The organism is Megasphaera sp. An286, from assembly GCF_002163455.1.
Classification (GTDB): Bacteria; Bacillota; Negativicutes; order Veillonellales; family Megasphaeraceae; genus Megasphaera; species Megasphaera stantonii.
On the sequence record NZ_NFIY01000015.1, the window covers coordinates 1 to 57671 of the forward strand.

General features: G+C 50.4%; 53 protein-coding genes and 1 other annotated feature (1 of these 54 running past the window's edge). Of the genes, 46 read left to right on the top strand and 7 right to left on the bottom strand.

What is annotated here, in order from left to right; translation table 11 throughout:
- Positions 1 to 126: 126 nt before the first annotated feature.
- The 3 genes from B5F80_RS07745 (at position 127) to B5F80_RS07755 (ending at position 2321) form a co-directional block, all read left to right on the top strand.
- The gene (locus tag B5F80_RS07745) at positions 127 to 594 is read left to right on the top strand and encodes a hypothetical protein (RefSeq protein ID WP_087478253.1); all 468 of its coding nucleotides are present in this window, start codon (positions 127 to 129) and stop codon (positions 592 to 594) included.
- A 236-nt stretch (positions 595 to 830) separates the two neighbouring features.
- Positions 831 to 1028: a cold shock domain-containing protein gene (locus tag B5F80_RS07750; protein WP_087478254.1), complete on the top strand. Its 198-nt coding sequence runs from the start codon at positions 831 to 833 to the stop codon at positions 1026 to 1028.
- Between the two features lie 351 nt (positions 1029 to 1379).
- On the top strand, positions 1380 to 2321 hold the full coding sequence (locus B5F80_RS07755; RefSeq protein ID WP_087478255.1) for a hypothetical protein: 942 nt from the start codon (positions 1380 to 1382) through the stop codon (positions 2319 to 2321).
- Between the two features lie 90 nt (positions 2322 to 2411).
- On the opposite strand, the gene fosX is transcribed toward B5F80_RS07755, so the two are convergent.
- Positions 2412 to 2843, bottom strand: a complete 432-nt coding sequence (gene fosX / locus B5F80_RS07760; RefSeq protein ID WP_087478256.1) for a FosX/FosE/FosI family fosfomycin resistance hydrolase — start codon at positions 2841 to 2843, stop codon at positions 2412 to 2414.
- Positions 2844 to 3015: 172 nt separating this feature from the next.
- Here fosX and B5F80_RS07765 point away from each other — a divergent pair, with 172 nt between their 5' ends.
- On the top strand, positions 3016 to 3984 hold the full coding sequence (locus tag B5F80_RS07765) for a D-2-hydroxyacid dehydrogenase (RefSeq protein ID WP_087478257.1): 969 nt from the start codon (positions 3016 to 3018) through the stop codon (positions 3982 to 3984).
- Positions 3985 to 4032: 48 nt separating this feature from the next.
- On the opposite strand, the gene B5F80_RS07770 is transcribed toward B5F80_RS07765, so the two are convergent.
- From B5F80_RS07770 to B5F80_RS07780, 3 genes are all read right to left on the bottom strand, one after another.
- Positions 4033 to 4683, bottom strand: a complete 651-nt coding sequence (locus B5F80_RS07770; protein ID WP_087478258.1) for a YigZ family protein — start codon at positions 4681 to 4683, stop codon at positions 4033 to 4035.
- A gap of 73 nt (positions 4684 to 4756) precedes the next feature.
- Positions 4757 to 5119 (bottom strand): helix-turn-helix transcriptional regulator, encoded by a 363-nt coding sequence (locus tag B5F80_RS07775; RefSeq protein ID WP_087478259.1) that lies wholly within the window; start codon positions 5117 to 5119, stop codon positions 4757 to 4759.
- A gap of 269 nt (positions 5120 to 5388) precedes the next feature.
- On the bottom strand, positions 5389 to 6681 hold the full coding sequence (locus tag B5F80_RS07780; RefSeq protein ID WP_087478260.1) for a M18 family aminopeptidase: 1293 nt from the start codon (positions 6679 to 6681) through the stop codon (positions 5389 to 5391).
- Between the two features lie 408 nt (positions 6682 to 7089).
- Here B5F80_RS07780 and B5F80_RS07785 point away from each other — a divergent pair, with 408 nt between their 5' ends.
- The 17 genes from B5F80_RS07785 to B5F80_RS07870 all read left to right on the top strand — a co-directional run bounded on the left by B5F80_RS07785 (position 7090) and on the right by B5F80_RS07870 (position 31206).
- Positions 7090 to 8517, top strand: a complete 1428-nt coding sequence (locus B5F80_RS07785; protein WP_087478261.1) for an amino acid permease — start codon at positions 7090 to 7092, stop codon at positions 8515 to 8517.
- Between the two features lie 133 nt (positions 8518 to 8650).
- Entirely contained in the window at positions 8651 to 9850 is a 1200-nt protein-coding gene (gene alr / locus B5F80_RS07790) for an alanine racemase (protein WP_087478262.1), read from the top strand.
- Between the two features lie 277 nt (positions 9851 to 10127).
- Positions 10128 to 11405: a tRNA (N6-isopentenyl adenosine(37)-C2)-methylthiotransferase MiaB gene (gene miaB / locus B5F80_RS07795; RefSeq protein WP_239386330.1), complete on the top strand. Its 1278-nt coding sequence runs from the start codon at positions 10128 to 10130 to the stop codon at positions 11403 to 11405.
- A 39-nt stretch (positions 11406 to 11444) separates the two neighbouring features.
- On the top strand, positions 11445 to 14009 hold the full coding sequence (gene mutS / locus B5F80_RS07800; RefSeq protein ID WP_087478264.1) for a DNA mismatch repair protein MutS: 2565 nt from the start codon (positions 11445 to 11447) through the stop codon (positions 14007 to 14009).
- Positions 14006 to 15961, top strand: a complete 1956-nt coding sequence (gene mutL / locus B5F80_RS07805; protein WP_087478265.1) for a DNA mismatch repair endonuclease MutL — start codon at positions 14006 to 14008, stop codon at positions 15959 to 15961. Before mutS ends, mutL begins: the two co-directional genes overlap by 4 nt.
- Before the next feature lie 2 nt (positions 15962 to 15963).
- Positions 15964 to 16749: a class I SAM-dependent methyltransferase gene (locus tag B5F80_RS07810; RefSeq protein WP_087478266.1), complete on the top strand. Its 786-nt coding sequence runs from the start codon at positions 15964 to 15966 to the stop codon at positions 16747 to 16749.
- A complete protein-coding gene (gene miaA, locus B5F80_RS07815) occupies positions 16750 to 17679 on the top strand; it encodes a tRNA (adenosine(37)-N6)-dimethylallyltransferase MiaA (protein ID WP_087478267.1) in 930 nt (309 codons plus the stop codon). It abuts the gene before it with no gap.
- Positions 17680 to 17776: 97 nt separating this feature from the next.
- On the top strand, positions 17777 to 19027 hold the full coding sequence (locus B5F80_RS07820) for a methionine gamma-lyase family protein (RefSeq protein ID WP_204246370.1): 1251 nt from the start codon (positions 17777 to 17779) through the stop codon (positions 19025 to 19027).
- Positions 19020 to 19580 (top strand): ribonuclease M5, encoded by a 561-nt coding sequence (gene rnmV, locus B5F80_RS07825; RefSeq protein WP_087478269.1) that lies wholly within the window; start codon positions 19020 to 19022, stop codon positions 19578 to 19580. Before B5F80_RS07820 ends, rnmV begins: the two co-directional genes overlap by 8 nt.
- Positions 19567 to 20433 (top strand): 16S rRNA (adenine(1518)-N(6)/adenine(1519)-N(6))-dimethyltransferase RsmA, encoded by an 867-nt coding sequence (gene rsmA / locus B5F80_RS07830; RefSeq protein ID WP_087478270.1) that lies wholly within the window; start codon positions 19567 to 19569, stop codon positions 20431 to 20433. The genes rnmV and rsmA overlap by 14 nt, the downstream gene beginning before the upstream one ends.
- Before the next feature lie 25 nt (positions 20434 to 20458).
- Positions 20459 to 20980 carry a gamma carbonic anhydrase family protein gene (locus tag B5F80_RS07835; protein WP_087478271.1) on the top strand — a complete coding sequence of 174 codons (522 nt, stop codon included), beginning with the start codon at positions 20459 to 20461 and terminating at the stop codon, positions 20978 to 20980.
- 3 nt (positions 20981 to 20983) lie between these two features.
- Positions 20984 to 22075, top strand: coding sequence for an iron-containing alcohol dehydrogenase family protein (locus B5F80_RS07840; protein ID WP_087478272.1), 1092 nt, complete (start codon positions 20984 to 20986; stop codon positions 22073 to 22075).
- Positions 22076 to 22227: 152 nt separating this feature from the next.
- Positions 22228 to 24651, top strand: a complete 2424-nt coding sequence (locus tag B5F80_RS07845) for a DUF3656 domain-containing protein (RefSeq protein ID WP_087478273.1) — start codon at positions 22228 to 22230, stop codon at positions 24649 to 24651.
- Between the two features lie 20 nt (positions 24652 to 24671).
- Positions 24672 to 27035, top strand: coding sequence for an endonuclease MutS2 (locus B5F80_RS07850; RefSeq protein WP_087478274.1), 2364 nt, complete (start codon positions 24672 to 24674; stop codon positions 27033 to 27035).
- Between the two features lie 24 nt (positions 27036 to 27059).
- Positions 27060 to 27335, top strand: a complete 276-nt coding sequence (locus B5F80_RS07855) for a metal-sensing transcriptional repressor (RefSeq protein ID WP_087478275.1) — start codon at positions 27060 to 27062, stop codon at positions 27333 to 27335.
- A gap of 195 nt (positions 27336 to 27530) precedes the next feature.
- Positions 27531 to 27775: a binding site (T-box leader), on the top strand.
- 68 nt (positions 27776 to 27843) lie between these two features.
- Positions 27844 to 29178, top strand: a complete 1335-nt coding sequence (locus B5F80_RS07865) for an MFS transporter (protein WP_087478277.1) — start codon at positions 27844 to 27846, stop codon at positions 29176 to 29178.
- A gap of 153 nt (positions 29179 to 29331) precedes the next feature.
- On the top strand, positions 29332 to 31206 hold the full coding sequence (locus B5F80_RS07870) for a cation-translocating P-type ATPase (RefSeq protein WP_087478278.1): 1875 nt from the start codon (positions 29332 to 29334) through the stop codon (positions 31204 to 31206).
- Positions 31207 to 31269: 63 nt separating this feature from the next.
- Here B5F80_RS07870 and B5F80_RS07875 read toward each other — a convergent pair whose 3' ends face one another.
- Both B5F80_RS07875 and B5F80_RS07880 read right to left on the bottom strand, forming a co-directional pair.
- Positions 31270 to 31992, bottom strand: a complete 723-nt coding sequence (locus B5F80_RS07875; protein WP_087478279.1) for an NAD-dependent protein deacylase — start codon at positions 31990 to 31992, stop codon at positions 31270 to 31272.
- 15 nt (positions 31993 to 32007) lie between these two features.
- Positions 32008 to 32508, bottom strand: coding sequence for an HD domain-containing protein (locus B5F80_RS07880; protein WP_087478280.1), 501 nt, complete (start codon positions 32506 to 32508; stop codon positions 32008 to 32010).
- Positions 32509 to 32866: 358 nt separating this feature from the next.
- Between B5F80_RS07880 and B5F80_RS07885 the strand changes: the two genes are divergently transcribed.
- The 14 genes from B5F80_RS07885 to B5F80_RS07950 all read left to right on the top strand — a co-directional run bounded on the left by B5F80_RS07885 (position 32867) and on the right by B5F80_RS07950 (position 45345).
- Complete coding sequence (locus B5F80_RS07885) at positions 32867 to 34267, top strand: alanine/glycine:cation symporter family protein (RefSeq protein ID WP_087478281.1); 1401 nt, start codon at positions 32867 to 32869, stop codon at positions 34265 to 34267.
- Positions 34268 to 34529: 262 nt separating this feature from the next.
- Complete coding sequence (gene thiW / locus B5F80_RS07890; protein WP_087478282.1) at positions 34530 to 35066, top strand: energy coupling factor transporter S component ThiW; 537 nt, start codon at positions 34530 to 34532, stop codon at positions 35064 to 35066.
- The gene (gene thiM / locus B5F80_RS07895; protein WP_087478283.1) at positions 35044 to 35886 is read left to right on the top strand and encodes a hydroxyethylthiazole kinase; all 843 of its coding nucleotides are present in this window, start codon (positions 35044 to 35046) and stop codon (positions 35884 to 35886) included. The genes thiW and thiM overlap by 23 nt, the downstream gene beginning before the upstream one ends.
- 127 nt (positions 35887 to 36013) lie before the next feature.
- Entirely contained in the window at positions 36014 to 38065 is a 2052-nt protein-coding gene (locus tag B5F80_RS07900; protein WP_087478284.1) for a molybdopterin-dependent oxidoreductase, read from the top strand.
- 69 nt (positions 38066 to 38134) lie between these two features.
- Positions 38135 to 38464: a YlxM family DNA-binding protein gene (gene ylxM / locus B5F80_RS07905; RefSeq protein WP_087478285.1), complete on the top strand. Its 330-nt coding sequence runs from the start codon at positions 38135 to 38137 to the stop codon at positions 38462 to 38464.
- A 12-nt stretch (positions 38465 to 38476) separates the two neighbouring features.
- On the top strand, positions 38477 to 39829 hold the full coding sequence (gene ffh / locus B5F80_RS07910; RefSeq protein ID WP_087478286.1) for a signal recognition particle protein: 1353 nt from the start codon (positions 38477 to 38479) through the stop codon (positions 39827 to 39829).
- A gap of 46 nt (positions 39830 to 39875) precedes the next feature.
- Positions 39876 to 40145, top strand: a complete 270-nt coding sequence (rpsP, locus tag B5F80_RS07915; RefSeq protein WP_087478287.1) for a 30S ribosomal protein S16 — start codon at positions 39876 to 39878, stop codon at positions 40143 to 40145.
- Positions 40146 to 40160: 15 nt separating this feature from the next.
- Positions 40161 to 40388 carry a KH domain-containing protein gene (locus B5F80_RS07920; protein WP_087478288.1) on the top strand — a complete coding sequence of 76 codons (228 nt, stop codon included), beginning with the start codon at positions 40161 to 40163 and terminating at the stop codon, positions 40386 to 40388.
- 8 nt (positions 40389 to 40396) lie between these two features.
- A complete protein-coding gene (locus B5F80_RS07925) occupies positions 40397 to 40804 on the top strand; it encodes a YlqD family protein (RefSeq protein ID WP_087478289.1) in 408 nt (135 codons plus the stop codon).
- A gap of 6 nt (positions 40805 to 40810) precedes the next feature.
- Entirely contained in the window at positions 40811 to 41314 is a 504-nt protein-coding gene (gene rimM, locus B5F80_RS07930) for a ribosome maturation factor RimM (RefSeq protein WP_087478290.1), read from the top strand.
- Positions 41311 to 42045 (top strand): tRNA (guanosine(37)-N1)-methyltransferase TrmD, encoded by a 735-nt coding sequence (trmD, locus tag B5F80_RS07935; protein ID WP_087478291.1) that lies wholly within the window; start codon positions 41311 to 41313, stop codon positions 42043 to 42045. The genes rimM and trmD overlap by 4 nt, the downstream gene beginning before the upstream one ends.
- The gene (locus tag B5F80_RS07940; RefSeq protein WP_087478292.1) at positions 42045 to 42617 is read left to right on the top strand and encodes an RNA methyltransferase; all 573 of its coding nucleotides are present in this window, start codon (positions 42045 to 42047) and stop codon (positions 42615 to 42617) included. Before trmD ends, B5F80_RS07940 begins: the two co-directional genes overlap by 1 nt.
- A 15-nt stretch (positions 42618 to 42632) precedes the next feature.
- A complete protein-coding gene (locus B5F80_RS07945) occupies positions 42633 to 43367 on the top strand; it encodes a YebC/PmpR family DNA-binding transcriptional regulator (RefSeq protein WP_087478293.1) in 735 nt (244 codons plus the stop codon).
- Between the two features lie 313 nt (positions 43368 to 43680).
- Positions 43681 to 45345 carry an AAA family ATPase gene (locus B5F80_RS07950; protein WP_087478294.1) on the top strand — a complete coding sequence of 555 codons (1665 nt, stop codon included), beginning with the start codon at positions 43681 to 43683 and terminating at the stop codon, positions 45343 to 45345.
- A 76-nt stretch (positions 45346 to 45421) separates the two neighbouring features.
- Here the strand turns inward: B5F80_RS07950 and B5F80_RS07955 are convergent, their stop codons facing one another.
- On the bottom strand, positions 45422 to 46507 hold the full coding sequence (locus B5F80_RS07955) for an acyltransferase family protein (protein ID WP_158099966.1): 1086 nt from the start codon (positions 46505 to 46507) through the stop codon (positions 45422 to 45424).
- Between the two features lie 233 nt (positions 46508 to 46740).
- Between B5F80_RS07955 and wbaP the strand changes: the two genes are divergently transcribed.
- From wbaP to B5F80_RS08005, 11 genes are all read left to right on the top strand, one after another.
- Positions 46741 to 48171, top strand: coding sequence for an undecaprenyl-phosphate galactose phosphotransferase WbaP (gene wbaP, locus B5F80_RS07960; RefSeq protein WP_087478296.1), 1431 nt, complete (start codon positions 46741 to 46743; stop codon positions 48169 to 48171).
- A gap of 27 nt (positions 48172 to 48198) precedes the next feature.
- On the top strand, positions 48199 to 49323 hold the full coding sequence (locus B5F80_RS07965; RefSeq protein WP_087478297.1) for a glycosyltransferase family 1 protein: 1125 nt from the start codon (positions 48199 to 48201) through the stop codon (positions 49321 to 49323).
- Positions 49313 to 49468: a glycosyltransferase family 9 protein gene (locus B5F80_RS11200; RefSeq protein ID WP_143747169.1), complete on the top strand. Its 156-nt coding sequence runs from the start codon at positions 49313 to 49315 to the stop codon at positions 49466 to 49468. Before B5F80_RS07965 ends, B5F80_RS11200 begins: the two co-directional genes overlap by 11 nt.
- 76 nt (positions 49469 to 49544) lie before the next feature.
- Entirely contained in the window at positions 49545 to 50270 is a 726-nt protein-coding gene (locus B5F80_RS07970; RefSeq protein ID WP_204246368.1) for a CDP-alcohol phosphatidyltransferase family protein, read from the top strand.
- A 19-nt stretch (positions 50271 to 50289) separates the two neighbouring features.
- A complete protein-coding gene (locus tag B5F80_RS07975) occupies positions 50290 to 51012 on the top strand; it encodes an IspD/TarI family cytidylyltransferase (RefSeq protein WP_087478298.1) in 723 nt (240 codons plus the stop codon).
- Positions 51000 to 52073: an NAD-dependent epimerase/dehydratase family protein gene (locus tag B5F80_RS07980; RefSeq protein WP_204246369.1), complete on the top strand. Its 1074-nt coding sequence runs from the start codon at positions 51000 to 51002 to the stop codon at positions 52071 to 52073. The genes B5F80_RS07975 and B5F80_RS07980 overlap by 13 nt, the downstream gene beginning before the upstream one ends.
- A gap of 20 nt (positions 52074 to 52093) precedes the next feature.
- A complete protein-coding gene (locus B5F80_RS07985; RefSeq protein WP_087478299.1) occupies positions 52094 to 53056 on the top strand; it encodes a glycosyltransferase family 2 protein in 963 nt (320 codons plus the stop codon).
- Positions 53057 to 53314: 258 nt separating this feature from the next.
- Complete coding sequence (locus B5F80_RS07990) at positions 53315 to 55282, top strand: HAD-IA family hydrolase (RefSeq protein WP_087478300.1); 1968 nt, start codon at positions 53315 to 53317, stop codon at positions 55280 to 55282.
- Between the two features lie 17 nt (positions 55283 to 55299).
- A complete protein-coding gene (locus B5F80_RS07995) occupies positions 55300 to 56145 on the top strand; it encodes a glycosyltransferase (protein WP_087478301.1) in 846 nt (281 codons plus the stop codon).
- A 91-nt stretch (positions 56146 to 56236) separates the two neighbouring features.
- Positions 56237 to 57595 carry an O-antigen polymerase gene (locus B5F80_RS08000; protein ID WP_087478302.1) on the top strand — a complete coding sequence of 453 codons (1359 nt, stop codon included), beginning with the start codon at positions 56237 to 56239 and terminating at the stop codon, positions 57593 to 57595.
- Positions 57592 to 57671, top strand: the 5' end (the start) of a protein-coding gene (locus B5F80_RS08005) for a hypothetical protein (protein WP_087478303.1). 580 nt of this gene lie beyond the right edge of the window; only the first 80 of its 660 coding nucleotides appear in the window; its start codon is at positions 57592 to 57594; its stop codon lies beyond the right edge, outside the window. The genes B5F80_RS08000 and B5F80_RS08005 overlap by 4 nt, the downstream gene beginning before the upstream one ends.

The window sequence follows — 57671 nt, forward strand, 5'->3', positions numbered from 1 at the left end:
TGATTGCTCCTTTGTTGATGATTTCTCGCAAAACCATTTTAACATGAAGCTTCACTATGGATTTTTGTTTTTTTGATTACCTGTTCAAATTCATTTTACAATTAACCCTTATTTGGCGATATGTGTTTGGCGGCCTATTTTTTCCGCAAGACGGCGGGAATGGGCGGAAAATCTATTCACCGGCTGTGGCTGGCGGCAGCCGGATATTTTTTACTGCTTCTGGGGCGGGAGCTCAGCTGGGGACGAGTCTTTTTCCCGACGGGAATGGACAGCCACGGCCCAACCTTTGTGTCCATGAATTCGATTCCCGGCCATGAAATGATACACGCCGCTATCGGCGTATACACGGCCGTCGTATTTTGCTCTCTCGTCGCTTGTATGCCTTGGAAGAAAATTCTTCATGATATTCCCTTTCCCACCTTTTTATTCTGCGTCTTGGCGGCAGCGGCCATGCTGGCGTCATGCGGCGATAAGGGCTTGCTGTTTCATTCGTATATGGACGCCAACGTGGAAGAATTATCTGAATTATTGGTATACCTCATCCATGGGTATTTTGCCTGGTATTATTACGAATGGTTCCGGCGCCTGACGTAACAATAGCATATGCGGCTATACGAAATATTGCATGCTGCTTGCCCTGCGAGGCAGCATTTTGCCGTGCGGCGGCGGACTGTGATATCCCCTATGCAGGGGAGGGATGCATTATAGGTTACGCCGTAAATATATGGCATAATACAGCCATAAATTTGGTTGACATTGCTTATCGGTTATGTTACACTAACACAAGAGCTAGAAGCTAGCTGGAATTGTTTTTTTAGGAGGATTTCGTTATGCACGGAAAAGTAAAATGGTTTAGCGCAGAAAAAGGTTATGGCTTTATTGAAAGAGAAGATGGCGGCGATGTATTCGTACATTTCTCGGCTATCCAGGAAGAAGGCTTCAAATCCTTGACGGAAGGTCAGGAAGTTGACTTCGAAATCGTTGATGGCGCTCGTGGACCTCAGGCTGCTAACGTAGTTAAAGCGTAATAGCGTTCACAAAACCAAGTTCATAAATCGACCTTTTAACCGGTGACCCTGTTGTTGCCGGTTTTTTATATGCCCGTCGAAAGATAGGTTTTTCTAGGTCAAGAGGCGGCAAGCTGCACTGGCGGCATAAGGAAAAGAGAAAACGATTTGTATCCTGTGCCGGTAAAAAATATACTGCAACTATTTATATGCGTATGGAATAATCGGCGTAATTATGCGGATTTATAGCTGTATGTCAGTTGATACATGCATTAATTTGTATAAAATGTGCATAAAAACTTGAAAAGTTATACTGTCTGTGCTATGATATGCACAGACAGTATTGTTTTTCAAGTTTGGAGGATGCATAGAATGAAACACGCAAATAGTTTTGCTGAGTATACGGCAGATGAAATCAAAGGAATCTTATTGTTAGCCGAAAAAATCAAACAGAATCAGAAAGCTTATTCCCATATTCTGGAAGGCAAGAAATTATACACCTTGTTTGAAAAAACATCGAATCGGACCTACCTGTCCTTTGCTATCGGCATGGAAGAATTAGGCGGCCGTCATTACAATCAGAAATGGGCGGACAGCAATTTCACCATCGGCGATTTGGGCAGTGAGGTAAAATATGTCTGCCGCAACGTCGACTGCATCATGGGCCGGTTTAAGAAAGCCGAAACGACGCATGGCTTTATGAAGAACGCCACCGTTCCGGTCATCAACGGTTGCGACAATACGTTCCATCCGACGCAGGCCCTGGCCGATATGCTGACCCTGTATGAAAAGACGGGCCGCTTTGACGTGAAGGTACTGTACATCGGCGCGAAAAACAATACGTACAATTCCCTGAGCGAAATCGTCGCCAAGCTGGGCGGCACGATGTACGGTTTGACGCCGTTCAGCCAGGTCATGGCCGTAGGCGACGAATTTTACGACGAATTGAAGCAGACGGGCCATTATATCGAAGTGCCGACGGATATTTCCCAGGCCGACTTGAAAAAAATCGTCGCCGACGTAGACTGCGTATATACCGATACATGGGTAGATATGGAATTTTTCACCAATCCCGAATATAAGGAAAAGAAAGAATCCATCATCAACATGATGATGCCGTACCAGATCAACGCGGACCTGCTCGAAGGGACGGATACGATGGTATTCCACGATATGCCGATTCACCCGGGCTTTGAAATTTCCCAGGACGTCATGGAGGCCCATATGGAAACGATTCTCGACGAAGCGGAAAATCGCCGCCATGCCGAAAAAGGGCTGCTCGTGTACTTGATTACAGGTACCTTAGACTGGTAAGATCCTTCTCGTATTAGCCATATATGCAACACACCCTATACAGCGCGTTTCAGGCAAAATCGCGCCGTACAGGGTGTGTTTTCATTTGATCTATTCGCTCTGTTTTCCTTCTTCCTGAAGGTGGCGGCTGTAGGCTGCCAGACGCTCTTCCAGCGTGCCCGTATGAAGCTCGAACAGGTGGTTGTCGTAGTCGTAAAAATAAAGGGAACGGCCCTCGCCGGGGATGCGGCTCCGCGCCTCCCGCATGGGAACGCCGGCCTTCGTCAGCCGCTCTTTATAGGCCTCAAACTCGCCGTCGCTGATTTGGAAGGCAATGTGGTTGTACGTTTGTTCCGGCAGGGACGGCCCTTCCATGATGACGAGCCATAAGGAGCCGACGAGGAAAAATCGTTCCCGCGACAGGGAAAAGGTACGGCTGCCGCTGTCGTAGACGATGCGGGCGGAAAAGATGGTCTGAAAAAATTCTGTCGCTTTGTCCAGATTCTGAACGATAAATGTCATGTGGCTGACGCCGGAAATCATAGGCGATCCCTCCTGTGTGAGTTTGTTTTACTATACTATACCATGACCGATGAAGGCGCACAAGGCCTCAGGGAAGAAAGGCGTTCCAGCTTCGGAAAGGGCCTCGACAAGACGGAGAGTTTTTGATAGTGTATATATGAATCTTTTAATAGGATATAGAGGGGGATAGTGCATGAGAATTTTAGTGGCAATGGAAGTCCATGAAGAACATGTGCGTTGGATTGAAGAGGCCGCGCAGGGCCATGAGGTCGTGTATTGCCCCGTCAAGGGGCTGGTCAGCGCCAGCGTATCAGAAGAAGAATTAGCCAAGGCCGACGTTATCATCGGCAACGTTGTGCCTGCCCAGCTGCGCCATGCCCGCAGGCTGCGCTGGCTTCAGCTCAGCAGCGCCGGCGCCGACGCATACTGCAAGGACGGCGTCATGCCGGCCGGAGCGGCCCTTACGAATGCGACAGGCGCTTTCGGCCTGGCCATAGCGGAGCATATGACGGCCCTGGTTTTTGCCATGATGAAAAAGCTGTACCGATACTACGACAATCAGAAAAACGCCGACTGGCATGACGAAGGCCAGGTAGAGTCGGTATACGGAAAAACGGTCCTGGTCATTGGATTCGGCGATTTGGGCCGCCAGTTCGGCAAGCGCATGAAGGCCATGGGTGCTCATGTCGTCGGCATGCGCCGCCGTAGTGGCGACGTGCCGACTGAAGCCGATGAAATGGGTACGATGGATAAGCTGGACGAGTATCTGGCCAAGGCGGATATTGTAGCGTCGTGCCTGCCCAACACGGCGGAAACGTATCACTTGTATACGAAGGAACGCTTCGACGCCATGAAGAAGGGCGCTTATTTTATCAACGTCGGCCGGGGCAGCAACGTCGTGCAGGACGATTTGTGCGCCGCTGTCCGCAGCGGGCACTTGGCCGGCGCTGCCGTCGACGTGACGGAGCCGGAGCCGCTGCCGGCAGACAGCCCGATGTGGCACACGCCGGGGCTTTACGTTACGCCTCACGTATCGGGCGGATACCATTTGCAGGCTACGCACGACAACATCGTCCGCATTGCCGCTGCCAACCTGCGTCATTTCCTGGCCGGCGAGGCGCTGGAAAACGTCGTCGATTTCGCCACTGGATATAAGAAATAAGGGAAAACACATGAGAAAACCCGCAGTAACGCGAGATAGTATTCGCTGTTACTGCGGGTTTTTCGGCCGAATAATGGGTATCGTCCGGCTTCCTTTATCGATAAAGTGAGCCGTTCCGTTCGTCGTGTCGATGAGGGCTGCTTTGAAAGCTTCCGTCCGTTCCTGCGGAATTTGCAGGGTAAAGGTTACGGTGTCGGAAAAGGCGCGGTCGGCGACGAGGATATCGAAGGACGGAGTCATCCGTTCCAGCGTGCTGACGAAGGAGTAGGAGACGGTAACGTCGGCAATGTCGTAGGGCTTGTAATCGGCGATATCCGCTGCCTGAAGCCCCAGGGTGACGGCGTGGCTGTAGGCCCGGATCAGGCCGCTGGCGCCGAGCTTGACGCCGCCGAAGTAGCGCGTAACGACGACGACCGTGTTGGTAACGCCGCTTTTTTTCAGCGTTTCCAGCATAGGCCGCCCGGCCGTTCCTGACGGCTCCCCGTCGTCACTCGATTTCTGCAGGGCGCCGTCGACGCCGATTTGGTAGGCGTAGCAATTATGATTGGCATCCCAATACTGCTTGCGCAGTTTTTCAATGCACGCCGCTGCTTCTGCTTCGCTGCGGACCTCTGCCAGCGTCGCGATGAAGCGGGATTTTTTTACGATGTATTCCGTTTCGGTCCGGCCGTATACGGACGTGATAAAAGAAGTAGTCATAGATGATCTGTCCTTTGCACTATACTTTTCTCTTATCATATCGCATTTGGCGGCGTTTGACAAAGGGGAAGCGCTATTTCCGCATCGACAGGTCTTCGATGTTCAGCAGCGTTTCGATGGCTTGCTGCTGCGATTGCGGCAAGGCGTGGATCGCCCGGATGATGCGGCTGTCCTTTTCGGAAATCGAAGCGCAGTACTGACAGTCCGATTCGTGTTCCTTATCATCCTGACAGAACATTCCCGGCCTGCCGACTAAGATGCAGATAGGGATTTGGAAAAAGTCGGCCATTCGCAGCAATACGGAAATGTCAGGGGAATACAAGCCCGTCTCCCATGAATACACGGCTTGCTTGGACATGCCGAACAGCGCGCCGAATTCCGTCTGCGTCAAGCCTTTTTTCTTGAGGTAATACCTGATTTCTTGTCCTAGTGTCATAATGTAATCTCCCAGTGTGAACAAATGATACGTTATAGTGTACTGCCCTTATTATAAGGTGAATAGAAATGCAAGTCAATACAAAAATTGCATATTCCTTAATCTTGTCAAAAAATATCTGAATATTTAAAAGATAAGATAAATTCTATTACTGCAACTATTTACACTTAAATCATATAATATGCATACATATGAATAAAAATTCTATAAATAAGGCGTAAACACTGGGATTGTTAATAATAAAATATTATATATGCGATAAATATAATTTATATTGAAAAGAAAGTATATACTAAATCGTGGAGGCCTTTTTGGTCGGCTGCGCCCATCAGTTCCCGGGCAGAGTGCATGGCTAAGATAGGAATGCCGACGTCCATGGTCCGGATGGGTAGATTGGCTGATAAGAGGGAACCGAGAGTCGAGCCGCCGGGCATGTCGAAGCGATTGACGAACCGCTGGCAAGGAATATGGGCCCTGCGGCATAAGGCGACGACAGCGGCCGCCGCTTCGGCGTCGCCGGCGTAGGACTGGCTGGCCGCCGTTTTGAGAGCGACACCTTGGCCGAGGCGGGGCATGTTGGTAATGTCGCACTTTTCCGGTACGTTGGGATGCATGGCGTGGGCGACGTCGAGGGACAGGATGAAGGCGTCGGACGCGTCGATGCGATACTCCCGGCGCGTATAGCCGAGGGAGGCGTAGAGTTCTTCTAACAGGGCGGGGAAGGCCTGGGACAAGGCGCCCTGTTTCGTCCGGCTGCCAACCTCTTCATTGTCGAACAGGGCGACGACGTGGAGGCCGTCGTGTCCCTTGCTTCGGACCAGACTGTCGACGCAGGCGTAGGCCGACGTCAGGTTATCCAGGCGGGGAGAGGAAATGAATTCGTTTTTCAGCCCCATCAGGCAGCCTTCTTCACACAAGTACACCGTAAGGTCGTAAGATAAGATATCCTCGGGCCGGCAATGGCATTCGGCGGCGAGAAATTGGAGAAAATAGGAGGCGTCGTCGCCTGGCCCCGTCAATGTCATGAGAGGCAGCATGTCTTTTTGAGGATTCAGGGCTACGCCGTCGTTGACATGGCTGTTCATGTGTATGGCCAGGCGGGGAATCGTCAGCAGGGGACGCCTGGCGTCGATCAGATGTACTGCCGGCTTGAAGGGATCGTCGCTGGCCACGGCTACCTTGCCGGCCAGGGACAGGGGCCTGTCGAGCCACGATTCGCGGATCATGCCGCCGTAAATTTCGACGTTGAGCTTTCCGTAGCCTTTTTGCGCCAGCGCCGCCGCCGGTTTGACGCGGAGGCAGGGAAAATCCGTATGGGCTGCGGCGATGCGCAGGTTAGCCCGCGGGTCAGGGCCAATTGTAAAGGCGATGAGGCTGGAATCGTAAAGGGAAATATAATATCCCTGACGAGGCTCCAGCTGCCAGGGCTCGTTCCAGCGCAGTTCCCGGAACCCTGCTTCCTTCAAGATGGCCGCGCTGGCTTTTACGGTGTGATAGGGCGAAGTGGCTTGGCTGATAAAATGCAGCAGGCGCTGCGAAAGATGTATGTCAGAGTATGTCATAATCGTACCGTCCTTTTCTGGAAAACTAGTATATCTTGGTATTTATTATAGCATATCTGGGAAATATGCGTTTAGAAAGGACATTTGCACGAATAAGCATGACGAATAGGGGAGGAAGCAGAAGGTTTCAGGAATTGCATGCTTTTTACTGTCTTTAATGAAATCATGCATTGAGTTTAAATAAATAAATTTGATAAAAGAAATTTCTTTAAAAATATCAAACAACAAGCAGATAAACATTGACATAAGTAAAGTGAGAAGTTTATAATAAGTATTGTAATTTGATGTATGCGAAAAAGGTATACTGAGCGGAACGCATGCGATGGTTAATGGCGGTGTATTTTCCTGACGAACAGCCGTTTCAGGGCATATGCCGCCGAAAATTTATGATGACAGAGGTGACGTAGTATGAGTGAACAAAATGCGAAAGTCGTTCGTGAAGATTTGAACCGCGGCCTGCAGGAAAGGCACATCCAGCTGATTTCCTTTGGCGGGGCCATCGGCGTCGGCTTGTTCTTAGGGTCGGCGTCGGCTATTGAAAAGGCCGGTCCGGCTGTCGTCGTAGCTTACATTATCTGCGGCCTGGCTATTTTCTTCGTCATGCGGGCTATGGGCGAAGTCGTTGTCGAATATCCCGTATCGGGCTCCTTCAGCGCCCATGCCTATCAATTCTTGAATCCCTTGGCCGGATATATTTCCGGATGGAATTACTGGTATTTCTGGATTGTTACCTGCATGGCTGAGATTACGGCCGTCGGCGTGTACATGCATTTCTGGTATCCCGACTTGCCCCAGTGGATATCCTGCCTGGCTGCGCTGGCTATCATGACCTGTGCCAATTTGATTTCCGTCAAGGCTTACGGGGAATTTGAATTCTGGTTCGCCCTTATCAAGATTATTACCATCATCTTCCTTATCATTACGGGCGGCGCCATGATTTTCTTCGGCTTCGGAAATAACGGCGTGGCTGTCGGCCTCAGCAACCTGACGGCGCACGGCGGCTTCTTCCCCAACGGCTGGGAAGGCGTGTTCGGCACGCTGGTCATGATTTCCTTCGCTTACGTCGGCATCGAGGTCATCGGCGTGACGGCCGGCGAAGCCCACAATCCGGCGAAGACCCTGTCCGGAGCGATCGACAAGGTGCTGTATCGAATCCTTTTGTTCTACGTACTGGCCTTATTGGTCATCATGGCTATTTATCCTTGGAACCAGCTCGGCCATCAGGGAAGCCCCTTCGTCATGGTATTTGAAAAATTAGGCATCAGCAGCGCGGCTCATATCATCAATTTCGTCGTCATTACGGCGGCTCTGTCTTCGTGCAACTCCGGCATTTACAGTACGGGGCGCATGCTGTACAACCTGTCCCTGCAGGGGAAGGCGCCCAAGTCGCTGAGCGTCGTCAGCTCTCATAAGGTGCCGTACCGCTGCATACTCGTATCCGTATTGTTCATGCTTATCGGCGTCGCCATGAACTATTTCCTGCCGGCGCAGGTATTCGTCATCGCTACGTCTATCAGCTCCTTCGCCTGCATGATTACGTGGAGCCTCATCTTGTTCAGCCAGATGAGCTATCGCAAATCGCTGAGTCCGGAACAGCGGAAATCTATTCGCTATAAAATGCCCTTATCGCCGTATTCTAACTATTTTGCACTCCTCTTTTTCGTCGTCGTCGTCATCTCGGCGGCCTTCGACGCCACGACGCGCATCGCCATTTTTGCGACGATCGTGTGGGTAGCGGCCTTGCTGCTCGTCTATTACGGCACGGGCGTTCATAAGGCGGAAAAAATCCGTTTCGAGCATTATAAGGGAGACGCCGTGGACCCGTCCAACCGGTAGGCCCGAATCTTGAAAAAGACGATAGCGTGCAGTATAGTTATAGTAGAAATCATATAAGCAACGTAGGGAAAGCAGTTGCCGGTCAGGACGACTGGCGGCTGCTGTTCCTTTTTAGACAGGATGGTGACAACCCATGGATGTACTGGAATTAACGGAGGATTTTACGAAACGGCCTGTGTGGGCCCAAATTGATTTAGACGCGGCGGCGTATAATATGCAGCATATTCGTCAGGCCGTCGGGCCGGATACGCTGATTACGTCTGTCGTCAAGGCCAACGCCTATGGCCACGGCGCGGTAGAGCTGGCGAAGGTGTTTTTGGAAAACGGAGCGGATCGGCTGGCCGTTGCCTGCGTCAGCGAGGCCGTAGAGCTGCGGCGGGCCGGCATTACGGCGCGCATCGTCATCCTGGGCCATACGGATGGCCGCCGGGCGCGGGACGTCGTGCTGTACGGCATCGACGCCGCCGTATTTCATTATCAGGATGCAGTCCTGTTTTCCGAAGAAGCGCAGCGGCAGAATCAGACGATACATGTTCACATCGCCGCCGATACGGGTATGGGACGCATCGGCTACCGGCCCAGTGAAGAAAGCATCGCAGAAATCAAGAAGATCGCAGCCTTGCCTCATGTAGCCATTGAGGGGCTGTTTACGCATTTTGCCGTCGCCGATATGGCTGGCGACGAGTCGGTGGGCTATACGAAAAAGCAGTACGAAGCCTTTGCCTGGTTCTGCCGGCGGCTGGAGGAAGAAGGCGTTCCCGTTAACGTCCGCCATTGCTGCAACAGCGCCGGCACGGCAGTGTATCCCGATTTCCGCTGCGACATGGTGCGGCCCGGCATTATCCAGTACGGATACAATCCGTCCGACGAAGTGCCGGTCCCGTCTTTTACGCCCCGGCCGGTCATGTCCCTGCGGTGCTGCGTGACTCACATCAAGACGATTGAACCAGGCGATACGGTCAGCTATGGCCGTCACTTTACGGCAAAGCGGCCGACGGTCATTGCGACGCTGCCGCTGGGATATTCCGACGGCTATCCCCGCGTCTTGTCCAATCGGGCTGAGGTCCTCGTCCATGGACGGCGGGCACAGCAGGTCGGCAATATCTGCATGGATCAGTGCATGATCGACGTGACCGACATTCCCGGCGTTCAAATCGGCGACGAAGTCGTGTTGTTCGGACAGCAGGGCGGCGAAGCGATTCTGTTGGAAGAAATTGCCGGATTGATCGGCACGATAGATCATGAAATTCTCTGCAATATTAACCGCCGCGTCCCCCGCGTGTATATTCAAGGGGGAAAGGTCGTTAAGCGCGTAGAATATCTATTCGAATAGGCTCGGCAGCAGGCCATTGAGGATGGGCCGCTAAATACAGGTTCTCAATATAGGCGCGGCAGGACGTACGTTGCTTTGTACGGACTGCCGGGCCTATTTTTTGTTGCTTATTCTGCGGCCCCTATGGTATTATATAATGTAAACCTCAATGGGGCATCCTTGCCATAACGCAAGCCCTGATAGAGCGTCATTGCAGATATATTCGTGGAAACGGAGAGAACCTACATTGGATATTATAGAAAATAAATTCTACTTTTTGCTTACATATGGATGTCAGATGAACGAGTCCGACAGCGAGCGCTACGCCGGCCAGCTGGAATCGCTGGGGTATCGCCGGACGGAAGACATGGATATGGCCGACGTCGTCCTGCTCAACACCTGCTGCGTCCGCGAGACTGCCGAAGGAAAGATCCTGGGAAAAATCGGCGAGCTCAAGCACGTCAAGCAGCATAACCCGAACCTCATCATCGCCGTCACTGGCTGCATGGCCCAGGAATGGCAGGACCGCCTGTTTGAACGGGCGCCGCACATCGATTTGGTCATCGGCACGCATAATATACACAAGCTCATCGAGCTTATTCGGGAACGGCAGGCTAATTCAGGCCATTATTTGGAAGCCGACATGACCGTACCGGCCTTTCACGATTTGCCGACGAAGCGGTTCCAGAAATTCTTCGCCTGGGTGCCGATTATGAACGGCTGCAATAAATTCTGCACGTACTGCATCGTTCCCTACGTGCGGGGCCGCGAAGTAAGCCGGCCTATTGCCGACATCGTCAGGGAAATCGAGGAGATTGCCAAAGAAGGCTATAAGGAAATTACCCTGCTGGGGCAAAACGTCAATTCGTACGGGCTGGATTTAAAGGACGGCACCGATTTTTCGGCCCTTCTCCAGGCCGTGGACCGTATCGACGGCATCGAACGGGTGCGGTATATGACCAGCCATCCCAAGGACATGACCTTTGCCATGATCGATGCTATCGCCGACAGCAAGAAGGTCGTCAACCACATGCACCTGCCGATTCAGAGCGGTTCCGACGAGCTGCTGAAAAAAATGAACCGGGGCTATACGGTAGACCAATATATGGAACTGGTAGAATACGCCCGCAAGCGCATCCCCGACCTGGTTCTGACGACAGATATCATCGTCGGGTTCCCCGGCGAAACGGAAGAAATGTTTTGCCAGACTCTGGATCTGCTGAAACGGGTTCAGTACGACATGGCTTACACCTTCATTTATTCGCCTCGCACGGGGACGCCGGCAGCCAAGATGGATCATCAGATTCCCCAAGAGGAAAAGAGCCGCCGCCTGCAGCGCCTCATGGACGTGCAGAACGTATATAGCCTGCAGCTGAATCAGGCTATGGAACATAAGGAATACGAAGTCATCGTCGAAGGGCCGACTAAAAACGACGAAAACCACTGGTTCGGCCGGACGACGGGCAATAAGATGATTATATGGGAACACGACGGGTCCGCAGCCGTAGGCGACACCGTAAAGGTCGCCGTCGATAAGGGGCAGACCTGGGTATTGAAAGGACATTTAATTCATTAAGGAGGCAGCGCGTTGGCTGATACAGTAAAGTTGACTCCTATGCTTAAGCAGTATTTGGAGGTCAAGGCTCAATGTCCGGATAAGATATTGTTTTTCCGGCTTGGCGATTTTTATGAAATGTTTAACGACGACGCTTTGACGGCATCGCGGGAATTGGATTTGACGCTGACTGGACGGGGCGTCGGAAATAAGGAACGGGTTCCTATGTGCGGCGTGCCCTTCCACTCGGCCGACACCTACATCGAGCGGCTGGTCCACAAGGGCTACAAGGTGGCGATCTGCGAGCAGATGGAAGACCCGAAAACGGTCAAGGGCATCGTCAAGCGCAAGATCATCAAGGTCATCACGCCGGGGACAATTACCCTGGAAAATGCCGTAGCCTCGAAAAAGAACAACTATATCAGCTGCGTCTGCGCGCGCGACACGTCGATTGCCGTCGCCCTGATGGACGTGACGACGGGAGAATGCCTGTGGTCCCTATGCAACGCCGGCGCTATGGACGACGTGCTGTTTGATATTTTTTCGGTATATGAGCCGAGCGAGCTCATATACGCCCATATGGACGAATACATGGACGCCGTCCAGGCTTATCTGCGCAGCCGGCTGGCCCAGTGCGCAGTGACGCCCTTTGCCGCTGACGATGCCGCCGACTACGAAGCGGTCGCAGTCCGGTATTTTGGGGCGGAAGCGGTAGAGGAAGCGAAGGGAGCAGCGGCCTGCATCGGCATGCTCCTGACCTATGTCGGCGAAGTCATGCAGTCCGATATCGGCCATATCAATTCGCTGGAACGCATTGACAACGATCGCCGTCTGGTCATCGACGCTGCCAGCCTGCGCCATCTTGAAATTACGCAGAACGTCCGCGACGGCGGCCGCAAGGGCACGCTCCTGTCGATTTTGGACAAGACGAAGACCGCTATGGGCGGCCGGCTGCTGCGCAAGTGGCTGGAAGCGCCTCTGGTGCGCATGGCCGATATTACGATGCGGCAGGACGCCGTCGAAGAGATTCTCAGCCATGAAATCATGCGGCAGGATCTGGCCGATACGATGGACCGGATTTACGATTTCGAACGCATCCTGACCCGTATCGAAACGGGGACGGCCAGCCCGAAGGACCTGGTGGCCCTGCGGGAATCTTTAGCGGCGATACCCCAACTCCGGCATATCCTTGAGCAGGCCGGCTCGGACCTGCTCCAGCGCCTGTGCGGCCGGATCCAGACGCACGACGATATGTACGACCTGCTGTGCCGCAGCATCAAGGACGATCCGGGATTGGTTATCCGCAACGGCGGAGTCATCCGCGATGGTTATTCAGCCGAGCTCGATGAAATCCGCTCTATTGCCGCCAACAGCAAGGCCTATTTGAAGGAGCTGGAAGAGCAGGAAAAAGAAAAGACAGGCATCAAGATGAAAATAGGCTATACGAAGGTATTCGGCTATTACTTTGAAATTTCCCACGCCAATACGAAGCCTATTCCCGATTACTATGTGCGCAAGCAGACGCTGGTCAACGCCGAACGGTATATCACGCCGGCGCTGAAGGAGTTTGAAGTCAAGGTGCTGACGTCGCAGGAACGGATGCTGGAGCTGGAATACCAGCTTTTCGGCCAACTCCGCAGGGACATACAGGGCCATATCCGGGAAATGCAGCAGACGGCTCGGGCCATCGCCCGTGTCGACTGCTTGTACAGCCTGGCCTGCGCCGCCCATGACAACCACTATATACGGCCGGGCCTGAATACGAAGCAGGCCGTGCAGATCAAGGACGGCCGCCATCCGATTATCGAAAAGTTCCTGAAGGACGAGCTGTTCGTGCCGAACGACGTGACGCTGAACCACAGCAGCCATGAAATCCTGGTCATCACCGGCCCGAATATGGCTGGCAAGTCGACGTACATGCGGCAGGTTGCCGTCCTGGTACTCATGGCTCAGACCGGCTCGTTTATCCCGGCCCGCGAGGCGTCTATCTGCCCGGTAGACCGTATTTTCACCCGCATCGGCGCCAGCGATGACATCCTGAGCGGCCAGAGCACCTTCATGGTGGAAATGAAAGAGGTATCCTATATTTTAAGCCACGCGACGGAGCGCAGCCTTCTCGTCCTCGACGAAATCGGCCGGGGCACAAGTACCTTTGACGGCATGTCCATCGCCCGGGCTGTCATCGAGTATTGCCTGAAGCACATCCACGCCCTGACGCTCTTCGCCACCCATTACCACGAATTGACCGACATGGCCGACACGTCGGAAAAGATAAAGAATTACACCGTAGCCGTAAAGGAACGGGGCAAGAATATAAAATTTTTACGACGTATCATTCCCGGCGGCGCCGACCGCAGCTACGGCCTGCACGTAGCCCGGCTGGCCGGCCTTCCCGAAAGCTTGCTGAAGCGGGCCGACGTCATCCTGTCGGAGCTGGAGTCCCAGGGAGCCGTGGCGACGCCGGTGACTAAAAAAGAAAGCCGTCCGCCGGCGGACAGCCTGTTTACCGATCCCGTGCTGGAGCGGCTGTTGTCCGTTGACGTGTCGAGTATGACGCCTATTGAAGCGATTTCATTTCTCTACTCCTTGCAGAAAGAAGCTAAAGAAGGGAGCGGCATGAATTGAGTTCTATTATAAATTTGCTTGACGAGGCGACGCGCAATAAAATTGCCGCCGGCGAAGTCGTAGAGCGGCCGGCGTCGTGTGTCAAAGAATTGGTGGAAAACGCCATCGACGCCGGCGCGTCGGCTATCGAAGTGGAAATAGCCGATGGCGGCCAGTCGTATATGCGCGTTACCGACGACGGCTGCGGTATGAGCCCCGAAGACGCGCGCAAGTGCATTATCCGCCATGCGACGAGCAAGATCAGCGCCGTCGAAGATATCTTTGCCATCAGCTCGCTGGGGTTCCGCGGCGAAGCCGTACCCAGCATCGCCGCCGTATCGCATATGCAGATTACGACGCGCCGGCCCGACGACGACTTTGCTACGCATCTCCTTCTCGACGGCGGCGAAATTACCAGCGAAGACCAGATCGGCGCGCCTGTAGGCACGACGATGGAAGTGAGCGATTTATTTTACAATACGCCGGCCCGCCGCAAATTTTTGAAGAGCGAGCGAACGGAAAGCTCTAAGATCAGCGAAATGATTACTAAGCTGGCCTTATCGCATCCGTCCATTGCCTTTACCTTTACGAATAACGGCCGGACGACGCTGCATACGGGCGGAGGCGGCGAGCTGAAGGAAACGATAGCCAATATTTACGGCGCGGCGCTGGCGAAGGAAATCTTCTCCATTTCCCATGACGACGGCGACATCGCCGTCGAAGGCTACGTAGGCAAGCCGTCGGTATTAAAGAGCACGCGGGCCTGGCAAACCTGCATCGTCAATGGCCGCATCGTGCACAACCCCCTCATATTTAAGGCCGTGGAAAACGCCTATCACGCCATGTTGCCCAAATCGGGCTATCCCTTCGCCATGATTCACATTCACATGGACCCGGCGGCGGTAGACGTCAACGTCCATCCGGCCAAGACGGAAATAAAATTTGCCGACGAACAGGCCGTGTATCGGGCCGTATACCACAGTATCATTACGGCCCTGGTAGCCCAGGAAAAGCCGGAAGACATTGCGACGAACATCGATATGCCGCCGCAGCAGATACAGCGCAGGGAAGCGGAGGAAGAGGCGTTGGAGCTGAAAGAGCAGACGGCGGCTCCGCCGGCACAAGCCCAGGAACTTCCCTTTGAGGACCTTTCGCCCCTGCCGCAGCGGCGCGCCGACGCTGTACAGGAACCGAGGCGTATGCCCGTGTGGGAAACGAGAGATGTCGTGACTCCCGTATACAGCCGTCAGGACGAGACGGGCAGAACGGCTGCGCGGTCGTCGGCCAATACATATGAGCCTTCCCGGTCTTCAGCTGACGATTGGGACGCCTTTAGCCGCGAACTGGCGTCGAAGGGGCAGGCGGCGCAGGACGACGCGCCGGTCATTACCTTCGACGGCGATGAAGACGTATTTATTCCTCTGGGCGAGGTAGCCGACTGCTTCATTATCGCCAAGAAGGGCCAGGATTTGTACATCATAGACCAGCATGCAGCCCATGAACGGATACGATACGACAAATTCTGCCGGCGGGCGGAGAAAATGCCCAGCCAGCAGCTTCTGACGGCGGAATTCGTGGAAGTCGACGGCGACGACATGACCTTGCTTCTGGAACGGCCGGACGTATTCGCCGATTTGGGCTATACCTATTCCGAGGCGGGGCCGTCGACGCTGCGCGTGGAAGAGGTTCCCTGCGACTTGCCGACGAGCCAGATAGCCGATTCTCTCGAGGATATCTGCCGGGCTCTTCACGAAAACGACGCCGTAGACAAGGCGGCGCTGCGCCATCGTTCCCTGGCGTATTTATCGTGCCACGGCGCGATCAAAGCCGGCGACGCGCTGAATATCCGCCAGATGAAGCAGCTGCTGGAGGACTTGTTCCATACGGATAAGCCCTACGTGTGCCCGCACGGCCGGCCGATTATCGTGCGCTTTACGCCGGACGAGCTGGCAAAATTATTCAAACGGACGTAGCGATGGAAAGAATATATGTAACGCCTTCGCTGAAGGCGAAAGATAAGCTGACTCAAGAAGCCCGCGTCTGGGCCGATGAAATCGGCGCCGTTTTCGTGCCGCGCCGGGGCCGGACGATGGAAGAATTGCAGGCTGCGTACGGAGAAGCTGTCCTCGTGTATACGTCGCGGGGGCCGCAGCTCACGCGGGCTGAGGGCACTCACTTTTTCAGCCTGAATATGGCGGAGCTCCGCATTCAGCATATTCGAAAGGGGCAGACGGATCATCTGCTCGAAGCTATCGGTGCGGAAGGGCCGATACGGCTCCTCGACTGTACCTGCGGCTTTGGCGCCGACGCGATTACGGCGTCTTTCGCCTTGCCTGCCGGTTCCGTCGTCCATGGGCTGGAAGCTTCGCCGTTGCTGGAAGCCGTGACCGAATGGGGCTGCCGGTATTTTTGTCATGAACAGGACGATGTGACGGCGGCCTTGCGGCGCGTCCAGGTGCGGAGGGGAAATTATAAGGACTATTTGGAAGACGCGTCGGCCCCTCTGTACGACGTATTGTATTTTGACCCCATGTTCAGCCGGCCTGTGGCGTCGAGCTGCCAATTCCAGCCCGTGCGGCCTATTATGGATCACGAACCGCTGACGGTGGAATCCCTGCGGCTGGCCGTCAAAAAAGCGCGGCGGCGCGTCGTCGTCAAGGGCCGGTATTTCCGCGAGCTCGAACAGGCGTTTCCGCAGATGAAGCGGTACGGCGGCAAATACAGCCGCGTCGGCTACGCCGTCTTAGACGGGGAGGCATAAATGGAGAAAGTAATTGCAATTATTGGCCCGACGGCCGTCGGCAAGACGGCCCTGAGCTTTTCCTTGGCCGAACATTTTCATACGGAGCTCATTTCCGGCGATGCCTATCAGATTTACAAGCACATGGACATCGGCACGGCCAAGCCGACGGCCGACGAGCTGCGCCGTTATACCCATCACCTCGTCGACATCGCCGAGCCGGACCAGCCCTATTCGGCGGCCTTGTTCTGCCAGATGGCCCGGAAGGCTATTTCCGACGTAGCGGCGAAGGGAACCATCCCCATTCTCGTCGGCGGCACGGGACTGTATGTCCAGGCCTTGCTGGAAGGATACAGCTTTGACAGCTCCGGCGCCGACGAGGCGCTGCGGCAGAAGGCCAGAGAGCGCATCGCCGCATTGCCGGAAGTCGAGCTGAAAGCCTATATTGCGGAGCAGACAGCGTGGCAACCTGCGGACTGGCATGAGCTGCTGTCGAATACGAACCGCCTCGTGCGCCTCCTGGCGGCGATTGAAAAGGGCGAAGGCCGGCAGCTCGTGCGGGCCGGAAAGGCGGAGGGCCTCGTGTACGACGCCTTCGTCGTCGGCTTGTCCCTGCCGCGAAGCGAATTGTACGAGCGCATTGAACGGCGCGTCGATTTGATGCTGGAAGCGGGTTGGCCCGAAGAGGTCAAAGGGCTGCTGGACGCCGGCGTGTCGTCGCAGTGCCAAGCCATGAAGGCCATCGGTTACGAAGAACTGGCATTGTACGCCCAAGGAAAGATGACGCTGGCAGATGCAGCGGAGCGCATTAAGATACGGACGCGGCGCTTTGCCAAGCGGCAGATGACCTGGTATCGCCGTATGCCCTATATACGCTGGTTTGAAAAAGAACGGTACCCTTCGGAAGAGGCGCTGGCTGACGACGTCATCGCCTGGATTGAAGGCAGATAATATATACATATTGTGAGAACAAATTAGAATCGTTCCTGCAAAGAGCAACGACAGGATGCAGGAAACGCAGCAGGAGAAAGGATCTGAGTTTTTGTCTATCGATTTGGAACATATCAGAAAGCAGGCTATGGCGGCCTGCGCCGCTCAGTTTGAACGGATTGACGCGATTTGCCTGCATAATACCCAGAAGGTACTGCAGGCGTATAGAGAATGCCAGATTTCGTCCTATCAGTTTGCCGGTACGTCCGGATACGGATACAGCGACATGGGACGGGAAAAGCTGGACGAAGTATTCGCTCACGTATTTAAGGCGGAAAAAGCCCTCGTACGGCCCCATTTCGTATCGGGGACGCACGCCCTGGCTACGGTGCTGTGCGCTCTCCTGCAGCACGGCGATACGATGATATCCCTCATCGGCGCGCCGTACGACACGATGCAGAGCGTTATCGGCTATGCCCACGAAACGCCGCATTCCCTGAAGGAAAAGGGCGTCATATATGATGAAGTGCCTTTGAAGGACAACGCCTATGATTTGGAAGGCATCCGGGAAAAAGTAGGGGCGGCGCAGCCGAAGCTGGTGCTGATTCAGCGTTCCCGCGGCTACAGCACGCGGGCGTCCTTGAAGATTTCCGATATCCGCGAAATCATTCAGACTGTCAAAGCCGTAAGCCCGCAGACGATCTGCTTCGTCGACAACTGCTACGGCGAATTCGCCGCCGAAGAAGAACCGATTGAAGCCGGCGCCGATATTATCGCCGGCTCGCTCATCAAAAACCCCGGCGGCGGCATTGCGCCGACAGGCGGCTACATTGCCGGCCGGGAAGATTTGGTCTCGGCGGCGGCGGACTATTTGACGGCGCCGGGACTGGGCGACGAACTCGGCTCCTATGCGGCAGGCTACCGCTTGTTCTTCCAGGGCTTTTTCATGGCTCCTCATGTGACGGCCCAAGCCATTAAAGGAGCCGTCTTTGCGGCGGCCGTCTTCACCCAGTTGGGATTCAAGGTATCTCCGCTGCCGGAAGAAGAACGGTACGACTTGATTCAGACGATTTATCTGGAAAATGAACAGAACATGTGCCTGTTTTGCCAGGGAATTCAGTCCTTCTCGCCAGTTGACGCCCACGTCACGCCGATTCCCGACGACATGCCCGGCTATGCCGACAAGATCATCATGGCTGCCGGCGATTTCGTGCAGGGCTCGTCCATTGAATTGTCGGCCGACGGTCCCATTCGCGAGCCCTATATGATTTATCTTCAGGGCGGCATCGTCTTTGAACACAACGTATTGGCCGTCATGAGCGCTGCCAAGTATATCAGCGACCATGCCGAAGGAGAACGGAATGATTAAGGAAGTCCTCGTCGTCGAAGGCCGCTCTGACGTGGCCCGCATTCAGGCCAGCGGCATCGACGCCGACATGATTACGACCGACGGGTTTAACCTGCGCCCGGATACGATCCGGCAAATACAGTATGCCTATGAAAAGCGGGGCATCATCATCCTGACCGACCCGGACAGCGCCGGCGAGCGCATCCGCAAGTATTTGACCGAGCGCTTTCCCGACGCCAAGCACGCTTTCATTCCCCGCAAGGACGCCATTGCCAACGGCGACCTGGGCGTAGAACAGGCATCGCCCGAAGCGATTCGCCTGGCCTTGGAAAAGACGCGCTGCGCCGTGTACGAGCCGGAAGAACAGTTTACGATGGCCGATGTCGTATTGGCTGATTTGAACGGCTCTCCCGAAGCGGCGGACCGCCGGGCTGCCGTCGGGGCTATTCTGGGCATCGGCTACGGCAATGCCAAGCAATTTTTAAAGCGCCTCAATCACTACGGCGTTACCCGCGCCGAATGGGAAGAGGCCCTCGCCAAGATAGAGGAGGTAGACGACAGTGAAAGACGTTGATTTGTCCAATCCCGACGTAGTCCGCTACGTCGTCAATCGCTTCGGCCTGCGCATGAACAAGAAGCTGGGCCAGAATTTTCTCATCCGCCACGCTGTCGTCGACGATATCGCCGCGGCGGCGGAGCTTAAGCCCAGCGATCCCGTACTGGAAATCGGGCCGGGCATCGGCACCCTGACCCAGGCGCTGGCCGAAACGGGGGCGGCTGTAACCGCCGTTGAGCTGGACGACCACCTGTTGCCCGTATTGGACAAGACGCTGGAGCATTACGACAATGTCCGCGTCGTCCACGGCGATATCATGCGCATCGACATTGCCGAAACGATGAACCATAAGCCTTTTAAGGTCTGCGCTAATCTGCCCTATTACATTACGACGCCGATTATCATGAAGCTCCTCGAGCAGAAGCTTCCCATTGAAAAAATCGTCGTCATGGTGCAGAAGGAAGTGGCCGAACGGATGGTAGCCGCGCCGGGCAGCAAGATATACGGGGCCTTGTCCGTGTCGGTCCAATACTACACGGATCCCCGGATGTTATTTGAAATTTCGCCGAAATGCTTTATGCCTGCTCCGGAGGTTACGTCGGCCGTCGTATCCATGGATGTGCGGCAGACGCCGCCCGTGCAGGTGCAGGACGAAAAACGGTTTTTCCAGGTCGTCAAGACGGCATTTTCCCAGCGCCGCAAGACCTTTTCCAATACCCTTAAATCGGCGGGCTTGTCGAAAGAGCAGATTGCCGGCATATTGGAAGCCAGCCGTATAGACGGCAGCCGCCGCGGCGAAACGATGAGCTTGCAGGAATTTGCCGACGTAGCCGACGCCTGGAGCCATATGGCGGCGGATGAAGGGAAGTAATATTTCTTTGAGGAGGATTCAGACAATGCCACAGATTATTTCGTTCGGCGGACATACGCCGCAGATAGACCCGACGGCATATATTGCCGAATCGGCTGTCATTATTGGCAACGTTACGATTAAAGCCGGCGCGAATATTTGGCCCCACACCGTGATTCGCGGCGACGAAAGCCAGATTATCATCGGTGAAAACGTCAGCATTCAGGACAATTCGACGGTTCACACCTATCCGGCCCTGCCCATGATCATCGGCGACAATACCCTCGTCGGCCACAACGTCATCCTGCACGGCCATTCGATTGGCAAGGGCTGCCTGATCGGCATGGGTTCCATCCTCATGGACGCTACGGAAATCGGCGACGAATCGATCATCGGCGCTGGCACGATGATTACGAAAAAGAAGGTCATTCCGCCCCGTTCCCTCGTATACGGCACGCCGGCCAAGGTAGTCCGCGAGCTGTCTCAGGAAGAAGTCGACGGCGTACAAAGCGAGGTCAAGCTGTATGCTGATTTGGGGGCAGAATACAAGAAACTGCAGGGGGAATAAGCCATGTTTTCCTATGAAATGCCGACAAAACTATACTTTGGCAAAGGCTGCGTAGCCGAAGCCGGCGACGACGTCAAAGCCTTGGGCAGCAAGGCCCTGCTCGTTACGGGCTGCCGTTCGGCAAAGCAAAACGGCTCCCAGGCTGCCGTCGTATCCCTGCTGGAATCCTTGGGCATCAAAAGGGTCTTGTTTGACGACGTAGAAGCCAATCCGTCTGTCGAAACGGTGCGCAAGGGCGCGGCTTTGGGCCGGCAGGAGGGCGTCGATTTCGTCGTCGGCATCGGCGGAGGCTCGCCTATGGATGCGGCCAAGGTCATTGCCCTGCTGTGTACGAATGAATTGGATGACACGGCCCTGTTCAGAGGTCCGTATAAAGCGCCGTTGCCGATCGTCGCCGTGCCTACGACGTCGGGTACTGGCAGCGAAGTGACGAAGATCAGCGTGCTGACGAATCACAGCGCCGGCACGAAACAATCGGTCAAGTCGCCGCTCTTATATCCGAAGCTGGCCCTGGCCGACCCGTCTTTTACGATGGAGGTGCCGGAAGCTGTCACGATCGATACGGCTATCGACGCCTTATCCCACGCCATAGAAGGATACATGGCCAAGGCTTCGACGCCGGTCAGCGACGTGTGGGCCGAAGAAGCCATGCGGTTCCTCGGCGTTCATCTGACGAACCTGCGCGGCCACTTGCCTTACGCTGTCCGCGAAGACCTCATGTACGCCTCGACCTTGGCCGGCATCGTCATTTCTCAGGCCGGCACGACGCTGGTTCACGGCATGGGTTATCCCCTGACCTATTATAAAGGCCTGTCCCACGGCCGGGCCAACGGCCTGCTCCTGCCGCAGTACATGAAGTTCATGGAAGAATCCATGGCCGACAAGGCGGAACGGGTATGGGAAATCCTGGGATTTTCTGACGCCGAAGACTTTGGAGCCTTTATGAAAGACCTCATGCCCGACGCCGTGGAGTTAAGCGCCGAAGACGTTGCGAAATTCACGGCCATGACGATGAAGACAAATTCCGTAAAGGCTACGGCCTATGACGTGACGGCCGGCGTAGTGTCTGATATCTACCAGGCTATACGAAGATAATATATGTAACGATAGGAGAGGGTGATTGCCTGAGAGGCGGGCAATCACTCTTTTTGTGAATGTTTGCTGACAAATAACGTACAGCCTATTTACATAATCTATGATATAATAGCCTATATGTATTACTTGGATTGGCTTGTAAAGGAGGACTCATGGCAGAATTATTAGCGCCGGCAGGTTCGCTGGATCATGTGCTGTCGGCTATTGACGCCGGGGCGGACGCCGTGTATTTAGGCGGCAAGTCGTTTAACGCCCGCAAGTTTGCCCATAACCTTTCCGATGAGGAATTAGCCGAAGCCGTGCGCATTGCCCATGTGTTCGGCGTACGGATATATGTGACCGTCAACATCGTCATGGCCGATAAGGAGCTGAAGGCTCTGACGGGCTATTTGAAATATTTGGATTCTATCGGTGTAGACGGCATCATCGTGCAGGATTTGGCCGTTGCCGCCATAGCCCGCAAGGTCGTGCCCAATCTGCCCCTGCACGGCAGTACGCAGATGACCGTCGCCGATTTGGACGGCGTACGCTTTTTGGAACGACTCGGCTTTACGCAGGCCGTCCTGGCCCGGGAAGTATCCCTTGATGAAATCCGGGAAATCTGCAGTCATACGACCATGGCTATTGAAGTGTTTATTCACGGCGCATCGTGTATGTCTTACTCGGGACAATGCCTCATGAGCAGCTTTATCGGCGGCCGCAGCGGCAACCGCGGCGCCTGCGCCCAGCCGTGCCGCCTGCCGTATAGCTTGACGAAAGACGGCAGTCCCTTGCTGAAGGAGGACGCCTATATCCTGAGCTTGAAGGATTTGAACAGCCTCGAATATATCGATGCACTCATGGATGCCGGCGTTTCTTCCTTTAAAATCGAAGGCCGCATGAAAGGATTGGGCTATGTCCGTTCCGTCGTACAGGCCTACCGCCGCGTCATGGACAGCCATTGCCGCTCGGCGCAGGAGCGAAGGGACGCCATGGCCGACGCAGTGCAGCTGACAGCGGAAAGCTTTAACCGCACGTATCAGCACGATTTCCTCGCCGGGACGGTAGGCCGCCGCACCCTTACCGAGCAGGGCGGCGGCAATCAGGGCCGGCGCGTCGGTATAGCCTCGGCGTATCGGGACAATGTCGTCGACGCCGTATTGGACGAGCCCCTGGCTGCCGGCGATATGATCAAAATCGTCGCGCCTGACGGACGGGAATGCATTGATGAAGTCCGCTCTGCCGTCGGTACGTTTTCTAATAAGAAACAATTTGTCCTGGAAATGCGCCGCAGCGATTTGCTGACCGGCGCCATATACCGCTTGGCCCGCAAGGAAGACCGGCAGAGCCATGCCGAAGGGCTGCAGCGGCGCATCGCCTTGTACTGCCACGTCGATGCAGACGGCGAAGGGCGGCTGCGGCTGACAGGCTGGGATGAAGCAGGTCATGCGGCGGACGTCATATCGGACTATGTCGTGCAGAAGGCTAAGAAACGTCCAGCCACGGCTGAATGGGTGAAGAGTCAGCTCGATCGCCTCGGCGATACGCCTTTTATGCTGGCCGACGCTACGATTTGGGATGAATCGTATATGATTCCGGCCAGCGTGCTCAACGAGCTGCGCCGCCAATGCGCCGATAAGCTGACCGAAGATATTCTGGCGGAGTACGTCCGCCCGTCGGCCGGGACGCCGTCTGCCGACTGCTTTGTCCAAGCCTCAGGCAATGGGCAGCCCATACCCTTATCCATAGCCGTCCGCTGCGATTCCATAGACGCCGTCCAGGCTGCCGCAGACAGCGGCGCCGACCGGGTGATTTTCGGCGGTGAATCGTACCATCACCATTCGTTTTCTGCCGCCCAGTGGCTGGAAGCCGTCCGCGTTGCCCATGAAGGCGGCGCGTCCTTGTGGGCGGCGACGCCCCGCGTCGTATCGCAGCGGCATAACGGGCTAGTGCGGCGTGAGCTGGAACAGGCCCTGCAGAGCGGCGTTGACGGAGTGTATGCCGGCTCTATGAGCGTATTTTCCATGCTGCGGGATATGGGGGCCGATATACCTGTATATGCCGACTGGTCGTTAAATATATTCAATAGCGCGGCGGCAGGCGAATACGTGCGGCTGGGTTGCGCCGGCATTACCGTGTCGGCCGAAGCGACGCTGCGGCAGATAGGGAAGATAGCCGAAGCGGTCCGCTGTCCCGTCGAAGCCGTCATAGCGGGACGGCTGGAAATGATGATTACCGAATCATGCGCCGTCGCGGCCTTCGCCGGAACGGGCCGCAAGGCTGGCTGCTCTGCTCCCTGTATGAAAGGCGGCTTTGCCTTGGAAGACAGGCGCAGCGAACAATTTCCCGTCGTGACGGATCAGTATTGCCTCAATCATATCCTGAACAGCAAGGAGCTGAACATGGCTCCCTATTTCAACGAGCTGAAACGGGCCGGCATTTCCGTACTGCGCATTGAAGGGCGGGGATGCTCTCCCGAATGGGTAGGCCGCGCGGCGAAGCAGTACGTCCGCCTCCGCGACGGATTGGAAACGATGGTCTTCGGTAAGGAAGACCGCGGTGTTACGCGAGGCCATTTTTTCCGCGGTATTTTATAAATCAGGAGTAACGAAAATAGATGAATAAACGAAGTTTGCGTATTCTCGGCTTTTATCAAGTACAAAACATGCTCGTCCGCCTTGCGCCGTCGCGCATGTCCAAGGAGATTGCCCGCCGGCTCAAGCCGGTATGCGATGCAGAGGAAGTAGCCCGGAGCCTGAACGATACGGAAGAAGCCTATCGTTGTCTGCAAAGCGAGGCGTCCGTGCCAATGGGGGGCATCGTCGATATCCGTCCGGCCTTGGAAAAGGCTCGGCGCGACGTGACCCTCGAAGGGCAGGACTGCATCGATATTTGGAACAACGTCCGGCGATACGGCGACATCCGCCAGTATTTTATGGATAAGGGGGAGGAATATCCCCAGCTGGCAGAGAAAGCCGAAGGTATCGGTGATTTTTCCCTTATTTCTCATAAAATGGCCGGCGTGTTCGACCAAAATCACCAGATTCGCGACAACGCGTCGCCGGAGCTCATGCGCCTGCGAAACCGCATCGTCGAGCTGGAACGGCAGACGAAGCGGTATGTAACGGGCGTGCTGCAGAATAAAGAATATCAAAAGTATTTCCAGGACGCTCTGGTAACGGTTCGCAACAACCGCTACGTCGTGCCCATCAAGCAGGAGTACCGCCATGCCTTTCCGGGCATCGTCCACGACACGTCGGCCAGCGGCTCAACGCTGTACATCGAGCCCTTGGCTATCGTCAATGCCAACAACGACTTGCAGGCTGCCCGCATCGGCGAGACGAAGGAAATCGAGCGTATTTTCCGCCGCCTGACAGCTCTTGTGAGCGGTCAGTATGACGATCTCATGGACAGTACGAAATGCGTCGCCGCACTGGAATTCGCCTTTGCCAAGGCGCAGCTGGCCCAGCAGATGAAGGCCTGCCGGCCGTCCGTTTCGCAGAAGGGAATCGTCCGCCTCGTCCAGGCCCGCCATCCCCTCATCGACGCGAAGGCCGTCGTGCCAAATACGATTATTCTCGGCGGCGAATACCGCATTCTCCTCATTACGGGCTCCAATACAGGCGGCAAGACCGTTTCGATGAAAACGCTGGGGCTGTTGGTTCTCATGCATCAGGCCGGCTTGTTCATCCCTGTGGGCGAAGATTCGGAGCTGCCCATTTTCCGCGACGTCTTTTCTGATATTGGCGACGAACAGGATATTTCCCAGAACCTCAGTACCTTCTCCAGCCATATGAAGCAAATCGTCTACATCCTGCGCCACTGCACGGCTGACGACCTCATTCTGGCCGACGAACTGGGCTCCGGTACGGACCCGGCCGAGGGGAGCGCTATCGCCATCGCCGTACTGGACGCCTTGTATCGGAAAGGGTCGTACGTCATGGTGACGACCCATTACAACGACTTGAAAAACTACGCTTACAATACGCCGGGCATTGAAAACGGCCACGTAGAATTCGACGAAGAAACGCTGCGGCCGACATATAAGCTGCGCATCGGTGCCGCCGGCAGCAGCCATGCCTTCAGCATCAGCGAGCGCCTCGGCATGCCGGCGGAGATACTGGCTAAGGCGAAAGAGCTCCGCAGCAAGGCCCAGGACGTCGATATGGAAGCTATTTTAACCAAGCTCAACAGCCAGTCCAAGCGCATGGACGAAGAGCAGGCCGAGCTGAAACAGAAGCTGGCTGACGTGCGCCGCATAGAAGACGAGCTGCGCCGGGAAAAGGAAAAGGTATCGGCCAAGCGGCAGGATATTATCGACTCGAGCCGCCGCGAAGCCTTTGATTTGAAGCGCAATCTCCGCGTCGAAGCGGAACGGATCATCCGCGAGCTCAAGCAGCAGTCCAAGGACAGCTCCGACAAGGAAAAGGCCAAGGCTATCGACCAGGCCCGCCGGGCGATTCAGCAGATTTCCCTGCCCGATAAGGAAAAGCCGCGCCGCGATCCTGTCGACCCGTCGCAGCTTGAAGTAGGCCAAAGTGTATTTATCAATTCCCTGGACGGACTGGGTACGGTCACGGAAATCAACGGCAAGAAGCTGACCGTATCGGTCCGGGGCATGACGGTTCGCGTCAAGCTGCAGGATGTCAGCGCCCCCTATCTGGATGAAATCAAGAGGGAAGAGCAGGCGGAACGCAAGGCCAGCGCTTCGTCTTCCTTCCGGCCTATCCGCACGGCCAGCGTTGCAACGGAGCTCAATATCATCGGCAAGACTTATCAGGAAGCGCTGCCGGACGTGGAAAAATTCCTGGATCAGGCCTTGGCTGCCGGATTCAGCCCGGTGCGCATTATCCACGGCAAGGGAAGCGGCGCCCTGCGCCGTCAAATCCACGAGTTTTTAGACGGCCAGCCCTTCGTCAAGAAGTACGCCCTCGACGACGTAGAAGGCGGCGGCGCCGGCGTAACGCTCGTATATTTTTAGTCAGCACATAAGGGGGAATGCTACATGAAACAATGCATGGATGCAGAGAATCTGCACCGCCGGCTGAAGAAGATCATCGGCCAGGTACAGGCTATCGACCGCATGATTGACGAAGATATTCCATGCGAAGATATCCTGTCGCAGATTAATGCGGCGAAATCGGCCCTGCATAAGTGCGGACAGGTTATTTTAGAAGGTCACATCCGCCATTGCGTCCGCGACGGCATTGCCCACGGCGACCCGGACAAGACCATCGAAAAGTTTACGAAAGCCGTCGAACGGTTTGCGAATATTAAATAAAAATGACATGAAAAGCTGCAGCGAAGCCGGCCTCTGACAAGGGCCTTTGCTGCGGCTTTTCTTTATTATTTAAACGATTAACTTAAATTTGATGGGATAAATAAAACGATTAACCTAAAAGTTTACTGAAAATTTTCAAAAAATTGCTTGCCAAAGATTATGAGTTGTGGTACTATGCATACATCAAGTCAAAATAAAAATGCGTTGAAGAGAAATAGTAAGTTCCAGAAAGTTTGCAGAGAGCCGCTGGCTGGTGGGAAGCGGCAACGGAATGGAAGTGAACTCGTCTCGAAGCAGCTCCCTGAACATTGCAGTAGGCGGAGCCGGGGCCTGGCCGTTAACAGACAGGAGGGTATCGACACATTGTCCGTACCTGCTGAGGGCATGCCGTATGGCATGAATTAGAGTGGTAACGCGTGAGTAAATCTTTCGTCTCTGGTGAGATGAAAGATTTTTTTATTTTGAGTTGTACTATGGAAAGAACAGAGATTTTGAAGGAGATGGTAGTATGACGAACGAAACGAAGATTCCAAACACGCGATGGTGGCGCATTTTGCCGGCGACAGTGCTGGTATATATTGTGGCCAACATCGACCGCGCCAATATTTCCTTTGCCATGGCCGGCGGCATGATGGAAGACTTGGGCTTAGACGCCGTGGCGATCGGCATGGCCATCGGCATTTTCTTCTGGGGCTATTTGCTCCTGCAGGTTCCGGGCGGCCATTTGGCGGAACGGAAGAGCGCCAAGCATTTCATTGCGGCCATGATCGTCATTTGGGGCGGCTGCGCGACGATTTGCGGATTTATCAGCACGTCCTTTGAATTCAACGTCGTGCGCTTTATTTTGGGCATCGCTGAAGGCGGTATTTTTCCGGCGATTTTAGTCATTATTTCTCATTGGTTCCCGCCGGCGGAACGAGCCCGCGCCAATTCGATTTTCTTGCTGAGCTTCCCCTTATCGGCTATTATTTCCGGCCCCATTTCGGGCTGGCTCATCGCGACCTGGGGCTGGCGTGAAATGTTCATCATCGAAGGCGTAGCTTCCATCGCCTTGATTTTCTTGTGGATGCCCCTCATCGCCGACCGTCCGAGCAAGGCGAAATGGCTGAGTGAAGAAGAACGCAACTGGATTGAAAGCGAACTGGCTGCCGAAGCGGCCGCGAAAAAAGCCGCTGCCGCCACGAATAAGAGCGCGACGAAGACGAGCTATAGAGAATTGGTCTTCGATATTAACTTGTGGAAAATGGTTGCCGTATATTTCCTCATTTGCTGCGCCTTCTACGTATTGAGCTTCTGGCTGCCGACGATTATCAAGGATATCCTGAAAGCCGATATCGGCATGGTTGGCTGGCTGTCGGCGCTGCCGAATATCGCTGCCGCCTTGGGCATCGTCTTCTTCGGCCGCATGGCTGATAAGAGCCAGAACCGCCGCAAGTACTGCATCATTCCGTACGTTTGCGTCGGCTTGTGCATCATTGCTTCCGTATTTACGGCGTCCTATTCGGGTTGGCTGTCCTTTGCCTTCCTGTGCCTCTGCGGCTTCTTCTGGCTGTCGGGCCATCCCGTTTTGTGGACGATCGTCGCCGAAACCTTCCAGCCCGAAGTGGCCGGCGGCGCTCGCGGAGCCATCAATGCCCTGGGCAACCTGAGCGGCTTCTTCGCCCCCATGCTGCTGGGCTACATGATTCAGAATTACAGCCGCGACGCCGGCATGTATATCTTCGCCGTATTGGTATTCCTGGCTGCCGTCATCGTCTGGTCTATGCCTAAAAATGCCGAAACGAAAGCTGCCGTAGAAAAGACGAGAGAACACGTCGCAGCGACGACGAACGCCCACGCATAAACCTGTTGTCAGAAAACTATAAGAGCTAGCGTGAAGGAGAGATTCCGACGCGCTATCTCTTTTTTAAATTTCCTTGACTGCCTATACCCCTATATGTATAATGGACACGTAGAATATACATATAGGGGTATACCTATTTAGGAGGGATATGATATGGTTGAGCGACTCGAATGGTTTTTGGAATTAGGCGGTATGAAAAAGGATATTGTTTTGCTGGTCATATCGGGGATTGCCCTGGTTGTCAGCATTTTTGATTTATGGTCCCTGCCCTTTGAGCCGGCGTGGGTGGCTATCATACTGTGCGGCGTGCCGATTATCTTAGAGGCCTGTATTGGGCTGATTACGAAATTTGACATTAAGGCCGACGTACTCGTATCGATTGCCTTAGTCGCGGCAGTTATCATCGGCGAAGATTTTGCCGCCGGTGAAGTTGCCTTCATCATGCAGCTCGGCGCGCTGCTGGAAGAAATGACCGTCTCCAAAGCCAGGGCTGGAATTGAAAAGCTCGTCCGCTTGACGCCGCAGACGGCCCGGGTGCTGCGCGGCGGCAGGGAAGAACTCATCGAAGCCAGTCATGTACAGGTCGGCGATATCCTGCGCGTGATTCCCGGCGAAACGATTCCCGTCGATGGAGTCATCCTGTCCGGCCAGACGTCAGTGAACCAGGCCGTCATGACCGGCGAATCCCTGCCGGTAGATAAAAAAGCCGGCGATACTGTGGCGAGCGGTACGGTAAACCAATTCGGCGCTTTTACGATGGAAGCGAAGAAGGTCGGCGAAGACAGCTCTATTCAGCGCATGATCCGTCTCGTCCAGTCGGCTGACGCCGGGAAGGCCAAGATCGTCGGCATCGCTGACCGCTGGGCGACATGGATTGTCGTCGCCGCGTTGTCGGCTGCCGCTGCAACCTGGTTTGTTACTGGGGAAATAATCCGTTCCGTTACGATTCTCGTCGTATTTTGTCCCTGCGCCCTCGTATTGGCTACGCCGACGGCTATCATGGCCGGTATCGGCAACGTGACGAAGCACGGGTTCCTCGTCCGCGAAGGCGATGCTCTGGAGCGCCTGGCCGGCGTATCGAAAATTGCCTTTGATAAAACCGGTACCTTGACGTATGGAATGCCGCAGGTGACAGCTGTCTGGGCGTCAGAAACGGCTATTGGCAAAGAACAGCTGTACCGGCTGGCAGCCGCAGCGGAAGCGTCGTCGGAACATCCCTTGGGCAAAGCCGTCGTGCGGGGATTCCAGCAGCTTTACGGCACAGCCTTGCCGAGGGCAGAGCAATTTCACATGATCGTCGGCTCCGGCGTAACGGCCTGCATAGAGGGAAGAGACGTCCGTGCCGGTAATGAATCCATGATGGAAGCGGCTGGTACTGTCCTATCGAAAGAAGCAAAAGATAGGGCCGAGGAATATATTGCCCAAGGCAGTACGATCATATACGTTGCCGTCGATTCCGCATTTGCCGGCTTTCTGGCATTGACCGATACGGTGCGCAGGGAAAGCGCAGCTATGATGCAGGATTTAACCAGATTAGGCGTACAGCCGGTGCTGCTGACTGGGGACAACGAAAACGCCGCAAAGGCCATCGCGTCCCAGCTAGGGATTCAGGACGTACATGCCCAATGCCTGCCGGAAGACAAGCTCCGTCATATTCGGGATTACCAAAACAGGCAGGAACGCATCTGCATGATTGGCGACGGCATCAACGACGCGCCGTCCCTGAAACAGTCCGATGTGGGCATCGCTATGGGCGGCATTGGCAGCGACATCGCCATCGACGCTGCCGATATCGTCCTCGTAGACGATGAAGTCAAAGAACTGCCCCATTTAGTGGCCTTATCGAAACGGATGATGTTTACGATTAAATGCAACCTGACCTTTTCCATGACCCTGAATTTCATCGCCGTCGCCTTGGCCATGTTCGGTATATTAAATCCCGTCGTCGGCGCCCTGGTGCACAATGCCGGCTCGGTTATAGTCATTGTCAACTCGGCCTTTTTATTGAAATGGAATTATAATTCATAATAATGCGTGCGTATGCATAAAAAAAGGAGACAGCCGAAGAGGACCTGTCTCCTTTTTGTGTCGTTATAGTGTAATGCGGCTGAATACTTCGCCGATAGGCTCGTTGATGACTAAATCGGCAGACTTATCCATATCCGTCGCTGATTTGTTGATGAGGACCAGCTTATGGCCGCCGTAGTAGCGGACCAGGCCGGCTGCCGGATAGACGACGAGGGACGTGCCGCCGATGATGAGCATGTCGGCATGGCTGATATAGTACAGGGACTGTTCGATGACGTCGTTGTCCAGTCCTTCTTCGTACAGGACGACGTCGGGTTTAATAGGGCCGCCGCAGGCGTCGCACTTCGGCACGCCGTCGCTGTGGAGCATGTATTTGGCGTCGAAGAATTTATGGCAGCGCTGGCAGAAATTGCGGTGTACGCTGCCGTGCAGTTCGAGGACGTTTTTGCTGCCGGCCTTTTGATGGAGGCCGTCGATGTTCTGCGTGACGATGGCTTTCAGCTTGCCGGCCTGTTCCAATTCGGCTAATTTTATATGGGCGGCGTTGGGCTGCGCGTCCAGGCAAAGCATCTTGTCGCGGTAAAACCGGTAAAATTCTTCAGGCTGGCTGACGTAAAAGGAATGGCTTAAAATCGTTTCAGGCGGGTACTTATATTTCTGATTATATAAGCCGTCGACGCTGCGGAAATCGGGGATGCCGCTTTCTGTCGATACGCCGGCGCCGCCGAAGAATACGATATTGTCCGAATGGCGGACCATATCGATGAACTTGTCTACGTTAGTCATGGGAATTTCCTCCTTTTATATATCTTGTATATCAAATGTTTCTCGCAGCAGCCCGATGCCGCTTTCTGTACGGAACACTTTGCGGCAGAAGGTGCGGATCGCATCTTTGGGCAGGTTGTCTTCGTAAGCGTTGACGAGGAAGTCTGCTTCCAGCAGGATTTGATAATCTATGCCGTCTACGCCGTCGTACGTATGGTGATGGGCGATGAGATAGCAGACGCGGTCGATGCGCCCTTCATCGCAGCCTAAAGACGAGAGAATGCGCCGCGCTGGCGCCGGTCCTTCAAGCTCCTGGTATTTGCCGCTGGAGCTGCCGTACTTTTCTTCGGCGGCGTGGATGCCGATGTCGTGGAGAATTGCCGCCGCGGCGAGCGTTTCCTGCACGTCGTCCGGAAGGCCTTCCAAGCGGCCGATCGTGTCGGCATAGGCGTAAACCTTGAGAAAATGATGGATGCGCCGGGCGTCGCCTCGGTCAAAGGCAATGGCTTGTGCAATGAGATTTGGCAGTAAGGACATGTATAATCACCTTTCTTTCTTTTTTTATTATACTACAGGGCTGAAGTAAAGAAAATAAATGGAACCGCACTTTGGAAACTATAAATTACGAAGGCGGTCATAAGCTTACAAGTTTTCAGCCTCTTGTCCGCTTGTATAGGATATGCAATACGCAATGAAAAAGCATCGTACATATCAATTTGATATAGGCTATTCTTGTATAATTATTGACAATCATCGTAAAACGTATTACGATTTTTGTATAGTGAAAAAAGATTTTATTATTTGATTGACCAGGCCGTACTGTCCTATCGTCTGCACTCCCGGGATAGACAAGATGCGCCGAGATGTCAAAGAGAAAGGAAGTGCGAGACATAGTATGGATTTATTATTAGCCTTAGATGACTTTATGTACTATCCCGTGCTGATTGTCGTCCTCAGCGTAGCCGGCTTGATTTTTTCGGCCAAGACGGGACTCGTTCAGATTCGCATGTTCGGCGAAAGCGTGCGCGTCGTCATGGAAGCGCCTGTGGAAAAGGGAGCTATTTCCTCCTTCCAGGCCCTCATGATTTCTACAGCTTCCCGCGTCGGTACGGGCAACATCATCGGCGTATCGACGGCCGTCTGCCTGGGCGGTCCGGGATCGGTATTCTGGATGTGGCTGCTGGCCTTTATCGGCGGCGCCAGTGCCTTTATTGAAAGTACCTTGGCCCAGGTGTACAAGCGGCGCGACAGCCAGGGCGGAAGCTACGGCGGCCCGGCGTACTATATCGAAACGGCCATGCATAACCGCACCTTAGGCGTCATCTTCGCCGTCTTTTTGATTCTGACCTATGCCGGCGGCTTCAACATGCTGGCTTCGTACAACCTCCAGTCTACCTTTGCCGTATACGGCTTTTATGACCAGACGTCGACGCCGTGGATTCTCGGCGCCATTATCGCCCTTCTCGTCGGCTACTGCGTCATGGGCGGCGGCAAGCGCATCGTCAAGGTGACGTCGGTCATGGTTCCCGTCATGGGCGCGATTTATATTTTAGCGGCCTTGTTTGTCGTATTGTTCCATATCAGTGAAATTCCCCGCGTATTTGCCATGATCTTTGCCGACGCTTTTGACTTTGAAGCGATTCTGGGCGGCGTCGCCGGTTCGTGCATGATTTACGGTATCAAGCGTGGCCTGTTCTCCAACGAAGCCGGTATCGGCTCGGCTCCGAACGCCGCTGCGTCGGCTCACGTCAGCCATCCCGTAAAGCAGGGCTTGGTACAGATGCTGTCCGTCTTCATCGACACGATGCTCGTCTGCAGCGCGACGGCTTTCCTCGGCCTGTGCTCCGGCGTGCCCATTACGGAAGAAGCGGCCGGGGCCGTATACATCCAGCAGGCCGCCACGTCGGCATACGGCAGCTTCGGCCCGATGCTGATTACCTTCAGCATGGTATTGTTTGCCTTTACGACGCTCATCGGCAACCTATTCTATGTCGATAACTGCATTAACTTCATTCACCGCGGCGAACCGACCAAACAGTTCATGACGGCCTTCCGCGTTGTCTGCGTCATCGCCATCTTCGTCGGCGCCGGCATGTCCATGGCCGCCGTATGGGCTATCGCCGATATTCTCATGGGCTTCATGTGCCTCATCAACATCCCGGCCTGCCTTATTCTGGGCAACGTTGCCGTCAAAGCCTTGAAGGACTACCAGCGGCAGCGCGCCGAAGGCAAGAACCCGGTCTTCAAAGCCGAATCCATCGGCCTCAACCTGTCGGAAGTGGAATTCTGGAAATAAAAGAGAATCTGTGCATATAGAATTGACATCTCCCTCGATTTTGCTATACTAAGACTTGAGATTGAGGGGGAGCGCCCTGAGTCTTTTTTCAATACATAGCGAGGGAACCCGTGTTTCGGGGTGAGAGGGTACTAGGGAGTACCGACCGATGCCTTGGCGTCTGCAGGCGGGAGCCGTGTATTTAAGCTGCAATCATAAAAACTTCGCTCCTCGTGTTGCCGCAGATATGCCGGGAATACAATAAAGGGAGTGAAGTTTTTTTATGGAAAAAGATAAAAAAGTGCTGCGGCTGGTGCTGCTGGCTATGCTGATTGGTCTGGGCGTCGTCATTTCGCCGATTCTGCGTATTGAAGGCATGTGCCCCATGGCGCATTTGATCAATATCGTCTGCGCCGTCCTCATGGGGCCCTGGTATGCCCTGCTGTGCGCGACGCTCATCGGCATTATCCGCATGACGATCATGGGGATTCCGCCGCTGGCGCTGACGGGGGCTGTCTTTGGCGCTGTCTTGTCGGGCTTGCTGTACCGGGCGTCGAAGGGCAAGATTATCTGCGCCGTCATCGGTGAAATCATCGGCACCGGCATTATCGGCGCTGTCGTGTCTTACCCGGTTATGGAAATCTTCTACGGCCGTACGGGCTTGTCGTGGATGTACTACGTGCCCATGTTCATCAGCGGGACCCTCATCGGCGGTTCCATCGCCTTCTGCCTGCTCATGGCCTTGTCCCGCAGCGGCACGCTCCGCGAATTTCAGCAGAAATTAGGTATTCAGGTATATGAAAATGGAAAACGAAAATAATCTGTATGAGTCCTTTGCGTTCATCCTTCGCCATGTCGAAGAGACGAAGCCGCTCATTCACTGCATTACCCATCCCATCACGATGAACGACTGCGCCAATTTGGTGCTGGCCGTTGGAGCTAGTCCTAACATGGCCTTTCACCCAGAGGAAGCGGCGGAATTCGTGTCGCTGGCTTCCGTACTGGCCGTGAATTTGGGAAATATTGCCGACGACCGCATGGAAGGCATGCAGCGGGCCGCCGCGCGGGCCAACGAGTTGGGTATACCCATCCTTATCGACGCCGTAGGCGTATCGTGCAGTACCTTGCGCCGCCGTTTTGCCCATGACTTTATCGAAACCTATCGTCCGGCAGTCATCAAGGGCAACAGCTCGGAAATCCGCGCTCTCTGCGGGTTAGACTCCCATGGCTCGGGTGTCGACGCCGGCGCGGCCGATGCCGTGACGGCCGATACCTTTGCCGCGGCAGCTGGGGAATTCGGTGCCTATGCGGCGGCCCATCGGGCTGTCGTATTGGCCAGCGGTCCTGTCGACGTCGTAACCGATGGAACGCAAGCCTGCGGCATTGCCAACGGCACGCCGGTCCTGGCGAAGCTGACAGGCACAGGCTGCATGCTCGGCGTACTGACGGCTGTGTATATGTCAGCTCATAAGCCGTGGCACGCGGCGGTACTGGCGGCGGCGGCTATGGGCATTGCCGGCGAGCAGGCGGCAGCGGAATCCAAGGGCATGGGCAGCTTCCATATCGGCCTTTTTGACGCCATATCGAATGTGACGCTGGCTGACATATGGAAAGAAAAACGATTTCTTTTAATACAATAATATATGTACATAAAAGGCGTTCTCTCGGCAGAACGCTTTTTGCGTATACAGAAGGTTCGTTGATTTTGACAAAAATACATCTGTTTTATACAATGCGGATATAGACTAGTGCATACGAGGTGAGACTATGGAAATCTGCAAAACCGTTTGTCCTTATGATTGTCCCGATGCCTGCGGGATATTGGCTTACAGAGATAAGGGCATCGTTGTCAAGGTGTCTGGCAATCCTGATCATCCCTTTACACGGGGTATGCTGTGTCCGAAAATGGCCCATTACGAGCGGACGGTGTATTCGCCAAGAAGACTTTTAACGCCGCTGCGCCGGACAGGTCCAAAGGGTTCCGGCCAATTTGATCCGGTGTCGTGGGACGAGGCGCTGCATGTCATTGCCGAAAGATGGCGGAACATAATCAATGTATACGGCGGTGAAGCCATATTGCCCTATTCCTTCTCCGGCACGATGGGCATGGTTCAGCACAATGCATACCACGGCCTATTTTATCGGCTCGGCGCGTCTGAGCTGGAACGGACGATTTGCTCGGCCGCTAAGAACTACGGATGGAACTGCGTCATGGGACATACGCTGCGCATGAGGCCTCAGGAAGCGCAGCACAGCGATTTCATCATTCTCTGGGGCATCAGCATGTTGTCGACGAACCTCCATTTTCTCAAGGATGTGCGGGAAGCGAAGAAGCGGGGCGCTCAGGTCTGGTGCATTGATACGTATGCTACCGAGACGGCGCGGCGGGCCGACCGGTTTATCCAGACCCGGCCAGGCAGCGACGGGGCCTTGGCCTTGGGCGTCCTGCATTGTCTCCAGCGGGACGGCCTGTGCGACGAGGCGTTTATCCATGCATACGTGCAGGGCTGGACGGAGCTGCAGAAGGATGTGCTGCCGAAATATACGCCGGCCTATGTGCAGGAGGTCACAGGTGTTCCGGCAGCTGTCGTGGAAGAGCTGGCCGCGGCTTACGGCAGAGCGAAGGCTCCCTTTATTCGCCTCGGCGCGGGATTGTCGCGCTATACGAACGGAGCCATGACCGTGCGGCTCATCGCTTGTCTGCCTGCTGCCAGCGGCGCATGGCAATATACGGGCGGCGGCCTGATGATGTCGACGTCGTGCAGTACGGCCTTCGACCAGTCCGTCGTGACAAAGGACGAGTGGAAAAAGCCGGTACGGCGCGTTAATATGTGCGAAATCGGCTCGGCCCTGCTGCAGACAGAGCGGCCTATACGCAGCCTTTTTGTCTATTCATCCAATCCGGCCTGCACGGCTCCTGACCAAAATCAAGTCATCGCCGGCCTGTCACGGGAAGATTTGTTTACCGTCGTCCACGAGCGGTTCATGACCGATACGGCCCGTTATGCCGATATCATCTTGCCGGCGACGACGTCGCTGGAGCATGACGACCTCTATTATTCGTACGGCAGCTACGTCGTCGGACGAGGAAGGGCCGTCATCGAGCCCTTGGGGCAATGCCGGTCCAATTGGCGCGTCGCCTGCGATTTGGCGAAGGCAATGGGAATAGACGATCCGTTTTTCCATCAAAGCGAAGACGATCTCGTCGAGGCGCTCATCGATTCGACGAGTTCCTGGCCCGTTCCCGTCGACAGGGACGCCCTGCGCCGCGGCGACCCCGTCGAGCTGGGACTGCCGGAGCAGTACAAGCTGACCTTCGGCACGCCGTCGGGAAAAATCGAAATCAGAAATGACAGGGAAACGCCGGCCGTGCCTGACTATTTCCCAGCCTGCGAGGAAGACGGAGATTACTATTTCACCAACGGAACGGACCCGCGCGTATTGGATTCGTCCTTTAATGAACGGGACGAATTGACCCGTTCCCGTACGATGGTATTATTCATGCATCCCAATGACGCGGCCCGGCAGGGATTCAGCGATGGCGAGAAGGTCGTCGCCTGGAACAGCCGGGGCGAAGCCCTATTTACCCTGCAGATAACGGACCGGACGGCGCCGGGCCAGGTCGTGTCGGAAGGCCTGTGGTGGATCGAGCGCTGCCCAGGCAACCGGTCGGTCAACGCCCTGACGTCGCAGCGCCTGAGCGATAAGGGACGGGGCAGTACCTTTTATAATGTCCGGGTCAATGTGAGAAAGGCGCAGCAGGCAGTCCCATCATTCGGACAGCATAAAACCGCTGATAAAATCACATCTGACAAGTAAAACTACTTGACAGGCATCTCCTTTTTATGTATACTATCACAGTACGCTGAATGCGGAGGCGGTGACAACATGCTGGAAGATGTAGTGCGCAAGGGACGGCTCCTCGATATATACGGGCCTCTTTTGACGGAGCGGCAGCGGCGCTGTATGGAAATGTATTTTGAAATGGACCTGTCGCTGACAGAAATCGGCGAAGAGCTGAACATTTCCAGACAAGGCGCGTACGACATGCTGCGCCGGGCATCGCGTTCGCTGGAGGAGTATGAAGAACGGCTTCACCTGCTGGCCCGAAATGACGCGGCCCGGGAGAAGCTGGACCAGGCCGCAGCCTTGCTGGAGCAGGGGACGGCCGAGCAGATTGAACAAGCTGCGCATATATTGAAAGAAATCGAGCTATAAAGGAGGCTTTTTATGCCATTCGAAAGTTTGTCAGAACGGTTTCAAGCGGCCTTCAAAAAGCTTCGCGGCAAGGGCAAGCTGTCGGAGGAAGACGTAAGCGAAGCGCTGAAAGAGATGCGCCGCGCATTGCTGGAAGCCGACGTTAACTTTGCTGTTACGAAAGATTTTATCAAGCGCGTACGGGAAAAAGCCGTAGGCGAAGAAGTATTCGGCAGTTTGAATGCTTCCCAAACCGTTATTAAAATTGTCCGCGACGAGTTGACAGAGCTCCTCGGCGGGACGCAGAGCCGCATCGCCATTGCGTCCAAGCCGCCGACAATCGTCATGCTCGTAGGCCTGCAGGGCGCCGGTAAGACGACGACGGCAGGCAAGCTGGCCCGGCTGCTGAAAAAGCAGGGCAAAAGCCCGCTGCTGGTCGCCGGCGACGTATACCGCCCGGCTGCCATTACGCAGCTCCAGGTATTGGGGCAGGAGCTGGACGTGCCTGTCTATACGGAAGAAGGATGCCAGGATCCGGTGAAGATTGCCAAGGACGCCATTCCTTACGCCTTGAGCCATCTCCGCGATATCGTCATCATCGATACGGCCGGCCGCCTGCACATCAACGAAGTCCTCATGGACGAGCTGGTCAACATCAAGGGAGAGGTTCATCCCCATGAAATCCTCCTCGTCGTAGACGCTATGACCGGCCAGGACGCCGTAACGGCAGCCTCGGCCTTCGACAATGCCCTCGGCATCGACGGCATGATCATGACCAAGCTCGACGGCGACGCCCGCGGCGGCGCTGCCTTGTCCATCAAAGCCGTGACGGGCAAGCCGATCAAGTACATCGGCGTCAGCGAAAAGCTCGACGGCTTGGAAGAATTCCATCCGAACCGCTATGCGTCGCGAATCCTCGATTTGGGCGACGTAGAAACGATTATCGAACGGGCTCAGGCCGCCTTCGACGAAGAATCCATGGCCAACATGAAAAAGACCATGAAGAGCGGCAGCTTTACCTTCGATGATTTCCTCAGCCAGCTGCAGATGATCAAGAAAATGGGAAATATGGGCAGTCTCATGAGCCTCATTCCCGGCATTGGCAAATATAAAAAAGAACTCGATAAAATCGACATGGACGGCAAGGAGTTCAAGCGCATTGAAGCGATTATCACGTCCATGACCGCCCAGGAACGGGCGAGTACGAACCCGAAAATGCTCATCAAGGACAGCCGCAAGCGGCGTATCGCCAAGGGCAGCGGCACCCGCGTCCAGGATGTAAACCGCCTTCTCAAGCAGTTTACGGAGATGCAGAAAATGATGAAGCAGGCTAAGAAAGCACAGCAGGGGAAACGGCGCGGCTTCCTGCCCCGCCTGCCCTTTTAAATAGCTGATTCCCCATAGGGATACCATATAGAGGAGGTGAATTTCAATGATTAAAATTCGTTTGGCTCGTTTAGGTGCTAAAAAGAAACCCGTTTATCGCGTTGTCGTAGCTGATTCCCGCGACGCCCGCAACAACGGCCGTCCGGTTGCGACGATTGGCACGTACGATCCGGCTAAAGACGCTGACAGCCGTTTGGTAGTCAACGCTGAAGAAGCAGTAGCATGGCTCGGCAAAGGTGCACAGCCTACCGATACGATTCGCTCCCTTTTCAAAAAAGCCGGCATCATGGCTCAGTTTGAAGCATCCAAGAAGTAAGAGAGGCTGAGACATATGGAAGAATTAATTGCATGTATTGCCAAGGCGCTCGTCAAACAGCCCGAAGCAGTTACAGTTACGAAAATTCAGAAAAAAGGCCTCGAAGTATATCAGCTTCATGTCGCGCCCGAAGATATGGGCAAAGTCATTGGCAAACAAGGCAAAATCGCGAAAGCGCTGCGCCTTGTTGTCAAGGCTGCGGCAGTGAAGGCGAACAAGAAAGTATCCGTTGATATCGTATAGGAGGAACCATGGATCAGATTACATTGCGCGTTCCTGTCGCCGTAAAAGCCAAGGTAACCCAGGCGCTGAAGGATAAAATCCTCAGAAATACGGACCAGGCGCTGAGTGATATCGATCGGGAAATGCAGAACCTGGAATTCCAGGCTAAACGCATGATGACCGAACAGGCGAAAATCGACGCCCAGGGCTTGATTTCCCTGCGGGCCCGCGTAGAAGAACAAAAACAGCGTCTCCAGGCTGCCAAAGCAAAAGCGCAGCATGACAGAAACGAAGCTGAACAGTTAGCAATCGGTTCCGAAATCAGACAAGGCACGCTTGAACAGACCGTAGTCGTCCAAGTCGGCGATGATTTGGGTAAATTAATGGGAACGGAAATCTTGGTCGAAGACGACAAGATCGTTGCCATTCGCCAATAAAATACGATGGCTGGATTGGATTTCTTTACAATCGGTCAAATAGTTGCCCCGCACGGCGTGCGGGGTGATGTTCGTATTTATCCCGATACGGATTTTCCGAAGCGTTTCCTGCAAATGAAATACGGCTACATCGATGGCAAGAAGTACGAAGTTGCTGCCGCGCGGCTCCATAAGCGCGTCGTCCTTATGAAGTTCGGCGGCATCGACGACCGCAATGCCGCCGAGCTGCTCCGGGGCAAGGAGCTCCAGGTGCCGAGAGAAGATTTGATGCCTCTGAAAGAAGGCCAGCATTACATCTTTGACATTATCGGCATGACGGCCTACGATTTGCAGGATGTGAAATTAGGGACTGTTACCGACGTCTTGCGGACGGGCAGCAACGACGTATACGTCGTGACCGACGACGAAGGAAAGGAAACGCTCTTTGCGGCAATTCCCGACGTCGTAAAATCCATTGACGAAGAGTCTGGAAAAATGGTGCTCGACCCGCCTGAATGGGTAGACGAATGAGAATCGATATAATATCACTTTTCCCGGAATTGATAGAGGCCTTTTACCGGCACAGCATTATCGGACGGGCCCGCGTGGCCGGCCTGCTGGAGCTGGATGTAACCAATCCGAGAAATTTCACCTATGACCGTCATCATATGGTAGACGACACGATTTATGGCGGCGGTTGCGGCATGCTTATGAAAGCAGGGCCGCTTTTTGCGGCTGTAGAGGCCGTGCGCCGCGACGTGCCGAAACGGCGCGTCATCCTCATGGGGCCTGCCGGCGAAACCTTTACGCAGGCCAAGGCCAGGGAGCTGGCGGCATATGACCAGCTCATTCTCCTGTGCGGCCACTACGAAGGCGTAGACTACCGCGTAGAAGAAAGCCTGGCCGATGAAACCATTTCCGTCGGCGATTACGTCCTGACCGGCGGCGAACTGCCGGCGATGACTATCACCGACGCCGTGGCCCGCATGATTCCCGGCGTCCTCGGCGCAGCCGGAAGCGCGGCTGACGATTCGTTTTACGCTTCTCTGCTGGAATATCCCCAGTATACCAAGCCGGCCGTATTCCGCGGCCTGACCGTCCCGGAGGTGCTCCGAAACGGCGACCACGCCAAGATAGACGCCTGGCGGCGCCGCAAATCCTTGGAACGGACGCTGCAGAAGCGGCCCGACCTGCTGGAAACCTGCGACCTGTCTGCGAAGGACAAGGCCATATTGGCGGAGCTGGAAGGAGAAGAAGCCTGATGAAATCGTCTCTGTACGTAGGATTGGTGCACTACCCCATATATGACAAAAACTTCAACACCATAGCCACGGCCATTACGAACTATGATCTCCACGACATATCCCGTTCGGCCAAGACCTATGGCGTGAAAAAATATTTCATTATCCATCATGTGCCGGGACAGCTGGACATGGTGCATAAGATCATGGACTTTTGGGAAAGCCCGGCCGGCAGGAAGTACAACGCCTACCGCACCCAGGCTTTCGACATCGTCGACATCCGCCCGTCTATTGAGGACGCCGTCAAGGCCGTGGAAGAGGCGGAAGGAAAGCGCCCGTACGTCGTGACGACGGACGCGCGGACCTATGCCAATACCATTTCCTATAAGGAGCTGCGCCGCAAGCGCGAAGAAGACGACACGCCGGTGCTGCTGCTCTTTGGGACAGGCTACGGCATGACGAAAGAGACGATGGAGCAATTTGATTATATCCTGGAGCCCGTATACGGCGCAGGAGAGTATAACCACTTGTCAGTACGCTCGGCGGCGGCTATTATTTTAGACCGCCTGGCCGGCGAGGAGTGGTGGAAATAAGAGGGAGGCATTAGAATGTCTGGACATTCGAAATGGGCAAATATTAAGCGTAAAAAAGGCAAGAACGACGCCATCCGCGGCAAAATCACCACGAAAATCGGCCGTGAAATCACCATCGCCGTCCGTATGGGCGGCCCGGATCCGGTCGGCAATATGCGCTTGAAATTGGCTCTCCAAAAAGCAAAAGAAAACAACATCCCGAAAGATAATATCAAGCGGGCGATCCAGAAAGGCGCCGGTGCTACAGAAGGCCAAAACTATGAAGAAATTACGTACGAAGGCTACGGCCCGGCCGGCGTTGCCGTTACGGTCAACGTCCTCACGGATAACCGCAACCGCGCGGCCGCCGAAGTCCGCCACGTATTCTCCAAATACGGCAACAGCCTCGGCGAAACAGGCTGCGTAGGCTGGATGTTCAAGAGCAAGGGCATCTTCGTCGTAAGCAAGGAAAACGCCGACGAAGACCAGATCATGGAAGTAGCCCTCGAAGCAGGCGCAGACGACGTCAAGACCGAAGGCGAAGAATTCGAAATCGTAACGACGCCCGAAGCCTTTGACGACGTAGAAAAAGCCTTGGCCGACGCCGGCATCGAAACGGAACACGCATCCATCACCATGGTTCCGGACAACACCATTACCTTGGACGCCGAAGGCACAGAAAAGCTCGAAAAACTCATCGACGCCCTGGAAGACCTGGACGACGTCCAGGACGTATACCACAACGGCGACATGGTGGAAGACGAAGAGTAAGATAACGAAATACAGCAGTACAGATAAAAAGAAGAATGGCGCAGGCTGTTCTTCTTTTTTGTTTGATATAACGATATGGCGATAAGGCAATATCATAATTTTTGAATTTATAAGGGTATGGTATAATTAAGTTAATGTTTTAACTAACGAGTTATAACGGTATAGCGATAAGGCGATAAGATGATATCACATTCTATAGAGGGTATAGTATAATGTAAGTTAACTATTTAACTTATCTAAATTTTGTATGTTGGCAGTTACGTAATATTGCGCTATGGGATTAGAATGATATTAGGCAAGGGAGGCGAAGAACATGAACGTGCGTATGCCCATTGGTGTGGATGATTTCAAGGAACTGCGGGAAAATTATTATTTTATAGATAAAACCGATTTCATACGTCAGCTCATTGATGACCATAGCAAGGTGACATTAATCACGCGCCCGCGCCGTTTCGGCAAGACAGTGACGATGAGCATGCTGGAATATTTCTTTTCCATCGATAAGAAAGAAGAAAGCAAAGATTTGTTTCACGGTCTTGCTGTTGAAAAGGCCGGGTTATCTTACATGAAGCATAGGGGCATATATCCGGTTATTTTCATATCGTTGAAAGACGGCCAGTCGCCTTCATGGGAGCAAATGCTGAATTTTTTCAGTCTGTTTCTTCGCCGTCTGTATCTACAGTATGCGTATTTGATGAAGGCCGATACATTGGATGAATGTATGAAGGAGGATTATCATCGCATTGTCAATCGTCAGGCCGACCAGACAGAAATGGCCTTTGCCTTGACCCGGCTGATGGAAATGATGCAGGCATACTATGGCCAGCCTGTGATTCTTCTTTTGGACGAGTATGATGCGCCCATACAATACGCATGGGATCAGGGCTATTACGATCAGTGCATTGGATTTATGCGACAATTTTTGAGCAGCGCTTTAAAGACGAACAGGGCCTTGGACTTTGCCGTGCTGACAGGCGTGCTGCGCGTCGCTAAAGAAAGTATTTTCAGCGGATTGAATAATCTATCTGTGTGTTCCGTATTAAGCCGCAAATACAGTAATATCCTGGGATTTACGTCGGCAGAAACAGTCGCTATGGCAGAGGACCTGGGCGTAGAAAAGAAGCTGCCGGAGCTGCGGCAATGGTACGACGGCTATCGATTTGGGACCGATGACATCTATAATCCTTGGTCGGTTATCAATTATATGGATAATGAATGTACGCCTATGCCGTATTGGGTTCATACGTCGGGAAATTACATTTTAAAGCAGCTTCTTTCCCATGCCGATTGCCTGCGGATCAAAGAGCTTCAAGGCTTATTGGAAGGTAAGACCGTGACCGTCAGTCTGAATGAAACGGTGATGTACGATCAGATCGAGAAGGATGCAAGCGCATTATATACGCTGCTGCTGACGACGGGATATTTGACAATTGAGTCCGTTTCGCCGACGACGTACAATCGCTATTCCCTGCGAATTCCCAATGAAGAAATTAAGCAGGTATACAGTCAGGAGATCTTGAATACCATTGCTGTCGGCGCAGACCGCAATACCTTTGATACCTTGTTTGACGCGCTGTTTTCCGGGCAAGAAAAAGATTTTGAAGACCGGCTGCAGCAGATACTATTGCGTTTTGCCAGTACCTACGATACGGCCAACAAAGAAAGCTTTTACCACGGATTCATGTTGGGAATATCGGCATTATTTCTGGATAAGCAATATATCGTCGAATCCAACAAAGAAAGCGGATACGGACGTTTTGACATAGCTATTTTTCCGAAAGACACGCAGAAAGCCGGCGTTATACTGGAATTTAAAGCTGCCGATAGAACAGAGTCCTTGGAAAAACAAGCCGATGAAGCCTTGCGGCAGATTCAAGATAGGCAATATGAAGTTGAGTTTGCAAAACGAGGTATAGCGTCTGTGTGGAAATACGGCATAGCTTTTTGCGGCAAGCAGGTGTGCGTAAAAATGATATAGTAGAAAACAATAAAAAACGTGGCATCATTGCTTAAAAATGCAAAGATTCCACGTTTTTTATATTTTATAAGACTTTTTATAGTCGGATAGAGATATCCTTTTTGCTGATAAATCGTTCATAGATGTAGCAGCATAAAACAGGACCCAGCAGTCCAGCCATTAGATATAGCATATCATTTATAGGCGGATAGGCGCTGATGCGGAAATATATTTCATGCATATATTTGTTCATATCAAATGTATTTAAACTCAGTATGCCTGAATATTTTAGTCCTAATAATGCTGTATTAAAGCCCCAAAAGAAAAATTGATGGTGCATCATAATAGAAAAGGTATGTCGGCCAATATAACTGAGTAAATCATTAGAGCGAATGTGAGATTTTAATAATTCGGCAATTTGCAAATAAAACCAAATACCTGTTATGGAGACAATTAGGGGAAGCAATATTTTTTCATTCGGAAAGGCCATTTGATGAACATTATATGTAATACGAGAAGATATAAAAGCCAAAATACATCCGTTTGTCAAAGAAAGCAATATCAATTTATAAATACTAAAGGAATCATAGCGTTCGCCATATAGCCGGTATATATGACCTAGGTAATAAAAAATAATGCAAAACAACATTCGTTCAATAGCTCTTCCGGCATCGTAAAACCAGTGGGTCCAGTCATGAAATGTCAATCCTAGAGAAATGAAGTAACATGCCAGACAAAGCACGCCGATATATCGCACATTTCCTCTGCACAAGCGATAGATTACTTGATACAGACATTGCACTAAAAACAAGCAGCCGACAAACCATGCCGGACCATTGAATACAAAGGGCCATCCTCCCGTAAATGGATCCCATAATAATGATTTTAACGATAAAGGAGCATGACTAAGTTGACTCAGACCGAAGGTTGTAAGTAAAGTGATAAGAATTCCGTAAAATGCATTCCAACTCAAAAACGGGAGCAATAATTTTTTGCTTTTTTTGCAAAGAAAACTCGTTAGTGGGGGGGGGGGTGAAGAAAAGAAGTATCCAGAAATAAAGATAAATAGCGGCATATGAAAGGAATAGGGCGGAAACCATGGCAAAAAGCCAACGCCGCTGTGACCGCCGACTACCAGAATAATTCCTAATGCAGATAATATATTAAATTTTTGATTTACCATACCATACACCGCCCATTTAGTGTGATAATAAAGATACTTACCTATCATATAAAAGCACTTAAATAAAGTCAAGCATTTAAATGCTAACATAATCAAAAATAATAGGCAGTGGGAGTTCATTCTAGCTTTTCTTTGTTACAGCTTTGTTGCAACAAGCGGGGGGCGTAGACGACTGCGTCTAATTGGGGTATAATATAGGTTAAAGTTTTATAGGTTGGGGAGACTACAAGACTATGCGCGATTCTATATCCATAAAAAATAAGTACAGCACGGCGGTATTGCCAGTCGTGCTGCTCATTGTCGATTATATTGCCATATTAGCGGCGGAGTGTGTTTCCTATAACCTGCGGAATCTATTAGTTCCGGAAACGCATCTCCGCCTCTCGTGGCTGTCGATGCACGTTATCATTCCTGTCGTCTATTTAGGCTTTATGCAGGTTCATGAGCTGTATACGCGGCGAACCCAGTTTTGGCGTATCATTTCGGAAATCTTTAAGGTAAATATCTATGCTGTCGTTTCCTTGGTCGTCATCATGTATTTGGCTCAAACGGCTGCGCAGACGTCGCGCCTTTTCGTGGCCTTGATGTGGGTATTTTCCTTTGTCTTTCTCGTAGCCGGCCGGTATATAACGAAAAAAATATTAGGTCATGTACGAGCACTGCAGGTTCCCGTATTGGTCATGGGAGCCGGCAAGACAGCAGCCCTCGTGCTGGAGCCGCTGCAGCATGATACTGGCCTGGGTTATGATTTTATCGGCTTTTTGGAAGACCGGGTACCGGAACCGAAGGTTGCATCTATGATGCCTCATTTGGGATCCTTTTCCGATGCCGAATCGGTCATTCGCAGTACGGGCGTGCGCCATGTGCTGGTCATTGCTCCGGGATTAAAAAATGATGAGATGCAGCAAATCGTCTATCGGCTGCAGCCCTTGGTCAAGAGAATATCCTTCATTCCCGATATGGGGAAGATGCCCTTGGCGACGCTGGATGTAGAGAGCCTGATAGACGGGCATATCGTTACATTCAGCTTCCGCAATAACTTAGCTCAGTGGTATAATAGATTTCTCAAGAGGGTATTTGATATTGTCTGCACGGTGATTGGCCTCATCTGTATTTCGCCGATTTTGGCAGGCATTGCTATATGGATTTACAGAGATTCGCCTGGCCCAGTTATTTTTAAGCATCGCCGCGTAGGGAAAGATGGAAAAGAATTTCCCTGCTATAAATTCCGCAGCATGTGCGTCGATGCCGATGTAAAATTAAAAGAACTGCTAGAAAATGATCCCGAAGCCAGAGCTGAATGGGAAAAGGACTTCAAGCTCAAGAACGACCCGAGAATCACTAGAAGCGGGGCATTCCTGCGCAGAACCAGTCTGGATGAGCTGCCGCAGCTGTTCAATGTTCTGAAAGGCGAAATGAGCCTCGTCGGCCCAAGACCTATTATCCGAGACGAAGTGCCGAGATACGGTAAATTTATTGATGACTTTTATATGGTTCGCCCCGGCGTAACCGGCATGTGGCAGACCAGCGGCCGCAGTGACGTATCCTATGACGAACGCGTGCAGATGGATACGTGGTACGTGCGGAATTGGAATGTTTGGTTTGACGTGGTGTTGATTTGGCGGACTATTGGTGTTGTATTAGGCAAGAAAGGTGCTTATTAGAATTAAAGTTAGAAAGTGAGAGGAAAAGTGGATTCTAAGCCTATACGAGTATTACAAATATTAGGAATCGTAGCTGGTGGCGGTGTAGAAGCTGTCATTATGAACTACTATGAACATATTGATAAAAGTCAGGTGCAGTTTGATTTTGTTGTTCATGAGAATAGTCCTGTAGATATTACTGAAAAGGTAGAATTGATGGGTGGGAAAGTATATAAGGTTACGCCATATACAAAAAATGTACTTGCTTTTATGTATGATGTTTATAAAATAATAAAGAAAAATCACTACACAATTGTTCACTCCAATATGAATACATTAAGTGTTTTTTCTCTTTTTCCTGCTTGGATGGCTGGCCTGCCAGTACGAATCCTTCATAACCATAGTACGTCTGTTCCTAGTGAAACGAAACGCAACATTATGAAAATGATACTGCGGCCATTTGCTAAATTATTTGCCAATAGATATTTTGCGTGCAGTCAATTGGCTGCTGAATGGATGTATGGAAAAAGTAGCGTCGAGTCTGGAAAAGTTACCATTATTCATAATGCTATCGATTTGAAAAAATATGCTTTTGATCAGGATAAAAGAGATAGAATTAGAAAAGAATTAGGCATAGAAAATAAATTTGTTATAGGCCATGTTGGTCGATTTATGTATCAGAAAAACCATGAATTTCTCATTGATGTATTTTCGGAAGTAGCTAAGAGTGAGCCTAATGTAGTTTTATTGCTTATTGGTGACGGGCCATTAAAATCTCGTATAATGCAAAAGGTCAAGGATTTGCATCTTGAAGATAAAGTATATTTTTTAGGGTTACGTTCTGATGTACAGGACTTATATAATGTCATGGATCTTTTTGTATTGCCCTCATATTACGAAGGGTTGCCTGTGGTAGGAGTAGAATGTCAAGCCAATGGTTTGCCTATACTGGTTTCTACAAATGTTACAAAAGAGTTAAAAATAGTGAATTTAGTTTATTATATAGATCTTGATGAAAAAAAGTGGATTCAGTTTATTTTGCAATATGATGATAAAATGCTAGAAAGAATTGATACTCGTGAAATGATGACTACTGGCGGGTTTAATATTAAAAGAGAAGCAGTTCATTTAAAGAACATGTATTGTGTGGGTGAATCTGTAAATGATAAATAATACACAACGAATTAAAATTTTAGTAGAACTAATGCATGGTATAGGTGATACTGTTTGTGCTATTCCGATGTTAAAAATTTTGCGTGGTAATTACCCAGATGCAGAGATAGTGGTATTAACAAAAAGTGCTGTAGAAAATAAATAGTGGGTATTTAAAGATAGATAATTTGTATAAGTAACTTAAAGTTAGTTGTTTATCAAAATTAAAAGTGAGGTAAGAAATGATTTCTATAAGAGATATTGAGCGTGCATCAATGACTCCGGAAAAAAAAGAGATGGCAAAAAATGATTATTTTGCATTTTATATAGGGCGTCCATTATCGTATATACTGACAATACCTTTTCTATATACATCATTAACACCAAATCAAGTTTCTGTTATCTCTATTATCCCACTTGTAATAGGATTTGCCCTTTCTTATATGGCTGAATCGGATTCCTTTATGTACATAAGCTGGTGTTGTTTTTTCTTGTGGAATCTCCTTGATGGTGTCGATGGCAATATGGCAAGATATCGAAAGAGCTTTTCAAAAATGGGAAGCGTTTATGATGCGATGAGTGGTTATGCTGCAATGATTCTATCGTTTTTTGCATGGGGAATAGCTGCTGCTCATTTTCCAGGTATTTTAAATAATTACATTCATTTGAATCCTGAACTTTATATTATATTAGGTGGAATATCAGGTATTTCAGTTATTTTTCCACGATTTATAATGCATAAAGCAATAACAACTGTGGGGACAGGTGAATCAATAAATACGGTTAAGGATAAATCAAAATATGGGGTTATAAAAATAATTGCATTAAATCTTATTTCAATATCAGGATTTGTTCAAGTGTTAATGTTAATAGCTGTTCCACTAAAGTTATATGATTTATTTACGCTGAGTTACTTTATCTTAAATTTGTTGGTAATGGTTGTGTCTTTGAAATTTATTCTTAAATAATTTCGGAAAGAGGTTTTACATGAATATTGCGATAGTCATTGCTGGTGGTTCTGGACATCGGATGGGGCAGGATATACCAAAGCAATTTATTAATGTATATGACAAGCCAGTGTTAATTTACACATTAGAAGGTTTTCAAAACCATCCTATGATTGATAACATAATAGTTGTATGTATCGAGGGATGGGAAAATGTAGTAAAAGCTTATGCAAAGCAATTCAATATTACAAAACTATCTAATATTGTTTGTGGAGGAAAATCTGGGCAGGAGTCTATTCGTAACGGGGTATTTAGTTTAGAAGGCAAAGCGAAAGACGATGACATTATAATTATTCACGATGGAATTCGTCCTTTAGTAGAACCGTCTGTCCTTTCTAATGTGATCAATGTATGCCAGAAATATGGCAATGCAGTGACCTCCATGCCATATAATGAACAGATTTTTTTAGTAGATCAGGAACATCCAGACATTACAACTAAGTACATTCCTCGCGAAACGCTGCGCCGCGTATCTACTCCTCAGGCCTATCAGTTCGGTTTATTAGACCAAAAATATCACGAAGCTTTTGAAAAGAAAATTGGAATTTATGGTTCTAGTTATACGAATACTATGATGGTAGAGCTAGGAGTTCCTTTGCATTTTGCGGCTGGTTCGGATAAGAATATTAAGCTGACTACTAAAGATGATTTAGAATTGTTCAAAGCCTATCTGCATTTGGATAAGTCGGATTGGTTAAAATAGAGGTGTTGCTAGTGTATCTTACATCTAAACTTTATCAAAAGGATATTGAAAATATTATCACACTATCGTTGCCGTGGAGTAAGCTACAGGATAAAGCGTTATTACTTACTGGCGCATCCGGGCTTATTGGCACTATGTTGATTGATGTGCTTATGATCAAAAATAAAAAAGAGCAACTTAATCTGAAAATTTATGCTATTGGTCGGAATGAAGAAACCGCCAAAAAACGATTTGCAGATTATTGGGGGAAACCGTATTTTCAATTTGTTTCTATGGATGTAAACCAAACTATTCAGCTAGAAGGTAAAATGGATTTTATTATTCATGCGGCTAGTAATACCCATCCCAGATTATATGCTTCTGATCCAGTTGGTTCTCTTATGACCAATTTGGAGGGGACACATAATCTTTTGGAATATGGACGTGTGCACGGTATGGAGCGGATGTTGTTCCTTTCATCTGTTGAAATCTATGGGCAGGCATTGCGGAAGGAAGACGTGTTTGACGAAATGTACTGTGGTTATATTGACTGTAATGGTGTTCGTGCATGCTACCCCGAAGGAAAAAGGGCTGGAGAGGCTTTATGTAATGCATATATTTCCCAATATGGTATGGATATCGTAATACCTCGTCTTTCTCGTGTCTATGGCCCTACTATGCGACTGGATGACAGTAAGGCAATGAGTCAATTTCTCATGAATGGAGTGCGGAACGAAAATATTGTCCTTAAAAGCCAGGGGCTTCAAAAATTTTCTTACTGTTATGTAGGGGATGTAGTTCAGGGTCTGTTGTATTGCCTTCTTAAAGGAGAATGCGGAGAAGCCTATAATATTGCAGACATAAAAACATTTATGTTGCTAAAAGATATTACTCAGTATATCGCTAGCTTGAATGAAAAAAGGGTCGTTTTTGATTTGCCTGACGCTTCAGAGAAGAAAGGTTTTTCTAAAGTGACAGTAGGTGTTATGGATTCCAGCAAGCTGCAGGGCTTGGGATGGAAGCCTTTTGATGATTTGAAGAGTGGGATCAAGAAGACTATTGAGATTCTAAAAAGTCTTTGATTTAAATTGGGGGAAAAGGAATGCCAAAGATAAGTGTTATTGTCCCTGTTTATAATGTGGCTTCTTATTTAAAAGAATGTATAGACTCTTTACTTAGTCAGATATTTAATGATATTGAGATTATTTTGGTTGATGATGGCTCTACGGATGAAAGTGGATACATCTGTGATCAGTATGCTCAAAAAGATGCTCGAATCAAAGTTATCCATAAGAGAAATGGTGGCCTTAGTGATGCACGGAATGCGGGATTAGATATTTGTCGAGGAGAATTTATTGGTTTTGTGGATAGTGATGATTATGTTGACAATGATATGTATGAGATACTGTATCGCAATGCAGTAAAATATAAAGCAGATATTTCGATGTGTTGTGATCGACGAGTGCCATATCAGGCTGGAGACTATGATTTTAAAGGAAATAAAGTGTCTGTATGGGAAAGTAAAGAAGAAATGATTCGGCAAATTTTTTTAGCGAGACGTACAGCTGTGGCTGTTTGTCTAAAAATATTTCACAGAAATATTTTTAGACAAACAAGATTTCCTGTAGGAATGACGATGGAAGATGCCTATATTGTTTTGGATACTTTACGAGATTGCCAACTCCTAGTATTTCAAGATGTTAGCAAATATAATTATAGACGAAGAAAAGGGAGTATAGTACAGCGTACAGCTTATACGGATAAAATCTTGGATTTAGTATACGTTTATGAGCGGAATTACAATATTATCAAAAAAGAATATCCGGCACTTGAATCTGTTGGAGAGTACCGTCTGTTTTGGGCTTTGCGTGAGACACTAGCGCGCATTGGTGCTACTACAGATTATCAGGAACATGAAAATGTTATTGCTCAGTTACAACAGCGGATTAAAAGAGATTTAAAGCGCCTATGGGCAAATCCATACATGGATGCTAGGCAAAAGGCCGCTACTATCTTGGCTATGATTTCTTGTCGCGGGGTTGCTAAACTGAAGCATTATGTCTAAGAAATGATTCAAGTTGCTGCGAACTAGCTTGGATACTTATTCTGGGCATAAGTTTTATAATCATATAGAAAATACACTTTGCACTAAATAATGAGATTAATTGCAGAGGCATTTCTTTCAGGATAAAATAAAGAAACATATTGAATGTTACACTTATAAAATTTTATTTACTTAAAAAGAAATTAGTTGATGTCAACGTTAGAGGATTAGATGATGTTTTGCTAGAAAGAAATACTTCAAATTGATGGAGAATGAGAAATGGAAAAATTTGATCTGGTAAAAGAAGCAATTAACCGAAGCACAGTTGTTTCTTTCGATCTTTTTGATACGCTTGTTAAGCGTGATTGCTATAGACCTATAGAACTTTTTCATTTTGTTGAGCAAAAAGTAAATCGGGAATTTAATATTGAGAGCCGTTTTGCTTTTGCTCGGATTCAGGCGGAAAGAGCTGCGCGCAATAGAGTTAAAATGGAAGAAGTTTCGTTGGAAGAGATTTATGTCGAGATTTCTTTAGAAGTTTCTGCTGAGGAAAAAGACCAGATAAGGCAGTGGGAGGAAGAGTATGAATATGTGCTTTGTCAATGGAATCCTTTCATGAAACCTGTGTACGAATATTGTCGGCACCAGAGAAAGAAAATTTTTATCGTGACAGATATTTATCTTCCTGAGATTTTGATTCGGAGAATACTGGATAAACTTGGAATATTTTATGATGCGCTTTTTGTATCTTCTACAGAACGGAAAACAAAAAGTAAAGGAACGTTGTTTCAGGAAATATTTAGACAAACAGAAATCAAATTATCTGAAATCCTTCATATTGGAGATAATAAGCGAAGTGACTACCTCGTACCGAAAAGGCTTGGTATGCAAGCGATTTATATTCCTAACGAGGTGAAACTAAATTTAGTTATCAATAAAAAAAAGTACAAACAAATTCAAGATTATGCAAATTTATGTTCCTTTATTAATAATCATGCAGGCAACCATTCTTGGAACGCAGTTCATGCTGATCAGGATTTCAATTTCTTTGCAGAAGCTGGATATGAGGTTCAAGGACCTGTATTATACGGTTATGTGTCTTGGCTTCAAGAGCAATTCGAAAAAGATGGTATAGAAAAAGTCTTTTTTCTGGCTCGGGATGGACAACTAATGCAGAAAGCTTATAGAAAACTAATTAATCCCATTTCTGATAAATATATATATGCCTCAAGAAAAGCATTAATTATACCTTCTCTTTGGATGACACCTACTATTCCAGAAATTATTGAAGCTATTTTTTGGGGAAAGCGAGGAACTATTTCTAGTTTTTTGAAAAAGATTGGACTTAAGCCTGATGAATTTGAACAGTATTACGAAAATGCTGGATTCTTGATAGACACTTTATATGAATATGAGATTTTATGGAAAAATCAGAAATTTCAATGCATATTTGCAGAACAAGTGCAGCAGAAGATGATAGCCCATAGCCGTGAAATGTTTGATCTTCTACTTCAATATTTGGAGCAACTTGATTTTTCAGGAAAAGTAGCTATTGTAGATATTGGATGGTTTGGTCATATGCAAGGGGCATTGGAAAAGATAATAAAAGCCGCACGTATTCCAGCTGAAATTCATGGTTATTATTTGGGCCTTAGACCGGAGTCGCCGATTCTGGATCATATCCATGCCAAAGGATATCTCTTTGATAGAAATCACAACGAATCATTGTCAAAGAAAGAAGAATCTTTTAATGTTATTGTGGAGATGCTTTTCACGGCAGATCATGGAACAACAAAAGGGTATAAAAAAGAAAATGGGCAGATTATCCCGATATTAGAAAAATGGGAATACAGCGAAAAAGATTATAAAAAGGATTACGATGCTATCCACGCATGTCAAACGGGTGCCCTTTCTTTTGTAGATGATATAGTGTCAGAGCAAGAATATTTTCTGTTTAACCCGGATTCTTCCGTGACTTTTACAAATTGGATTCATCTTGGAAGATATCCCTCTCGTAAAACTGCAGAACTTTTCGGCAATCTTCATTTTATGGATGATACGATAAAATATCTTGCAAAGCCTAAAAGAAAAGGATATTTTTATTTATTTCATTTTCATGCGTTTTTGCAAGATTTTCGAGATGCCTTCTGGCGCAGTGGTTTTTTTGTCCGCACCTTAGGAGAACGGTTTCCCTATATAATTGGATATGAAATGGCCAGAAAGCTATATTCTCTACTTAGAAAATAAAATGTTGGAGGAATAACATGAAAGTTCTAACCGGTATAGTTACATTTAACCCGGATATAGATAGATTACGTGAAAATCTTAGTGCAGTTGTTGTGCAGGATACAGATATCTTGATTTTTGATAATGGTTCTATAAATTATACAGATATTGTAAGCCTTGCATTGGAATTAAGATGCAGGATTAGTCATGTTGAAGAAAATAAGGGCATTGCTTATGGGCTCAAATATATTATGAGTTATGCAATGCAAAATTGTTATGATTGGGTTTTGTCATTAGATCAAGATTCAATTTCTAATAAAGAATTGATTAATAGGTATAAAGAATATATAGGAGATCCCCAAATTGGCGCGTTAACTTGTAATATAAAAGATCGGAATTTCGTAGAAATTAGTAAACCAATTTTTGAAGGTAGCGAACATGATGTAACACGAATTCAGAAGTGTATTACTTCAGGTTGTTTTATGCGTGTGTCTGCATATACTACTACAGATGGATATGATGTTTCTATGTTCATTGATTTTGTAGATTTTGATATCTGTTATGCATTATTACGGGCAGGATATCAAATTATTAAAATTCCTTTTGATGGACTTTTGCATGAAGATGGACATGGAAAAAATGTTTCCTTTTTTGGAAAAAAATATATTATGTATAATAAATCGGCTTGGAGACGATACTATATGACGAAAAATGAAATATACCTTGCTAGAAAGTTCCCGGAATATCAATCGCCTTTTCGCACAACAATAAGATGTTTGTGGCAAAGCGTATTAATTTTGATCTATGAAGAGGATAAAATCAATAAATTTATAAAAGGCATTAAAGGTATTTACAAAGGAATTACAATGAAAATAAAAGAATAGGGGTTATTTGTTCTGTATATAATTTTTAGAAAATATGCTATAAACTGGATATTTTAACTATGGTGGTCAGTTAATATGGTCAGGTGAGAAAATGAGAGTTGAGTTTACCTATTTCCAGCCGTATTATGGTGCAGATAATACTTTTATATATCTTTTGACGGCAATAATATTTTTGCTTGCTATTATTTCTTTCGTAAAAAGTAAGTTTGATGTAGTACACCCATCCTTCATCTATTGTATTTGCTTAGCAGGATGTTGTACACTGGCTGCTCTATATACAAAGATGTGGAATCTACCTATGCATTTTAATACGGCAGCCATCATAATTGTTATGTCAATGCTATTTTTGGGGGGAGGATGCCTTGCAGAATTTTGCTGTTGTACGGATAAGTATGCTTCCGTACAGGAATCTGTTATTTTTCGTGGCTTTTTTATTAGTTGGTCGATATGGTTACTTTTTTTAGGCATTTTGGTATATTTTGCATACCTTAATTATACAGATTTTCTTCAAGTTGCACGTCTAGTCACAAATGAAAAAGAATTTAGTAAAATGCTGGGGCCAGTTATTAATGGTTTCGCGCACCAGGAAATTAAATTAAGTCGATGGAATGCGTATAGACTGCGGTTTGCTATGGGCATGGGGTATCTTTCCATCTTAGCCGTATGGCTAAATTTAATGGTGCATCAATATAAAGAAGTTATGAAATGGGGTTGTTTTGTTTTGTTATATATTCCTTTTTTGGTTTTAACCGGTGGAAGGCAACAGTTTATGTATTTAATTATGTTTGCGATGATTAGTTTTTTTATGGTTTATCGTAAAACTCATAGATTAACAAGTTCTGTGAGCAAAGAATTTGCGGTTATTGGTGTTGCTATTGTTTCCTTTTTGTTCTGCTTTCTAGGAATAGGGCTTGTTAATGGTAAAATCGGAGCAGATACTAGTTTTTTACGAGTTCTAGCTCATTATGCAGGAACCAATATTTCAGCATTCGATGTTTACCTTAATGAAATGATGATTCCGGATATTCCATATATTGGCTCAACAACATTAATCCCCCTTTATGGGTTCTTGCATGCCCATGGGTTTGATGATTTACCTGTTTTTTCTATGTACATTACGTTGTTTACTGTATTTGGTCCAGTGACAACCAATGTTTATACAGCGTTTTATCGCTATATTAATGATTTTGGTTATTTTGGTTGTGCACTCGTTATGTTTTTGTTAGGATTTTTTTATACTTTCTTTTACAAAAAAGTCTGTCTCCATGGATTGAAGAATTGGATGATTTTGATTTATTCTTCGATTGCCTATCCCATTTTTTTGATGGGAAGAGAAGAACGATTTTTTAATGAAATATTCACGACGAGTAAACTTAGTTTCATTATTGGAACATTGATCTTGTATAAATTTTTTGAGTTCTTAAGTAAGAGGAGGAGTAAAGTCAAATGATTTTACAATCGGTTATTAAAAAGTGGTATATCATTTTAATTTGTGCGGTGGCATGTTCTGGTGGCTTATATTTTGA

What these genes read in the sequence shown, in the direction of transcription:
- B5F80_RS07750 (WP_087478254.1), top strand. Translation starts at nt 831, where the DNA reads ATGCACGGAAAAGTAAAATGGTTTAGCGCAGAAAAAGGTTATGGCTTT.
- B5F80_RS07755 (WP_087478255.1), top strand. Translation starts at nt 1,380, where the DNA reads ATGAAACACGCAAATAGTTTTGCTGAGTATACGGCAGATGAAATCAAA.
- fosX (WP_087478256.1), bottom strand. Translation starts at nt 2,843, where the DNA reads ATGATTTCCGGCGTCAGCCACATGACATTTATCGTTCAGAATCTGGAC.
- B5F80_RS07765 (WP_087478257.1), top strand. Translation starts at nt 3,016, where the DNA reads ATGAGAATTTTAGTGGCAATGGAAGTCCATGAAGAACATGTGCGTTGG.
- B5F80_RS07770 (WP_087478258.1), bottom strand. Translation starts at nt 4,683, where the DNA reads ATGACTACTTCTTTTATCACGTCCGTATACGGCCGGACCGAAACGGAA.
- B5F80_RS07775 (WP_087478259.1), bottom strand. Translation starts at nt 5,119, where the DNA reads ATGACACTAGGACAAGAAATCAGGTATTACCTCAAGAAAAAAGGCTTG.
- B5F80_RS07780 (WP_087478260.1), bottom strand. Translation starts at nt 6,681, where the DNA reads ATGACATACTCTGACATACATCTTTCGCAGCGCCTGCTGCATTTTATC.
- B5F80_RS07785 (WP_087478261.1), top strand. Translation starts at nt 7,090, where the DNA reads ATGAGTGAACAAAATGCGAAAGTCGTTCGTGAAGATTTGAACCGCGGC.
- alr (WP_087478262.1), top strand. Translation starts at nt 8,651, where the DNA reads ATGGATGTACTGGAATTAACGGAGGATTTTACGAAACGGCCTGTGTGG.
- miaB (WP_239386330.1), top strand. Translation starts at nt 10,128, where the DNA reads ATGAACGAGTCCGACAGCGAGCGCTACGCCGGCCAGCTGGAATCGCTG.
- mutS (WP_087478264.1), top strand. Translation starts at nt 11,445, where the DNA reads ATGCTTAAGCAGTATTTGGAGGTCAAGGCTCAATGTCCGGATAAGATA.
- B5F80_RS07810 (WP_087478266.1), top strand. Translation starts at nt 15,964, where the DNA reads ATGGAAAGAATATATGTAACGCCTTCGCTGAAGGCGAAAGATAAGCTG.
- miaA (WP_087478267.1), top strand. Translation starts at nt 16,750, where the DNA reads ATGGAGAAAGTAATTGCAATTATTGGCCCGACGGCCGTCGGCAAGACG.
- rnmV (WP_087478269.1), top strand. Translation starts at nt 19,020, where the DNA reads ATGATTAAGGAAGTCCTCGTCGTCGAAGGCCGCTCTGACGTGGCCCGC.
- B5F80_RS07835 (WP_087478271.1), top strand. Translation starts at nt 20,459, where the DNA reads ATGCCACAGATTATTTCGTTCGGCGGACATACGCCGCAGATAGACCCG.
- B5F80_RS07840 (WP_087478272.1), top strand. Translation starts at nt 20,984, where the DNA reads ATGTTTTCCTATGAAATGCCGACAAAACTATACTTTGGCAAAGGCTGC.
- B5F80_RS07845 (WP_087478273.1), top strand. Translation starts at nt 22,228, where the DNA reads ATGGCAGAATTATTAGCGCCGGCAGGTTCGCTGGATCATGTGCTGTCG.
- B5F80_RS07850 (WP_087478274.1), top strand. Translation starts at nt 24,672, where the DNA reads ATGAATAAACGAAGTTTGCGTATTCTCGGCTTTTATCAAGTACAAAAC.
- B5F80_RS07855 (WP_087478275.1), top strand. Translation starts at nt 27,060, where the DNA reads ATGAAACAATGCATGGATGCAGAGAATCTGCACCGCCGGCTGAAGAAG.
- B5F80_RS07865 (WP_087478277.1), top strand. Translation starts at nt 27,844, where the DNA reads ATGACGAACGAAACGAAGATTCCAAACACGCGATGGTGGCGCATTTTG.
- B5F80_RS07870 (WP_087478278.1), top strand. Translation starts at nt 29,332, where the DNA reads ATGGTTGAGCGACTCGAATGGTTTTTGGAATTAGGCGGTATGAAAAAG.
- B5F80_RS07875 (WP_087478279.1), bottom strand. Translation starts at nt 31,992, where the DNA reads ATGACTAACGTAGACAAGTTCATCGATATGGTCCGCCATTCGGACAAT.
- B5F80_RS07880 (WP_087478280.1), bottom strand. Translation starts at nt 32,508, where the DNA reads ATGTCCTTACTGCCAAATCTCATTGCACAAGCCATTGCCTTTGACCGA.
- B5F80_RS07885 (WP_087478281.1), top strand. Translation starts at nt 32,867, where the DNA reads ATGGATTTATTATTAGCCTTAGATGACTTTATGTACTATCCCGTGCTG.
- thiW (WP_087478282.1), top strand. Translation starts at nt 34,530, where the DNA reads ATGGAAAAAGATAAAAAAGTGCTGCGGCTGGTGCTGCTGGCTATGCTG.
- thiM (WP_087478283.1), top strand. Translation starts at nt 35,044, where the DNA reads ATGAAAATGGAAAACGAAAATAATCTGTATGAGTCCTTTGCGTTCATC.
- B5F80_RS07900 (WP_087478284.1), top strand. Translation starts at nt 36,014, where the DNA reads ATGGAAATCTGCAAAACCGTTTGTCCTTATGATTGTCCCGATGCCTGC.
- ylxM (WP_087478285.1), top strand. Translation starts at nt 38,135, where the DNA reads ATGCTGGAAGATGTAGTGCGCAAGGGACGGCTCCTCGATATATACGGG.
- ffh (WP_087478286.1), top strand. Translation starts at nt 38,477, where the DNA reads ATGCCATTCGAAAGTTTGTCAGAACGGTTTCAAGCGGCCTTCAAAAAG.
- rpsP (WP_087478287.1), top strand. Translation starts at nt 39,876, where the DNA reads ATGATTAAAATTCGTTTGGCTCGTTTAGGTGCTAAAAAGAAACCCGTT.
- B5F80_RS07920 (WP_087478288.1), top strand. Translation starts at nt 40,161, where the DNA reads ATGGAAGAATTAATTGCATGTATTGCCAAGGCGCTCGTCAAACAGCCC.
- B5F80_RS07925 (WP_087478289.1), top strand. Translation starts at nt 40,397, where the DNA reads ATGGATCAGATTACATTGCGCGTTCCTGTCGCCGTAAAAGCCAAGGTA.
- rimM (WP_087478290.1), top strand. Translation starts at nt 40,811, where the DNA reads ATGGCTGGATTGGATTTCTTTACAATCGGTCAAATAGTTGCCCCGCAC.
- trmD (WP_087478291.1), top strand. Translation starts at nt 41,311, where the DNA reads ATGAGAATCGATATAATATCACTTTTCCCGGAATTGATAGAGGCCTTT.
- B5F80_RS07940 (WP_087478292.1), top strand. Translation starts at nt 42,045, where the DNA reads ATGAAATCGTCTCTGTACGTAGGATTGGTGCACTACCCCATATATGAC.
- B5F80_RS07945 (WP_087478293.1), top strand. Translation starts at nt 42,633, where the DNA reads ATGTCTGGACATTCGAAATGGGCAAATATTAAGCGTAAAAAAGGCAAG.
- B5F80_RS07950 (WP_087478294.1), top strand. Translation starts at nt 43,681, where the DNA reads ATGAACGTGCGTATGCCCATTGGTGTGGATGATTTCAAGGAACTGCGG.
- B5F80_RS07955 (WP_158099966.1), bottom strand. Translation starts at nt 46,507, where the DNA reads ATGGTAAATCAAAAATTTAATATATTATCTGCATTAGGAATTATTCTG.
- wbaP (WP_087478296.1), top strand. Translation starts at nt 46,741, where the DNA reads ATGCGCGATTCTATATCCATAAAAAATAAGTACAGCACGGCGGTATTG.
- B5F80_RS11200 (WP_143747169.1), top strand. Translation starts at nt 49,313, where the DNA reads ATGATAAATAATACACAACGAATTAAAATTTTAGTAGAACTAATGCAT.
- B5F80_RS07970 (WP_204246368.1), top strand. Translation starts at nt 49,545, where the DNA reads ATGATTTCTATAAGAGATATTGAGCGTGCATCAATGACTCCGGAAAAA.
- B5F80_RS07975 (WP_087478298.1), top strand. Translation starts at nt 50,290, where the DNA reads ATGAATATTGCGATAGTCATTGCTGGTGGTTCTGGACATCGGATGGGG.
- B5F80_RS07985 (WP_087478299.1), top strand. Translation starts at nt 52,094, where the DNA reads ATGCCAAAGATAAGTGTTATTGTCCCTGTTTATAATGTGGCTTCTTAT.
- B5F80_RS07990 (WP_087478300.1), top strand. Translation starts at nt 53,315, where the DNA reads ATGGAAAAATTTGATCTGGTAAAAGAAGCAATTAACCGAAGCACAGTT.
- B5F80_RS07995 (WP_087478301.1), top strand. Translation starts at nt 55,300, where the DNA reads ATGAAAGTTCTAACCGGTATAGTTACATTTAACCCGGATATAGATAGA.
- B5F80_RS08000 (WP_087478302.1), top strand. Translation starts at nt 56,237, where the DNA reads ATGAGAGTTGAGTTTACCTATTTCCAGCCGTATTATGGTGCAGATAAT.